Here is a 57671-nt window from a genome sequence, read left to right on the forward strand (position 1 = left end):
CCCTTACCTTGTACCTGGATAAGTGCTTACCAGAATCCTATCTAATTAAGCTCCATAAGCTTTACAGTGCATTAATTCCTCTTCTAGCTTTTTAAATCAGCGAACCGACCGAATAATGACAATATCCATTGAATTGCAAGAATTGTGGCGATCGCTACCCCAATTAACTGTGGTCGCAGCGTCCAATCTCGTGTATTAATTCCCAAGACTAGGAACAAGCCAAGAAATAAAATCTGATAATCTCGTATATCTTTTAGCAACATTAACCCTAAATTCAGGGATTACCCGTAGATTTTCACCAATTTAGGCGAGTAATTGCTCAAATAGTGTTGCTGTTACAGATTTTGTTACAAAACGACCTGCAAGTTCACACCTATGCCTTGATATTGCTTAGGATTTCAAGTTATGAGTACGAAGTTTAGTCTTTTGATAATTTGGCTAGAATATTGAGGCATTGTATGTATGCGGTGCGATGTCTACGACGGGCTACGCCTACGCGGTTTCGCAAGCAACACCTACAAAAAGTTGTCAGCAGATAAACGCAAAATGCAACTAGCTTCCCTGTTTCCAATTTTTTACAGCATTCTCCAGCCCAGTTTTCCCAACTGCCTTTGGGCTGGAAATTCTCATACTAAAGCGATCGCACTTACATTCGATGATGGGCCCCATCCTCAATACACACCCGAAGTCTTAGCAGTGTTAGACCGTTATAACGTTACAGCGAGTTTTTTTTGGTTGGGTGTTTGCGTCAACCGTTCACCAGCCATTGCTAAAGCGGTTAGCGATCGCGGACACTGGATCGGATTGCATGGTTACGATCATCGCTCTTTTCCCATGCTTTCCCCAAATGAATTGAAGGACAGTTTAGAAAAAACCCAAGTTGCCATTTACAATGCCTGCAACCTGCAACCCGAACAAGTGCGAGATGTCCGCCCCCCCAATGGTTTATTTACACCTGCTACTTTAAAATTGTTTTTTCAGTGGAATTACCGTCCAGTTATGTGGAGCGTTGTACCAGAAGATTGGGTGCGGCCAGGTGTCACTACAGTGGTACAGCGAATTATGCAGCAGGTTAAAAATGGTTCGCTGATTGTTTTGCATGATGGCGCTTGCGGTGGAGAAGATGTTGCTGCCACAATTAAAATTCTCATTCCGCAACTGCTACAACAAGGTTATGAGTTTGTAACTGTTGATACTCTATGGCAGCAAGCTAAGGGAGACTAAATGGGGATTTAGGCAACTTGTTGGGAGGATTTCAATATAAATTATGGCAAAGCATTTTCCTATCATTGAGATTCCCCCAGATGCTCCTGAGGATACTGAGGATTTGGGAACAAAAGAAAAGTTCTGGTTCCATCATCAGGATTTAGGTCTGTGTCTTTACAAAAAAGCTAGACCGAATACAGGAGAAGATTGGTCAGAGAAGATTGCATCTGAGTTGTCCGATTTACTAGAGCTACCCCATGCTGATTATGAACTAGCTACATTTAATAGCGAGCGAGGGACTCTCAAGGCGGTTGATGCGTTTCGTGAAGCTCAACAGCGCCATCCAAATGCAGCCAGAGTATGGTTAAATAATTTAGCAAGGGTGTCAAGCAATGATACGTTAGATATTTTTAAGCGTATCCCATCAGAACGCATATCGCAAACAGCAATTGAATTTGCACAGAAAATATTAGAATTCAATCAAAGCAGGCTACTGAAACTGCAAGACACCCTACTATGAAAACATTATTTTTAGCTTGGCAAGATCCAAAAAGTCGTGCTTGGTTTCCCATTGGTCGATTAACCTTTGATGATATTAAATACCAGTTTGTTTACACGTATGGTGCTAGAGAAGCTCAAGTAAAGTGCGGGTTTCAACCATTGATCTCTTTTCCAGACTTAAAGGAAGTATACACATCGATTGAATTGTTTCCCTTGTTCTCCAATCGATTAATGCGACGTTCTCGCCCAGATTATAAAAATTATATTGAGTGGCTAAATATCCCTCAGCATGAGGACGAGCCAATTACTATTCTTGCTCGTAGTGGTGGACGCAAAACTACGGATAATTTTGAAGTTTTCCCCTGTCCAGAGCCAGATGACAATGGTTTATACCATATCCATTTTTTTGCACACGGAGTGCGGCACTTTCCCGCTTGTGCAATAGAACGGATTAATCAATTACAAACGGGTGAACTCTTATATTTAGCTAACGAATTTCAAAATCCCCATGACCCGCGTGCATTGCTCTTATGTACTGAAGATCATTACATGGTAGGTTATTGCCCTCGGTATATTGTGGATGATGTTTTTAAACTCAAAAACCAAAATTCAGAACTTGTAAAAGTATATGTTGAGCGGGTTAATCCTGTACCAACACCTCTCCAACTACGGTTATTGTGTAATATGACCGCAGAATGGCATGAGGATTTTCGTCCATTTTCTAGCCGGGAGTATCAGCCTCTGGTGGCTGATATCCCAGTGGCTTATGTTAGTTCCTAGAGTTGATGTGTGGCGAGAAAAGCTTCGACTTCAGCAGCAGTCGGTTGAGAAGCGATCGCACCTGCTTTAATGGTAGTCAATGCTCCAACAGCACTGGCATAAGTGACAATACGTTTTGCTGTTTCTGCATCCCGCAAGCTGTGAATGCCATGCTGACTCAATTGATGGATGAATCCTGCCAAAAAGCTATCTCCTGCACCAGTTGTATCAACAACAGGGATGGAAAACGAGGGTAATTTGCCTTCGTTCTCACCCAGACAATAGGTACAACCGTTTTCTCCATCTGTCACTAATACTCCTTCAATTGAAGCTAGACGATAAGTGATGGCTCCGGGGTCTGCGGTTTCAAATAGCCATTCAGCTTCTTCTTTGGAGAGTTTAAGAAAATCAACTCGCTTAAATAATTCTGGAATTTTTTGATGAGCGATATTTGGCTCATCCCAAAATACAGGACGCCAGTTGACATCCAGCACAATCTTCAAGTCGTAATGTTCTGCTAACTCTAGAGCGCGGTGAATTGCTTTTTCACTTTCAGGATAAGCTAATTCCAAAGTACCCAAAACCAGAAAATCTGCCTCTTGAAAGAGCGAATTTGGCAATTGTTTAGCTTGCAGGTGAGTATCGGCAAATTCTGCGGTATCATACTGACCAAATCCGGCAAAGGTGCGATCGCCAGCCATGTCTCGTGTAACATAAACTTGCCGCGTTGGTGCTGTGGGATGACGTTGTACCCCCGTAGTCTCTACACCTACATCTTGTAATAGCTTGGCCAATGCATTCCCTGGTTCATCTTCGCCAACGGCTCCGATAAATCCTGCTGAGGTACCCAGCTTGACTAAAGCACAGGCTACGTTAGCTGGTGCCCCTCCTGGGTAGGGAGTCCAAGATTTCACTTCTTCCAGCTTTAGCCCTAATTGATCGGCTAAACAATCAAACAAAATTTCACCAAGGCATAAAACACGGGGATTGCTCATCTCATTTTCAGTTTTAGATTTCGATTTGGAATTAGGAATTTACAGTATAAAATCTACAGCAATTTCTGCTTATCTGTCGCCAGTTCTTCATAGAATTAAATGGCAATTTTTACTACCTATATAATATATATGCTTCTAATCTTTGCTAATTTTAGCTAAGTGCTTAGACGATAGATTTGTTATATTGAGCTATATTTACTACTTTAAACACTGGATGGTTTATTATTGATGCCAACTTGAAATCCAAAGAAAATATTGACAATCACATTACTGTTAACACTTGAAACCCCTACCAAGAAAAGAATCTTCTAGAATTAGAAAGAGCGATTAAGTACATATACCAAGGGAGGATAGAAATAGTCATGGCTGGTGGCAAGTCTGAGACCCCCGTTAGTCTGTCAGACAGAGAACTGCAAATTATCGACTTAGTAGCCGCTGGCTTAACTAACCAAGAGATTGCAGGAAAACTGGAGATTAGCAAGCGTACAGTTGATAACCATATCAGTAATATTCTTACTAAGACTGAGACAGAAAATCGAGTAGCCCTTGTCCGCTGGGCTTTACAGTGGGGCAAAGTCTGTTTGAATGATGTCAATTGCTGTACTCTGCCTAACCAGATCGAATAAGCAATTTACTATTAGCAATGTAATTGCTCTGTCCTGGTATGGTAACAAGCCAATTTTGAGGTTTACTGATTGTTCCCCTTTTCACGCCTAAGTTTTCAGTGTGAACACTCTACCAAAAGTTCCGAGTCCTTCACTCAGCTGGAGTTTATGTTAGTGGAGCCAGCTGACCCTCGGACTCGGAAACTAAAAATTCAGAATTTCTTTGGGGGCTGGGGATTGGGGATTAGGGACTAGGGACTGGGGACTGGGGAGAAGCATCTACAATGCCCCATGACGCCACTTGCTTCTCCTGTTGGAGACGCTACGCGAACAAGTCGGCACCGCCCAACGCAGTGGCTCCCCAATGCCCCAACTCAACAATCATCTACAAAAATTAGCAACAATTCAGTGGTGCAAGCGTTACATTTGAAAGAAATCCATATTACCCCATCAGCTTTGGGAGCAGTGTTCCAATGAATACTTCCGCTTCTTCTCAGGATAGTTCGTCTCCCTTTGAATTTTTTAACTTTGGTTTTACGTCACTTGTATCTGAGAAAGTTCCGAGTCTTGAAGAGCGATTTTCAGAGTTTCCGCAATCCACACAAGATGCCGACTTACTCAGACAGCTATCGTTTATTCCAGGGTTGAAAGAAATTTTGATGCTGCGGCAGGTTCACGCTTTAGAGCATGCCACTGTTTGGGTTCTTAGCGAATCAAAAAGTGCCTATCCTGCCACTGGAGAAGCCACTAACGTTCAACTAGATAATGAACTGTTAGGCGGTTTGTCAACCGAGCAAGGATTCTACCTCTATGGTGAGGTAAATATTAGTGATTTGCGGCGTGCGATCGCACTTGCTCGACATCGCATCACTAGTGGAGAATGGGATTTGGCTGTACATCCCCGTTGTGGCACAAATTTATCAGTAGCAATGCTTTTAACAGCTGGACTAGCTGTGGGTGTACATCTGTTACTACCATTTCGACCAATTGAGCAACTTATAGGTTTAGGGTTAGCAGCCACGACAGCCGCAGAACTTGCACCTGATTTAGGTTTTATGGCACAGCGTTATCTAACAACTGCAATTCCTTTTAACCTAGCAATTGAAAATATTACCCGTACACGCGACGTTTGGGGGCGTGAGGCACATTTTGTTAAAGTGGCCTGGCAAGAGTAATCTTATGGAATCAAAACCACGTACCTTCAAAGAAACTGCTAAAGAAACAACTCTACTGTTTTCAGGGGGCGCTGGCGCTGGACTAATCATCTTTGCCCTGTTCGGCGGCTTATGGCACGTCACTCATTTTTGGTGGGTGATGGCAGTAACTACAATTTTCTGCGGTTTATTAGCCGTAGTGTTCCATCAAAACTTTCAGAAGATGTTAGATACTTTGATGGATAATGCTCCCTGGATATAGGAACACGAGGTTAAATATTTCCTTAAAAATTATGAGGAAACTTTACTTTTTACTGCCCGGTACAGATGGCAAATTTGCTTGTGGTGGTCTTTGGGCTGAGTTAAAAGCCCTTAATCTGGTTCAGCAGTTTTGTAGTGCTGATGTTGTAACTTACCGTCAACGGGAAAAAGATAAACTTTTTCTTGATGATTTGCTAAAAGAAAAAAATTTAAATGATGTAATTTTTGTTATCAGTTGGGGATTTGATATAGCTCAACTCGTGGCTAAACTTAAGCAATACAATGTAGTTTACCATGCACACAGTGCAGGTTATCCATTTAGGCTGCCTGCGAGTATTCCGATAATCACTGTTAGCCGTTATACAATGGGATACTGGGGAGAGAAATCACCCAATTCTTTGATTTACTATTTGCCCAATCAGATTTCTGATGAATTTCAAAATTTAGGGCAGGAACGGGATATTGATGTTTTAGTTCAGGTTCGCAAGTCTTCTGAATATTTAATGAAAGAATTGATTCTAGCGTTGCAAAAACGTTGTAAAGTATTGGTTGTCGATTCATATATAGAGGATTTACCTGGACTATTCAACCGAGCTAAGGTTTACCTATATGATTCGGCTGAATACTGGGCGCAACAGCGTGTTAGCGAAGGATTTGGTTTACAACCAATGGAAGCTCTTGCTTGTGGTTGTCAAGTATTTTCTAGTGTCAATGGTGGACTAGCTGATTACTTAGATCCTGGATTTAATTGCTATAAAATTGCTGGATATTCTCAAGAATATGATGTCCAACGTGTTCTCAAAGTGATTGATTCTTCAGTAGCTATTAATTTATCTGAAGAGTTTTTGGCTGAATATCGGACTGAAAATATTATTAAGCGTTTCCAAGTTATTCTGGATGAGTTAAATGAGTTTTTTGACCATAAAATACAGCAGCCATCTAATATTAAGAGTTTAACGAGAATCCGTGTGGCAAAATTACTTGCTCAGAAAATATATGGGAAGCTGAGAAAGAAATATTTTAAGTAATAGGAACGTAGACGCGTAGAGGCTTGCCGCAGGCTACCGCAGAGGCGCTGATAACACAAAAAGAAGAGAGGAAATTGGATGATTCGGCGGTTATTAGTTACTGGGGGTGCAGGGTTTATTGGGGCGAACTTCGTCCATCATTGGTGTAAGGTTTATCCAGAAGATCGGGTGGTGGTGTTGGATGCGCTTACCTACGCGGGAAATCGTTTGAATTTGGCGCTGGTTGAGGGAATAGAGAATTTTCGGTTTGTAGAAGGGGATATTTGCGATCGCACCATCATAGATGAGCTATTATCAACAGAAAATATTGATACCATCGCCCATTTTGCCGCAGAATCTCATGTTGATCGTTCTATTCTTGGACCGGCTGCTTTTGTACAAACTAATGTGGTGGGAACTTTCACCCTGCTAGAAGCTTTTCGACAACATTGGGAAGCAAAAGGCAAGCCATTTGATTATCGTTTCTTACACGTTTCTACAGATGAAGTTTACGGTAGCTTGGGCGCAGATGATGCAGCTTTTTGTGAAACTACACCTTACGCTCCCAATAGTCCCTATTCAGCCTCAAAAGCTGGTAGCGATCATTTAGTGCGTGCTTATTATCATACTTATCAACTTCCAACTATCATCACAAATTGCTCTAATAATTATGGGCCTTATCAGTTTCCTGAAAAGCTAATTTCCTTGATGTGTATCAACACTTTAATAGGGAAACCATTACCTGTTTATGGTGATGGTAAAAATGTGCGCGATTGGCTTTATGTGGGCGATCATTGCCGTGCTTTAGATGTGGTAATTAATCATGGTCAGCCAGGAGAAACATATAATATTGGTGGCAATAATGAGGTGGAAAATATTAACCTAGTTCAACTTTTGTGTCAAATGATGGATGAATTAGCACCTGATTTACCAGTGCATCCAGCCAAGCAGTTGATTACTTTTGTTAAGGATAGGCAGGGACACGATCGGAGATATGCAATTAATGCGAACAAAATTAAAACTCAGCTTGGTTGGACACCTTCAGTAACAATTGCTGAGGGTTTACGTTTAACAGTTGAATGGTATCTCAATCATCGTGATTGGTGGGAACCTCTACTGTCTGCGGAATATCAAGCTTACTATCGCAAAAATTATTTGTAGAATCAGCTAAAACGGCTATATCGCTAATTTACCATACACGGGCAACGACGCGCAAGGATGCCAACAACGTGCTGTAATCATTGTTGTCTGCGTATTCCTGAAATATCTCGGTTAAATAATCGTCGATTTTTTCTAGGTGCTTACGAAAGTATTCTTCTTCAAATTCATCGAGTGTTCTCAGTTTTCTCACGGTTTAGCTACTCTTTTGTCAAAAAATTATCAGGCTCCCACAATTTCTGTAGATAATGACTATCCTTGAATATAAGGGAATCAGATCAACGTAAATTGTCAGCAGGTGTCAGATGCTGCAACCAGAACAGATATTACAAGATCGTTATCAAATTCAGCGTCAACTCGGCAACAATGGAATTCGTCAAACTTGGCTAGCATTGGATTTACAAGCCTCTGATGACGAAAATTCGACCGTTGTAGTCAAACTTTTGGCCTTTGGCGGTACTGTGCAGTGGGATGACTTAAAACTTTTTGAGAGGGAAGCACAAATTCTTAAACAGCTAAATCATTCGCGCATCCCCCAATACATAGATTATTTTTGTATTGACGATCGCACACTCTGGTTTGGCTTAATACAAGAATATATCCCTGGTGAGTCGCTTAAGGAAAAACTTGCTATTGGCAAAAGATTTAGTGAAAAACAAGCTAAAAAAATTGCTGTTGAGATTTTAAATATTCTCACGTATCTACATGAGTTGAATCCAGGTGTGTTGCATAGAGATATCAAACCGAGTAATTTAATCTGGGGCGAAGATAATCGGATTTATTTAGTTGATTTTGGCGCAGTTCAGGATAAAGCAGCAAAAGAAGGCGTTACTTTTACCGTTGTAGGGACTTATGGTTATGCCCCAATGGAACAATTTGGTGGTCGAGCAGTTGCGGCTTCAGACCTTTATGCACTGAGTGCGACTCTAATTCATTTGTTAACTGGAACTTCCCCTTCTGATTTACCCCAGCAGGATTTGCGGCTGCAATTTACTGACCGAGTTAACTTGAGTCCTAGTTTTGTCAGCTGGTTACAAAAGTTGATAGAACCCGCTCCCGAACAACGATTTACTAACGCACGCGAAGCGCTAAGTACTCTCAAATCTGGTTTGGCTGTCAAATCTGCAAACAAGAATCAGCTTTTGCCGTTAAAAGAAATAATCAACAATTCTGGATGCGGAATCAATAATTACAACGAAACAGTTCCAGAAGAAATTCTCGGTTGGAATTGGGGCGCATTTCTGATGCCTTGGTTGTGGATGTGGCCGAATCAGGTGTGGTATGGGCTATTCTCTTTTGTACCTCATGGTTGGTGGTTAATGGCGATCGCACTTGGTTCTAAAGGCAATGAATGGGCTTGGAAAAGTAGACCGTGGCGCAGTATTGAACAATTCAAAGCACATCAAAGAGGCTGGGCGATCGCTGGTATTCTAATTGGAGCGCCTATTAGTATTATGTTGTGGATTCGAGCGATCGTCGTTGTACTCAAATTTGTATTTTAAGTAGAAGCGCACATCTGTGCGCCCCTACTCTATCTCTAACTACTAACTTGCGATTCAACTACACCAACGGGACAAGATACGTTTGTCCCTCCTAAACCACAATACCCATTGGGATTTTTAGCCAGGTATTGCTGATGGTAAGCTTCAGCGTAGTAGAATTCCGGCGCATCCAAGATTTCTGTAGTAATCTTGCCATAACCTGCATCGTTGAGAGCTTGCTGATAAGCTTCCCGCGATGCTTCTGCTAGCTGCTTTTGATTTTCGGAATATACATAAATTCCCGAACGGTATTGAGTGCCAGCATCATTACCTTGGCGCATCCCTTGGGTAGGATTGTGGCTTTCCCAGAAGACTTTGAGCAGTTCAGCAAAACTAATCACTTTGGGATCAAACACAACCAACACCACTTCATTGTGACCGGTTCGCCCACTACATACCTCTTCATAAGTGGGGTTGGGTGTGAAACCAGCAGCGTAACCCACTGCTGTGGTGTAAACTCCTTTAAGTTGCCAGAATTTGCGTTCTGCACCCCAAAAACAGCCCAAGCCAAAAATTGCCTTCTCTAATCCATTGGGATAAGGAGGTTTTAAGGGATTCTTGTTGACATAATGAGCTGCGGGTACTGACATAGATTGTGCCCTTCCTGACAAAGCTTCTTCAGGCGTGGGCATAACTGACTTTTTGCCAAATCCGAATAGTCCCATTTGATTTTGACTCTGATATATATCTTTACCTTATTTACTATTGTAAAGATTCTCGCGATCGCTTGGGGTTTTCTCAGAATCCTAACTGGGCTGTGTTGACCTTGTGGCGCTAGTCCATGCTATTCATCAATGTTATGAATACTTTTCAAGGGTAAATTGGCTTCAGAAGATACTCATGGATAAAATACCAAAAATTGACCGTCAAAGGGAGCATCAAGCGAACGAACGTACTTTTCTTGCTTGGCTACGCACTTCTATTGCATTGATTAGCTTTGGTTTTGCTATTGCCCGATTTGGTATATTTCTGCGCCAGTTGAATATTGCGATTACTCAACAAGAACCTCCGGTAAATCCATTATCCAATTCGGAAAATTTGGGTTTGGTTTTGGTAATTTCTGGCATTTTGACTGTTGCGTTAGCTGCGTGGCGATACAATCAAGTTTTCTGGCAAATTGAACGAGCAGATTATAAACCAAATAGGTTAATGGTTTGGATAATGACCGGAGTAGTAATTATTTTGGGACTTCTCAGTATTCCTTTGCTCTTAAGGCGCGATCAAGTCCCCGCTCGTTCTCGTGTTTCAATTCAACCACAGTGCCGAAATTTGCAAAGATTAACCCTAAACCTTAATGTTAAAAAAGGGACAATTACTAATCAATACAAACAAATATTTTACAATAAAATCCCCGACTTCTTTAAGAAGTCGGGGATCTGAGCCTTAGTTAACAGTAGCTTCAGAAATAACTGTGACACAGGCATTGACTAAGGGTAACAGCGGCCCTAGTTGCTCTTGTCCATTTACGGCTAAATCGCTGTGACACAAATAAACTCTCTCGGATACACGAGAGAGTAAATCTGTCAAAATTCTTCGCAGTCTTTGTTCTTCTGCCAATTTTTCATCTTCTGCTGTCCAAGGTTCGCCTAACCTATCTCGCAGGAAAAACGGCGCACCGAACAAAGTTGCTGCGCCACCTTTGGCCCATAGAGGCGAACCAGCATCCAGCCAAAAATGCCACTGGTGCGATCGCCTACTAGATCGATATTGAAATATAGTTGCTAAGGTGACAGCCTTTCTCGCTCCACCGATGGGGCGCACAGGGTAAGGGTTGGCGGTAATCGTACCACGTCGCAGTAGTTGAATGAATTCGATAATAGTTGTGTGAGGTGTTGTCTCAACTGGGGCAATTTGTCGTAATCTGGTGTCAATTTCCCAGTAATGTTGGGCGGTTTCTAATAATTCCCGCAGTGCTGCTAGTTGTTCGTAGGGGAGATTACTACCATTCCACAAAAAGCGCTGAATTGCTCTGTCTAACAGGGAAATGGGACTGGGAATTAAGCGCAGTTCTTGTTGCGATCGCTGCTGTTCTAACCACTCTAATATCTTACTATAGGCTGTAGTTGCTGCATAGCCGATTCGATCCCAGCGTTCGAAGGCTGACACTGGTAGCAAGTTGGGGCGATCGGGATGGGGTACAAAGCAGTAATCTGCAATCAAACCAGCGCGTACCGGATCAATATCAGTAGAGACGCGATTGATCGCGTCTGTAGACTTTTCTGGTGGTTGTTGTTTTCTACTCAAGACAACTAGCATTTCTGCCACGGCATCCCGATCTACTAGTCGTCCCAAACCGGGATAAACTAGTGCCAGCATGGTGAGTAATGCGCGAATGATGGGTGAACTAATTAGGGGACGTTGGTCATTAAGCGATTCTACTTGGATATTTTGTTTGACGAGGATTTCTACTAGAGTATAACGAGCGATCGCATCTAAACCTGGTGCAATAATTGCTACTTGTTCTGGTTGTACTTGTTGTGATTGAATGGCATTAGCAATTACTTCCGCTGTTTGCCGTAATAATTGGGCGCGGGAGGTGGTTTGAATTGAAGGCACTGTTTTTGGTAGGCTCAACAGTACCATCGGTTCTGTGACTAATTCCACCATTTGTTCAGTTAGTTGCTCACTAAGGGACTCTGGAGGCGGCCCGTTCAAGATTTCTACCTGACAACGCTCTGCTAACCCTTCTAGATAGTTCGGATCTGCTCCTAATCCCAATCGCACTGCACCATCGGGATTGTAAGTAAACGCCCCAACTGCGCTTTGATCTAATAACAACTCAAACAAAAGACGCGCTACGCTAGGATAATCATCAACATCATCCGCCAGTACCGCCTGATAACGTTTAGTTAAGTGCTGCTGGTAATTGCGATCGCTTAACAAGTACTGACTATAGAGTTCAGTAATAATGCCATAAGTTAATAACCCTCTCTCTAAACACCAGTTCCGCCAATCTAGCAGCAAAGATGCCAAAAATTCCGGCTCTAAGGTTGTACTATTTTCCCCCAGACCTCTTACCAAAATCTGGGCAATATCTTCGCAAGGCGTACCACTGTAAGCTGCTAATTGGAATAAATCGAGTATGCGACGCACCAAGCGAGATTCATTCACTCCCGCAACACGTAAAATTTCTTCGTCTAATTGGGGACGCCAGAGTTTAGTTGCTAATTCTTGTTCTGTTTCTGGTCGCAATCTTACCGGAAACTGTGCCTTCAGGTTCAAGGAGTTAATTAGCAACGGCCAAAATAAAATAACTTCATCCTGAAAAAAACCTAGTGGCGTCTTGGCCCGAACCGGATATTTACCCAAAGTAGACGTAACAATTATATCTCCTAACTCTCGGCGATTATCATCATTGGCAGCTAAGACTAAAACTCCCGGTTCTGTTTGTTTAAGATATAAAAATTCGGATACACGGCTAGCTTTTTTAAGTCCTGATTTTTTAGTATAAAATGATTCAGCGTATCTATTCTCAGGTTGTACCCAATTACAAAATTGCTCTACCAAGCGAGCCGTCTTACCACTACGGCTAGTGCCAACAATCCAAACCGAATGAGAAACCACAAACTTTCTCCTTGTAGATTTGCTAGTATACCTCGTGCGTTAACTTAAGGTTAAGAATTACCAAATAATGCTGGATGATTGTTTGCAATGAAAAACTCTGTTTTTAGTCAAAAAATCTATTCTTTCTTACTCGATAGTTACCGATGGTACTTACAGACTCCTGAACGTTGTTTACATCAAGCTTATGATGCAGCATTAAAGATTAAGGAAATTGAAGATAAACATTTCAATGGTAATAAAATAGACATTGACTCAGCCATGTACAGTAACAGTGTGATGGACTATTTTGAGTCAGACCTAAAAAAGCTATTAAAAACTGTAAGGATGCGGCTTACAGAGTTGAAAGCAAGCCGTTGGTTTTTAAATGAAGAGAATCAAAAAGCTGCTGAGAAAGTGGGTATAGAGCATCCAAGTCCTTCTTTCGTTTTGGAAAAGCTAAATTTCATCGATCAAGTTACATCAAAATACACAACAATTTCTGATCAAAGAACTTCCAAAGCTTTAGTAGCTATACCTCCAAACTTACCAGTTGAGCCTGTGATATCTGACGGGAATTCACTAATTGTCAATACTCCGACGTTACCACCCAAAATACCAATTAAAGATCCGGATAATAAATCAAAAGTAAAGCGTAAAGCCGATACACTGGGCGTTTTGCCTCGCTCTATTTTAAGTACTATCAGTCGTCTGCAAGTTGAATTAGACCCTAATTCTGAACAAGACGTAATTCAGACTTTTCGTCAAACTCAAAGAAGAACAATAATATCTATCAGGTTTATTTTACTATTAATCATCATACCACTTTTGACGCATCAGATAGCAAAAGCTTTTGTAGTCGGCCCCATTATTGATAGGTTTAGAAACACTGAAGAAATACAAATATTCCTCAATTCAGAAATGGAAGAGGAAGCGCTTGTAGAACTACAAAGATTTGAAGAAAAGCTCAAATTTGAAAATTTAATTATCAAAGCTCCTCCACTGTTACCTGAGCAAATTGAAACTGAAATGAAAAAGAGGGCTACTGAGCTTGCATTAGAGTTTCGCAGCGAAAGCTCTAATGCAATCAAAAATGTTTTTGCAGATATTTTCTCAGTAGTTGCTTTTATTTGGCTTTTGGTCGTCAGCAAGTCTTCTATTACTGTGCTAAAAGATTTTTTCGATCATATTGTCTATGGACTTAGCGATAGTGCCAAGGCATTTATCATTATTTTGTTTACTGATATATTCGTAGGATTTCACTCTCCTCATGGCTGGGAAGTACTTCTAGAAGGTGTATCACGTCATTGGGGATTACCAGCAAATAGAGATTTTATCTTCTTATTTATTGCTACATTCCCAGTGATTTTAGATACCATATTTAAATACTGGATATTCCGATATTTGAATCGAATATCGCCTTCCGCAGTTGCTACTTATCGTAATATGAATGAATAGAGGATTGGGAACTGGCGATTAGGAATAATTTTGGTGTTGTCAAACAATTAAAAATTATTTTTGACGTTTTATTGTTGAATTTGAGCGAGGTAAGATAGTATCAAAAATTTTGAATTTTGATGAAACATACGCTTGTTGGGTTAGGAAAATTTAACAAAGCTATTGCCATAAGTTTACCTGTGGTTTTGTCGATTTTACTGGTGCGGATGCAATCTTTAGCGCATCGGGAACTCATTTTGCCAGAATGTCGGGTGAAAAAGTGGGATATCCCAGTTTCTTTAACTGCTGAAAATCAAGATGCACTTACACAAAAGCAAAAAGTACCATTGATTCAGCGATTACCAGTTACTTGTTGTCAAGGTGATATCTCTTGTTTGGATGAAGTTTTATATGGAGAAATAGCAAATAAAAAGGCGCTGATGAGTGCGATCGCTCATAGTCTCCAATACCTGGAAACGGCTAATGCTAAGGCTGCTTATCAAAAGTATCCGGTGGTAGAGATTACGCGCGATCGCGTCATCAAAAGCTTAAAAAGATTCCGCGAACTCTTATTAAAAACTAATTCTGCAACAGAATTACATCAAGCCATTGAGCGGGAATTTGTTCTTTACCAGTCAGTCGGTAAAGATAATAAAGGTTCCGTTTTATTTACGGCCTATTATGAACCGCTTTACGCAGCCAGTCGCGTCCCCACAGCAGAATATCGTTATCCTGTTTATCGATTACCTCCTGATTTAAAATCTTGGAGTAAGCCTCATCCGACACGCGAAGAGTTAGAAGGAGCAGATGGTTTACAAAGCGCAAAAGGGAAATTGCGAGGATTAGAGTTGTTTTGGTTTCGCGATCGCTTCGAACCATATCTAGCTCAAATTCAAGGTTCGGCGAAACTTCAGCTTTCTGATGGTACTCAAACAACAATCGGTTATGCGGGTAATACTGCTTATAATTACAAAAGCATTGGACGAGAATTAGTGAATGATGGCAAATTACCGCTAGAAGGTGTAACTATGCCAATTATTCTCGACTATTTCCAACAGCATCCCCAAGAATTAAATATTTATATTCCGCGCGATCACAGCTTTGTTTTTTTTCAAGAAAATTACGGTCAGCCAGCGCAAGGTTCTATCAACGTACCATTAACAGCAGAGCGTTCTATTGCTACAGATAAGTCTCTTATGCCCCCTGGTGCTTTAGCGTTGATTCGCGCTTCCATTCCCTTTGTTAACCCTACCGGAAAAATGGAAGAGCGCATTATTAGCCGCTATGTTCTTGACCAAGATACCGGAGGTGCAATTAAAGGTGCAGGTAGGGTAGATTATTTTTTAGGTACTGGGAAATTAGCAGGCGATCGCGCTGGTGTAACAGTCAGCAATGGACAATTATTTTATCTATTACTTAAGTCCAAGAATTAAACATACTCGCATTTTAATACTAAGATTCCCGACTTTTTAAAGCAGTCGGGAATATTAACCTTCCGGGGTAAATGAAGTACACATTCCAAATCAATGAAACGCTTAGAGTAAGTAATTACGAATTACGCTTCTATATCCATATCACCATCGTCATCGTCATGATCGTAAGGGATATCATCAAGGTCTATCATTTCTGAAATTTCTTCTACTTCAGTCAGATACTCAGATTCTTGATGTTCACGCTCGATTAAACGACCAGTTGACTTTAGCCATTCTAAAAGAATAAACTCATTACTTGTACGAATTACAGGCGCTCGTTGGTTACGAGGTTCTTCACGCAAAGGGCTTGTAGGCATAAAAAAAACTCACTTTGAATTACAGATTACCGTAAAAAACATCAAAATTGTACATTAAGTTAAAAGTCTTGCATAACAAGCCTTTTCTCAACAGATGAAATATGAACCGTTGAGCCTTTCATCTCAAACCCGTTTACTTCCTTACCATTAAAATGTCTCCGCATTAGTCCTAATAATAAATCTTCAGGCGGAATGCAATATTACAAAGTATTTGGTAGCTTGGCGAGAGTTTCATACATATCAGCAGGCAGTGCAGATAGTCTGTTTGCTACAGCTACTGCATCAGCTAAATTGCTAAATTGACACCGGACAATTTCTTGTCCATTTCCTGAGGGGAATCGCTTCCTAGCTTTATTAGATACAGCACAAATAATCGCTAAAGCTTTCGCAAACCCATCTTTTGTCAATATTGTTTCTTGAGCGAACCCTTCAACAGGTATAAGACAAACCTCAAATCGATAGCCAGGTCTTGGAGAAACAGCTATGTCGATATATGGTTTATCTTCTTTTCTGATTCGGCGTAAATATTTGGCTGTCGAATTAGAATCATGCAAATCAGTCCCAAGGGCGTAAGTAAAGAAGCAGTCTTCTGTAAGGGACTCAGGACGGGTAATTATATCCGTGGGCATAAGCTCAAGTAGTATCCGTATGTTGTCTGGTTTTGTGACACACTAGACTTGTCCGTTCTTCTTAGCACATTTTTTTTGATAGTTATGGGTATCAGTGCTACGCGATGTATTCCAATACAGTTCGGCTAACTAAAATTTCAAATTTTGGAATGCTGAAGGCTGTTATCTCTAAAGGTCTAGCTCTATTAACTTTGAAACTATTACCCATCCCTTAGATATTTCTTAACGCCTGAATATCGGTTACTTTTTCGGTGTCTATAAGGGCAAATTCCCTCTTTTTGCCAGTTTTCTAGTTGGTAGACACCAAAAGCCTTTATCCATACTCTGATAAGACACATCTACGTCGTCATCTTCAACGTCATTGAATAGATTAGCAATATCAACCGACATCAAACACCTTAAGAATCAAAGAGTGTAGAGATTTAGATTCGGAGAGGCGTCTATATAGTCAGTCACATGACCGAAAATATTTCTCAACATATCTAATCATAACATAGTTGACGGTTAAATTTTAAATAGTACAAAATTTTACTAAGTATAATTCTCGCTAACGGATAAATACTGATTGCGATCGCATCATAGAATAGGGTGGGCGCTGTTTAACATTCGCTCAAACCCCTATTTGCAGCTTAGTACAGTCAATTGTCTTCCAGAAACGGAGCCGGGAACAACTCCGGCTACTTTCAGAATTCAGAATTATTGGAAAATCAAACATGCTAAAGCTTTTTGATTATTAAACTTGGATATCCAAGTCTTTTAAATTCTGAGTTATAAATCCTTATTTAGACAATGCTCAAATTAACTTTGACAATAACATCATTAAAATCTTTGTCACCGCCACCAGCTAAATCTTCAAAGCCAAAGGTGTTATTCCCTAACAGACGAATATGATCTACCTTGTCAGCATTAGCGCCCAAGAATGGGAAGTAAACTGCTGGAGAAAAAATTATTGTGTAAATAAAACCTTAAAGTTTTAAATACAATTTCGATGTGAAAAACAGTATAGTGTGAAGGTAAAGCACAAGCCATGCTTAGATTATGGAATGATTAAAAAACTAAATATATTTATGGAATTTAGAGGTGTTTAAAGAATGGCTTTTGTGGCACTTTTTATTACTCTCACCAGAGCAAAATATAAAAGTTTTGCCTATATCATAGTTTTGCTTATTAAGGTTTTTTTAGAGGTTTTAATAGATATTTATTTTAATGGGTATTTAATAGAATTTACTAAATATACTCAGCTTGATTGACAAAGACCTCACTATCTGATGAGTTATTTATCAGCTAATTGGGGCAACCATTACTGGTTTAACTAGTTTTAATAGCGCTAATGGGGCAACGCCAGAGTTCACGCTAATTCAGCTCTCAAATGGTACCTTCTACGGTACTGCCTTTTTTGGTGGTAGTTCTAATCTAGGGACTGTGTTTAAGTTTGTAATCTAGTTCCAAATTTAATCTGTCCGTAGAAAAATGGTAGGCGTTAAAATTTACGTTCTACTATTTTTCTAAAATAATCAAAATAAATCCCTGTGAGGTAAAAAATCAAAGTTTTGAAGCTTGTTTATCAAAGCTATACACAGCAGCTTGCAAATAACTGAGGTACAAAATGCAGGAATTAAAATCAGACAAAACAGTTTCAAACTCCTGCCAACGCTCTCTACGAGAGGCTAAAAGCGTAGCTTGCTTCTCTGTAAGAGTACGCGGACTCGCTACCCCTGCGCTATCCTGCCTGAAAACCCGTAGGTTTGTACTTCATGCAAAAGAAAACTGCTGTATATGAGAAGATTGAGGAAATTCTCAAAGTCAAGATTTGCAATCTAGCCTCTCCAACCAGAGATATTTAGTGTTATATAAATCTTAACATTAAGTTAACCTAACTTCATAATAATGGTATACAATGTATAACTTTACTACAGATTCATAATTTGATTAACAATGATGTTAAAGCATGTTAAATTGTAGTAACTGTAAAATTTTAAAAAAGAGCAATTATAGTACACCATAGGAAAATTAGCAAATGTTCAGACAAAGTTCTCACGAGAGAAACTTTTTCAAAGCTTTAACTGATAGTGCGGCGAAAGAATCTCACAAGTTAAGACTGGCATGTAAATCCTGTCTGGCTATTCTGGTTGAATCTGTACCTTTTTTGATTGCTTGTGCTGTATTCGTTAGCGTTATCAGCCTAAAAAGCCCTATCCTGCTCTTTTGCTTACTAGTTGGTAGTTTAATTGCAGTTATCAGCCAGCAAATTGGGCAGCAAGTGAATTTACCAAGGCGATCGCTAATAATATTACAAATTTTAGCAGCAGCCGTAATTCTGAGTTTGTATTGGTTAGACTGGTTTGCAGCCCCTGCACAAGCACAGTTTTTTGGGGAAGCTGAAAAGTTTTTCATAAAAAACTTAGCAGGAACAGATGCTGGTGGTAGTGATGCAGTAAGTTTGATATTTAATGTGTTGCGGGCGATTTACTTACTCTATATCGCAATTTCTCTAGTTGGTGTGATTAACGCGGTGCGTAAAGATGAAGATTGGCAAAGCATTGCCAGAACTCCCCTATTAGTAGTTGTTGCTGTTACCATTGCTGATGTACTCACACGCTTTGTAATTGGCTCACAGCCGTAAATTATTCAGATATTTCAAATGTCTCAAGAGCGGGAACAAGAATTTCGTCCAGTCAATCAGGTTCTGGGAAGCCAACCTTCGTTAGGGCCAATTCCTGCCGATCAAATTCTTCCTTGGACAGTAATTGCCTTAGCCTCTTACTTTATTATTAATGGAATTTTTGGTGGGATTTTCCAAGAAGAGTTTCAAAAGTGGTTGTGGACAGTACTAATTACTGGTTGGGGAATAGGAACTTGGTGGATCTTAACTGGTGGTAGGAGTTGGAGTTTTCTAAGTAAATTTGTTGGCGTTCCCGCTTGGACAAGAGGCTTTGCTCGTTATCAAAGCTTATTGGAAGTTAACCATGAAGCAAAAAATCGGAAAACAAAGCGTCGGCATCGCCGGAAATGAAAGTAGATTAACACCATTTGAAGATGCCTTGCACTTGGCGACAATGCTGCGCGTCGCAATAAATGGACGTGATATTGGTGCTTATCTTTTAACAAAAGGCACTCAAAAAGATCGGTTCTGCTTTGTTTTTGGTTTTGATTGTAAGGGAATTCATACCACCTTAAGACCTGAACAAATCGATACACTTTTTAATAATATTGAAGCCGGATTAAAAGACATCCCTAGCGGTGAAAGGATGACACTGCACTTGGGTTCTTTTAGCTCAGACAAAGAGCGGCAAAAAGAATTAGCAACACTAATCAGAAATGCGCCATCACGAGATATTAAATATTTATTGATGGCGGAGAGAGCTAGAGTCAAGGAACTAACTATTTCTGGAATTCGTAAACCAAAATTTTTGCGGATTTACGTTACTTATACGATTGAATCAAACTCGCAGCATGCAGATGATTGGATAGAAAAGCTTTTAGTTAAGGCTGAATCTTGGTGGTTGAAATTCAAAGGTGATCTTTCAGACGTAGAAAACCAACGCATTGAAACCCTGATTTCAAATGCTTATAAGCAGGGTTTTCTGCGTTGGGAACAAATTTTATCTAACCAAATGGGGTTAGATATTAAGCCTTTGAAAGCTGATGAACTCTGGGAGGAAATCTGGAGAAGGTTTAATGATACAGAAGCAATACCTATTCCCCAGTTAATGACTTTAGATGAACAAGGATTACACGAGGAAGTTAATTCTGATTTAGCTAGTACTAAACTACTTATAGACAATATTCACGGCACAACTTTGCTGATGGAGTCTAGTGTACCTTGTGCCGATCGCCGCTGGGTTAATGTTAACAATCGTTATATTGGCGCACTGTCATTTCTAGAGAAACCCGGAGGTTGGACTAATAAATCGACTCAACTGCGCTATTTATGGGAACTGTTGGCTAGAGAAACAGTAGTAGATACAGAAATTTTTTGTGAGTTGACTGCCGCAAATCCCGCAGTGGTGAAAACCACTTTGCAACGAGTGCTGAAGCAGTCAAACATGACAACAATCATGGCTCAAGAAAAAAGTAAAACTATTGATGTCAATGCTCAATTAAAGTTGAAGAAATCGGTAGCGGCACAAGAACAATTATTTGAAGGTGCAGTCCCGATTTATACGAGTGTCGTCATTTTGGTACATCGTCCAAGTCTCGATAAATTAGATGAGGCGACAAGATATATTGAAAACTGTTTTCAACGTCCAGCAAGGGTAATTAGGGAAACTGAATATGCTTGGAAAATTTGGCTGCAAACTCTACCGATAGTTTGGGAAGGTTTGTTAGCAACACCTTTCAACCGTCGCCAGCTATATTTAACAAGTGAAGTTCCCGGATTAATGCCTTTAGTTTTAACTAAAAGAGGTGATAAGCAAGGTTTTGAGTTGATTGCTGAAGAAGGCGGAACACCTGTACATTTAGACTTATTTAATCAACACAAAAATTTAGCTTTGTTTGCTACAACTCGTGCTGGTAAATCGGTGTTGGTATCAGGGATTTTAACTCAGGCTTTGGCACACGGCATTCCGGTTGTGGCGTTAGATTTTCCTAAACCTGATGGGACATCTACTTTCACTGACTATACAGAGTTTATGGAGGGGAATGGAGCCTATTTTGATATTTCCAAACAATCGAATAACTTATTTGAACAGCCAGATTTACGATCGCTAGAACCAGAACAACAGCGCGATCGCTTTAACGATTATACTGCCTTCCTCGAATCAGCGTTAATGACAATGGTTTTAGGATCATCGACTGAAAGTCAAATTTTATCGCAAACCGTGCGATCGCTGCTTAACCTAGCTTTAGAAGCCTTCTTTAGAGATGAGGGGATCAAAGAGCGATATCGAGACGCAATGACGGAGGGATTTGGCACTCTTGCTTGGCAGAAAACCCCTACCTTAAAAGATTTTCTCTTTTTCTGCTCACCCGAACATTTGCAGCTAAGTTCTTTAACTGGCAGAGTAGAAGACGCTCTGAGTCAAATTCAGCTGCGCTTACGATTTTGGCTTTCTAGCCGCGTCGGACAATCCATTTCTGCACCATCTAGCTTTCCTACCGATGCACAACTTTTAGTTTTTGCTCTGAGAAACCTATCAGATAGTGAAGATGCAGCCGTACTCTCCTTGAGTGCCTATTCAGCCGCACTACGACGTGCATTAAGTAGTCCGGCTTCCATATTCTTTATCGATGAAGCACCAATTTTGTTTGAATTTGAGCAAATTTCTGACTTAGTGGGCAGAATTTGTGCCAACGGCGCTAAAGCAGGTATTAGAGTCATCTTATCAGGACAAGATCCTGACACTATTGCTAAATCTAAAGCTGCATCTAAAATTTTGCAAAACTTGACAACACGATTGATTGGACGCATTCAGCCAGTTGCAGTAGATAGTTTTGCAGATATCTTGAAATATCCCCGCCAAGTTATTGCTCGTAATGCCTCAGAAAGCTTTTTTCCCCGCAAAGAAGGCGTTTATAGTCAATGGCTACTAGATGATAATGGTAGCTATACGTTCTGCCGTTACTATCCAGGTTACGAACAATTGGCAGCAGTTGCTAATAACCCCTCTGAACAAACTGCGCGTAGCAAAATGATGCAGTTTCACAGCGATAAATATGAAGCAATTTCTGCCTTTGCGCGTCAGTTAGTGGCAAATCTACGTAGTAGTTAATCGGGTTTTGCAAACAGTTAACAGTGAGTTAAAAACTATAAATCATAGTTCAAAACCAATACCGTTTAGTTAAGTATTTCTTCCTTATCTTCCTTCGCTTTCTTCTCTAAGAGACGCTATGCGTTGGCAGTTCGTTGAAAAAACTGACTTTGACAAAGAGTTAAGCCTTAATTGAAGCGTATTGAGTTAAAAAGTTAAATTTCTGACTCACTACATGATGTCGTTTACCTTTTTCAGGCACAGATATATGCGAAAAACTACCATTTTTACTTTTACTTTGTTATCCCTGGCAATCCTACCAGCGATCGCACAAATTCAAACTGGATTAGGCGGCGTTTGGACTGATTTTCAAGCATATTCCACAGATTTGCAAAATTACCTTCAATATAATTTGAGCGACAATTTAAAGCCTGTAGAAACAGAAAGTCAAATTGCTCTTAATACTGACAAGGGAGAATTAAATATACCTAACCCCATCGCTGCGGGAAAACAAGTTCGGAATCAATTGACTAACCCCTCTGCTCCTTACGACTCTAGAGCAAACCGCTTTGAGAATAATTCAGCAGTCTGGGGAAATTCAGTTAGTAATGAACTTAATCGTGTAATTACCCGTGGAGTAGCAGTAGGTATTCTCGGAAGAAATGGACAAAATAGGGCAAAAGCGAAGTTAGAAAGTACTGAAGAATCTTTAAAGAATATTACAAAATTTGCTGATGATAATCAAATTGAAACAAAGATCCAGTCCCTTGCTAACAATACAGATATTGTAAAGAGTGGTATTGCCGGACTAGCAGAAGTGCTAGGTCTGACTCAATTACAAAATACTCAAATTCAACAAGAACAAGTAAAAATTGTAGCTGAAACATTTGCTCAGACAATACAAAATAATCAGTCTTTACAATACTCAAACTTAAATTTGGCAAACATATCTCAGCAGTCGGAAGAGGCAAACCGCGCTCGGAGAGTAGAAACATCTACAGAAGCAGCGCGACTTTTACGAGCGACTTCTCAAATGGATTTGTTTGGCAGAACAGTTAACAAGTAGGATTTTAGGAAAACAACTCTGATTTCTCAGATACTTTTTAAAATTCTTTAACTTTTAACAACCTAAAAAAATCGGAAAAACAGTTTAATAGGTATACCCTACAAAATAAAAAAATAGCCCACAAACTAAAAATGCAACTTGCTATTAAACTAATTTTTGCCCAAGTAGGCATTGATAGAGTTATCGATAATGGTACTGCAACTTCTCAAAGTATTGCCGAAGGTTGGGATAAACAATGGCTGGATTTATTACAAAATAACACCAATAATAATTTGTATGGTTCGCTGACAAATCTGGGTATTTTTTTCGCGGTAGGAACCCTGTTATTTTTTATGATACAATTCCTCAAAGACTTAATATCCTACGAATATACCCGTCCCATATCAGCTTTAATTTGGCCTTTCATAGTGGTAGTACTCTTAAGTAATTCAGGTAATGGAAGTATACTTTCTAATCTGACTCTGGGAGTGCGGAATTTTTTAAACACTGCGAATCAGCAAGTATTGGTAACAGCAGATGCAAATAAAACTTACCAGCAAGCACTGAATATGAGTATTGCTGAAGAAGTAGCTGGTTCTTTTCTACGTCCTTGTCAATCGCTTACTGGCGAACAACAAAGTCAATGCTTTTTGAAAGCTGGCGACAAACTCAACGTTCTCTGGCGAAAATATAGAGACACTTATGGAAATAGAAGCTGGATAAATAGACTGCAAATTAAGGTAGATAATATCAAATATGGCACTGTTGGCAGTGTATCAGAAACCTCTTTTAATTCTCTTTTAGGTTCTACAGTCCAAACGAGCATCAAGAACTTTTTAGTTTCTTTACAATATGCCTTCCAGAACTTGATAGAAGCAACTATGTTGTTAATAGCAGCTTTAGGGCCAATAGCTCTTGGTAGTTCTTTACTACCTGTAGCTGGCAAACCAATCTTTGCATGGCTGACTGGATTTCTATCTATGGGAATTGCCAAAATTTCATTCAATATTATTGCTGTGCTAACTTCCGCAGTGATTGTAAATGGCCCAGGTCAAAATCCTAATGTTGACCCGGATTTAATGTGGTTCATAATTTTTCTAGGAATATTAGCACCAATTTTATCTTTACTTGTGGCTGCTGCTGGTGGTTTTGCAGTCTTTGGTGCTATCAGTAATACGGCTTCTTTAGTAAAGGAAAGAATATAGAAAACTCAAAATTAAAAATGAATAAGAAGCAAGTGACGTGACTGCTGACTATATAGAAATCGTCATATATAATAGCTAATTTTTTTGCAGTACGAGGTGATGAAATGGTGCGTTTATTAGAAAAAAGACAAAGAACAGGAAGTGTTTTGACGATTTTTGCGATCGCCAGTTTCAGTGTACATATATTAATTTTATTTTTATTCTTATTACAAGGGCTAAATATTCGCCAACTCAGTTTGAGAAAACCTCCCAATTTTGTACAATTAATTGATGGTAAACCAGTTGCTAATATTGATGATTTAGCAAGAGAACCAGAAGCGATACGCCGATTTATCAGCAAAACGATGATATCAATGTTTAGCTGGTCTGGAACCTTACCACCACAAACTATTGAAGAAGTTGCAAACCCCAAATCAGATTTAGGAATACTTATTAGTACACCTCAAGGTAGTGGCCAAAAGATTAGTACCAGCACCTGGGTAGCTAGTTTTGCGTTATCAGAAGACTTTCGCAAAGGTTTCTTAAGCACAGTTGCAGAAATGACACCGCCAGAGGTTTTCTCTGAAAATCCCAATCAAGCAATGACATCACAATTAGTTATTAAACGGGTTTATCCACCTAAACAAATTGCACCAGGTAAATGGCAAGTGGGTATGGTAGCCGACTTAATTCAAAAAAACCGAGTTGGTGGTGCAAGACTTATCACTCCTTTTAACAAAGATTTTCTTGTACGTGCAGCAGATTATTTCGCTAATCCCCAAGCAGACAATAGCACCGACTTACAAAAAGCAATTTATAGTGTCCGCTCTGATAGACTAGAAATTTATGAAATTCGGAACTTATGTTTGCTAGATAACTACAATAGCTCTAACCAAGATACATCAAAACAATGCGTAACTGGACAAACATCTGATAGCTTTATCAGATAATAGATTTCTAATTCACTGGGTCATAGTTCAATTTATATAATCAATTATTAATGCAATTACTCAAGCCAGAAAATAAGAAAAACAACCCCTTGCCAGCGTTGGCAGTAGGAACATTTGGTTTACATCTGTTAACCTTGCTTTTACTAATATTTCACGGGTCTATGTTACAACAGTTAAGTCTGCAACTCACGCCTGAAAGTTTAGTGCAACTTGTTGATGGTCGCACTATAACCGTAGACCCTGAACCAAACTTAAAGCGACAGCCAGAGGCTATTAGGCGGTTTGTTGGTGAAACTATGAGCTTAATGCTTACTTGGTCGCAAGAACAGCCGCCAACACAAGTCTGGGAAATTACCTCCCAACTAATAGCTGATGATTTTAAAGAAAAACTTAAGTCGGAACTTACTAATTTAAATCCAGATAGGCAATTTGAAAATGTTAATAGAGGAGCAGAGAATGTTTTAGTAATCCAAAAAATTTCTCAACCTACAGAAATAGGCAATGGAAGGTGGAAAATAGAGATACTTGCCAATCAATTAACTTTTAGCGGTTATGATAGGTTGGGAAAATCAGTTTCCTTTAATAAACAAATTTTAGTTAGAGCAATAGATGAGCCTGCAACTTCACTACCAAATGCGCCACTACCGTTGCACTTCGCAGCTTACCGCCTTGGTGAAGCCAGACTAGAAATTTATAATATATGTGAGATGAAAGATAACAATTGTTCTGGAAAACCAAACCAAGCTCTACCATGACCCGATACTCAATCCCTGCGGAAACACCTCCTCAAAATGGATTTGCTCTAACCACCGACGATGACCAAGTAGAAGTAGAATCTTCGGATTGGGAATCACGAATGTCAAAGTTGGTCGGCTTTGAAGAATCTTCTTCTACCGATACCCAAGGATCAGAAAACTCTGCAACGCCACCAGAATCGGTTTCTCAACCACAAGAAGTTCAGACTAAGCAAGCTCTCTCAGCTAATCCCTTTGCAAAATTAGGCTTGGTAGGGGCTGCTACCTTAGGGATCGTTTTGGTGGGTGGTGTGTTTTTGTCGCAGTTAATGGGTACCAGCAATCGAAAACCCCAAAATATTGTTTCTCCACCAGTACAAGAGCAGCCGACTAATGAATCTACATCTCAACAGCTAGAAGCTCAAGTAGATACTCTAAAAACGAAATTAGCCCTGACTGAACAAGCGCAAATGGTGAAAGCTGCCCAACAACAGCTGAGAACTGCCAAATCAATGTCTACAGTACCTTTGCAACAACCATCAGTTAGACCGCAAGTGATCCCAACACCCCCACCAACAGCTTATGTACCTCGCACAGTTACAGTTGAGCGCGTCGTTAGAGTACCTGCTTCTCAACCTGTGCCATCACCCCAGCTACCAGTTGTGAAGCCAAACACTCAACCGGTAGTTAAAATAACTCCACCATCTCCACCAAGCCCACTTGAAGAGTGGGCAAGGCTAGCAAAGTTAGGTAGTTATGGTCAAGTAAATGCTACCAATCAACCTACTACCATAGCCGCTGTTGAACCTTTAAACAACACGCCCCAGCAACAGACACCACCTCCTGAGCCACCCCCACAACAGGAAACAGCGCAAGCGCTGGGGCCAAAATCCTTAGCAGTCGGGAGTAGTGCCAAAGCTGTGCTAGCAACAGCAATATTCGGAGAAACTACTAATAAGTCAAGCGGTGGTGATTCAGAGGAAGAAAAAACCGTATTTGTGATCCGATTGGAAGAACCGCTAAAATCCTCCGATGGGGCGATCGCTATACCTGCAAATACCGAATTCTTAACTGAAATTCGTTCCATTTCCGAACAAGGTTTTTTGCAGATGAACGTAGTTAAACTGATCTCGCAAAATAATGGCAACCCTACAGAGCAAAGCTTACCCAAAAATGCAATTATTATTCGCGGTACCCAAGGTAAACCTTTAATAGCAAGTAAATTTCCCGGTCAAAGTTCGTCTATAGCATCAATGGATCTAGGACTATTCGTTTTGGGAGGTCTTGGTAAAGCGGCAGAGTTAATAAATCGCCCCGATACCACACTCGTGTCCTTACCCACCACCACCACCACCACTAATAGCAACGGCGATTCCACCCCCGTCATTACTTCTGCTACTGGTACTATCACTGAGAATAGACGTGACCTTGTAGCTGCGGTTGCGGAAGGTGGTTTCACTTCTGTAGTACCCCAAATTGCCCAACGTAATCAACAGGCGATCGCCCAAATGTCACAACCAACTAATATTTGGTTTATGCAAGCTGGTACAACTGTTGAATTATACGTTAATCAAGCGATCTAGTTTTAGAAGGTAGGATTTATACCAATTGAGATATTAGATTGGGTAATGGTAATTGGTTAATTAGTTTTCTTTTCCTTTTTCCCATCTCCCCTTGTTACATCTACCAATTTACCCATTTGCAACCATGAAAAATAATACTAAATCGTCAGGAAATACCGCAAAGAATTCTTATTTCCTACCTATAGCTTCCTTAATTTTCTCGGTTGCTATGCTCTTGTTGGTAGGCCGCGCTGTAGCTAATAACGCCGTTTTGCGTTCCATATTTTCCTGCCAAGCACAGGGTTTAGGGGGACTAGTACCTACAATCAATGTTTGGTATCAGCAAGGAACAAACTTAAGCTTTATTCCGGCCGGAGAAGTAATTAAAAAAGTTTGGTTGAACGATCCATCACAAGTAACGATGGATTTTGATGGCCCAGTATGTATGCAGTTTGGCCCAAAACCTAATGCTAGTTCAGGAGATTGTAAAAACTCAGCAGCGAATGTAATTCAACTCAGACGAATTCCCAAACTGAACATTCCTGGGCTTCCTAACACTAACAATACACTTTTAACAGTTGTTACCGAAGGGCAAGGTAGAAACAAATTGTATACTTTTCGAGTGATATATGGAACAGATAATCCCGAATATCACACTTTAGCAATTTTTCCCGATCCTTCTGGTCAGGAAGGGGCTTGTGCAAAAGTTTCACAATAAAGTTTACCAAAAGTACCTAATAGATATAGGAGCGAAGTAGAGACGTAGCAGCGCTAGGTCTCTATAAGGGTTTCATATCATGTTCGACTTAATACTTATGTCATTGCGAGCGTAGCGCGGCAATCCCAAACCTTTGCGATTGCTTCATTCCACTTCGTTGCATTCGCAATGACATATTATAAGTGATTTGCCGAACATGATATCAGGCAATAAATAATTAATTTCTAGAGATGTGTAAATGAAGTAATACCAATTCAAATAATGTTTGCGACACATCAATTATTTGTAAGGGTACAACATTGTTGTGCCCCTACTCATCTGTCGCATTCTTTTTTCAAATTGGTATAAGAGGAAGAGGATGTTTGAAAAGTATTTGGCTGTGAGTTACTACTTCAGGGAAGCAAATTGGGGTACTTCACCTATATTGTCTTAAGTATAAATAGCTAGGCGTAAATAAATTAAAGTTTGTAATCACGGCTTTAATCCTGATAATCCTTATTTAGATTGATGAATCGCTCACTGCAAACTAGAATTTTATTCTATGTTTAATTATGCCTACCTACTTACTCAGGCGTTTCCAACCAACATCTTTATAAATCTTTAGGCAAAAACTAACTACAAATTCCAAATCTGTGTAAATATAAAGAAAAGCTTAAGAGGTTACAGACTCATGGTAACAGCGAAAATAATGCAACAGCTTTGGGCTGTAATCGAGTCTACACAGGTTAGCACCCTGCTACAGTTTGATGATGCTGCTTTAGTGCAAGTCCTTCTCCAGCAGTTAAAGGCGAAGCAGGCGATTGATCCGCAGGCAGATAGCACCCTTAATACTTATATAAAATCCAAACTACCCCTCATTCGTGATACAGCGGAAGGTAGATTATCCTTTGGGCAAGGCGGCAATCATTAGCGCGATAAATCAAATGATTTCTCATTGCCAAGCATACGCTCAGAGTTTAAACAGTGGAATATTATGAATTACTGGCTAGTAATTGCCCTAGTAGCTTATCTAATTGGAGCAGCAATTGAAGGGTTCAGTACAGCCAGTCAGCTATCTCATTCAGTGCCAGAATTAGCCAAAAGTACACAAGATCATCCTTCAGATTCTGCCACTCCGCCTAGCTCGATTTGGCGAGTTGTGGCCGCTATCGCTTCAGTAAGTATCTGTGGAGCTTTTTTGTGGCCTTGCCGCCTTTTTCACCGTTTAATTAAAGGTAACGTTCGTTCGGAAGATTAGAACACCAATCAATATCAATATAGTAGTAATTCTGGAAGAATCTTACCCCTCTTTGTTGGTGTCAGCCTGACGTTAGGCAAGCAAAGAGGGGAATTTGATTGGCGCTTATCTATAACAAACAATTTTCATTTGAATCAGACACACGGTAGGGATGCACAACTGTGCGTCTATATAAATTGTTTGTATTCCAAGCAATTACAAACCCTTACATCATGTAGTTTGTTCTGGTGTCGCTACATTTTGCCCAATTTTTGGCTCAGTACCAGCAAGCAGTCGTTCAATATTAGTACGATGGCGCAAAATCACATATAATCCGCCGGCAATTCCAAACAGAATATAGGGTAGGGGTTGATGCAAAAGTACCATGAAAATGGAACCTGCGATCGCACCTGTAATTGAACTCAAAGAGACAATCCGCGATATCGCCACAACGACGGCAAATACACCTGCTGTTGCTAAACCTACCTGCCAACTCATTGCCAACAAGATTCCTAAGCTAATAGCAACAGATTTACCACCAGTAAAGCCTAAAAAAATTGATTTACTATGTCCGAGGATGGCAGCTAACCCAGCTAAAGTTACTATCCACGGTTGCCATAGTTGTGGATCTACTGTTGGAGGTATATAATTTTGAATTGGGTTAAAATTGAACAACCAGTAAACTAGAGCGATCGCTAATACTCCCTTTAAGGCATCAAGTACTAAAACCAATGCTCCTGGCCCTTTCCCCAAGGTTCTTAGTACATTAGTTGCGCCAGTGGAACCTGAACCAACTTCCCGAATATCAATACCCTTTAACTGCTTCACAGCAATGTAGCCAGTGGGAAAAGAACCCAGCAGGTAAGCTATCACCACAATTAGCACGCACAGAGTTAACCAAATAGCCATAATAAAATTCAAAATTCACTTATTCAAAAAAGTCCAGAGAAATAACTTTTCACTCTGGACTATTGACTAATTAAAAGTCGTCATCATAGTTTCTCACTGTTTTGGGGTCAGGAGCAAAGGCTAACCACAAAGGAAATTGCAACAGTGACAAACTGATTAGCTCCTCTGAATCATCAATGATAATTAAGGGCAATTGATTGGCTTTTGTCAATCGGTCTGCCTTCTGAGCGAGAGCATCAGATGCCTCAAATAATACCACACCCCGGTCTGGGCCGAAATCTGGGCGACCGATTCCCAGACAATCTTGCAAGCCGCGCCGCCATTCACCTAATCGCTCCGGCGTATTAGCTAAGACTAAAGTACGGAGGCGATCGCCATAGAGCTTATGTAATATCGAAATCGTAGCTGAGGCAATCAGGATATTCTGCAAGCGGCTACCCATTGTCCGCAAACCACCCCGTCCCCCTTGGGTAAAAAACCAGTTGGAAACACGTTCAGCGTGGATTGGTTCGAAGGTACGACGTAGTTGCCACGGTGGGCCGTAGTAGTCCGGTTTATTGCGATATTGGTCAATTAAGCGGCGAATTTGCTTTGTAGTGTCTTGAAACTGCTGTTGGGCAAATTGGGGTATTCCAGATTGTGGTTCAACTGGTTTAGCCTCTCTTACAGATGGTTTTTCTCGTTCTACTACAGTTGGTGTCAGTTGCAACTGCTCGGCGGCTGAGGCTAAATCTTGTAAGCTACCTGTGAGATAATCTTTAAAACCCTGCACCCGAATTGCCAAGTCTTGGGACGTACCAGCAAAAGTAGTTCGCATTTCGTTGCGGATACGTTCTTGACGGCGTTCTAATTGTTCTACAGAAATTTGCAGGGTTTGTTTACGTTGTTCTAACTGCACCAGTGACTCTTGTACGATTCGTCCCAGTGATGTTTGAGTTTCACTCACCTGTGCCTGAAGATTTTTGTAATAAGCTTGCAGGTTGGCTATTTCTTCATTGAGAGCGGCTTGGACGCTGTGCAACTCTGCCACTCGCTGCTCTGCTTCTGTATATAATGAATGATTTCCTGATTCTATTTCTGACTGAAGTGGGAGATTTTCAGCTTCTAACTGGGCTACAAACTCGCCATTTGAATTTTCTGTTAGCTCTACTGTAGAATCTACCACTTCTGCATTGGAAATGAGTGGCTCAAAAGTTGTGTAGTCTTTTGATGAGCTAATGGCTCCTGTTTCTACCACAGACTCAACACATGGATTTGCTGGATGTTCAACTGCACTGTTCTGTTCTTGTTTTTCCGCCAACCGCTCATCAATTGGTTCTGGGGTTTGAGATGCCTCTGAGTTCATAAACAATAGTGTAATTCCTATGACGCGAACAAATAGCTTTCAGAAATATTACAATCGACTTGCTATAAAAGTCCTGAATCATCAGTGCTGAGTTATGAGTCTAGATGAAAACGACTCGGCACTGATGGTACTCAGTACTAAATACGTGGACAACGTTGTTCTAAACAACCCTTCAAGGTGTTAGGGTCAAATAAAATCGGCAAAAAGTGAATACTTTTAATTTCTTTAAAGTAAAACAGAATGGGTACTTTATTCCAGAATATCCGCCAGTTTTGCCATTCCTGATAGGGAAAACGCCGAAGCAATTTTTCGCCTCTGTAAATATCTAAGTCGGTGACGGTAAATTGCAAACGTAGCGTTAATGCCTGAAACATCAGAAAGAAACCAAACAGTGTGAAAATTAAGCCTATCCACGGTTGTACCAACAGTAGTGGAATAGCGGCAATCATCAACACTATAGGTATGTTGTAACTAGGTTTGAGTTCCACAGTTGATGTGGAGTTAGGAGCAAATGAAGTGGTCACAGTCTTAAATCCTGCTTTATTAGTAGGCATCTATCCTATTTTAGAAGGCAAGAGGCAGGAGGCAGGAGTTAAAACTCCTCACTTCTAACTCTGAACCAGAGGCAAAGTGTCTCCGGTTTTGCTCCTAACTCATCAGTTTTATAAGCCCAAGAACGCACTGCTAGTCCCCTGAAACATTAACCAAGAAAGAAAGAAATTGCTAACGAATATAATTAGTAAGGCAGTCACAACAGCAGTTGTAGTTGACTGTCCTACACCTTTGGCTCCTCCTGTTGTCGTCAACCCCCAACTGCAACCAATTACGGCGATTAAAATGCCAAAGCAACACGCCTTAATCATGGCGCTAACAATATCCCATATCCCAAGAAAGTTACGGGCTGAGTCTAGAAATACCGTATCAGAAAGGTTGTAGATATTTGTCGCAATTATTAATCCTCCGAACATCCCTGTTATCAAAGACAAGAGGGTTAAAATTGGTAGCATTAAACAGCAAGCAAGCACGCGGGGAATAACCAGATAATCGATTGGATCAGTTCTCAACATCAACATGGCATCGATTTGTTCTGTTACCCGCATGGTACCGATTTCTGCTGCAAAAGCAGAACCGACTCGCCCCGCCAAAATCACTGCTGTCAACACGGGAGAGAGTTCTCGTGTCAACGCTACAGAAAGCACTCCGCCGATAATGTTTCCGGCGCCAAAGTTGATAAATTCCCGCGCCACCTGAATGGTAAACACTGCGCCGACAAAAATAGCCGTCAATAGGGCAATAAATAGGGAATCTGGCCCAACTGCTGCCATTTGTTCTAAGGTGTTGCGCCGATGGATTTTACCCTTCAATAGGTGAACTAGTACTTGCCCACCCAGAAAAATCGCCGCCAGCAGCCGCTGACTCCATTCTCCTAAACTGGATTTGGATGTAGTCTGGTTCAATGTTCTGTAGCTAACTCGGTAACTGCCTTAAGAATAGCGGAAGTTATGGGGAATGGGGAATGGGTAATTGGGTGGGGATTGGAGATTAAGGACTGGGGACTGGTTATTAATTCTTCTTCCCCTGCTCCCTCATTCCCTCACTCTCCTAATAAGAAAACTTGTTGCACAAGTGGGGGAAAGGGTCAAGGGTAAAGAAATGGAATTTTCCCTTTCTCTTTAACCTTTCCCCAACATCTTGCAAAAGTGATTTTTGCAAGATGTCTAGACTGAATATTAACTTAGATTAAAGATGTTCTCAGAAAATTAAGCTGTTCTTAAACGTGCTAGAAAGCAATAAATAGGTGCTAATCTTGGCTATAACCTTCATTTTGCAAGGTTTTTATAGATTAAAGTGATTTTTTATTTTCCCAGCATACGCTGTAACTAATAGTTGCTTATTTTAATGAAAACTTAAGATTCTTGACAGATTCTCTGTTCAGGAGCGATCACACGTATTGTAGAAAATGACGAACTGCTATCTAGCTCTTGTCATCTCTACTCACGGAGTTTGTCTTAAATGACTATTTTCACTAACTTTCTCCGCTCCCTACTACTGACAATTATTTTTAGCTTTGTCGCTCCCATGCTACTTGTTGGCGGCGGATTGTTCCTTTTACCGCTCATCGGTTACTTCCCCGGCTTACAAGAGTTAACTGAAGCGATCGCTACTCAAATTATGCATTTTCTCGCCGCCTTTGGCAGTGGAACTCCCCTACGCGGATTATTTGTGATTAGCTTGACATGTAGTTTCGTTGGCGCACTGTTTGATACGTATGTTTACTATCGGTGCCAAATTTTACGAATAGACTCATAAGTAGTGGAAATAGCTTCTTCAGTTGCTGATAGATTGCACAAGATCGGAAAAAGCCATATTTCCAAAAGTGAAAGTACTACTGGATACAGATTAGTGTTGCTAAATGAATTTTTATTACTTAAATTGGCTATCGAAGTTATTGATTAAATATTTATTATTTATTAGTTATTAGTTATTAATTACTGACAACTGGTGCAGGTGTGCGACCGTATTAAACCAATCATCAAAAAGTCAAAAAGCTTGCAATACTAAGGGTTAGGCAATTTTAAACTCTGTAAAAGGTTAAAATAGTCTGTGCAAACTCATCAGGTTGGAGGTTAGACTAGAGTTTGGCATTTTGTGTTGACTGCAATTTTTAAGGACTTGATTACAATTGAACGAGAATAGTAAATAAAACTCAAAAATATAAAAATTTCCTTAAAAGTCTAGCGATCGCCATGCCTGCTCATGTTTCTTAACAGAGCAAAGCAGGTCGTCTGACCGTTGAGCATCTTATATTGAATTTATTACGAGGTATGTTGACAGCTCATGATTTGGCCGTTTAAGCCTAAGTTTAGAAAACAAATTGCGCGGATTGAAATTACTGGTGCGATCGCCAGTACCACTCGCAAACGCGTCCTAGAAGCTCTGAAAACTGTAGAAGAAAAAAAGTTTCCGGCATTATTGCTACGTATCGATAGCCCTGGCGGTACAGTCGGAGATTCCCAAGAAATCTACAGCGCCCTGAAGCGTCTGCGCGAAAAAATTAAAATCGTCGCTAGCTTTGGCAATATCTCGGCTTCTGGAGGAGTCTACATCGGCATGGGAGCCGAACACATCGTCGCCAACCCAGGTACGATTACGGGTAGTATTGGTGTGATTTTACGTGGGAATAACTTGGAACGCTTGCTAGAAAAAATCGGTGTTTCCTTCAAGGTAATTAAGTCTGGCCCTTACAAAGACATATTGTCTTTCGACCGGGAACTGACTCAACCAGAAGAAAATATCCTGCAAGAGTTGATTGACACAAGTTATCAGCAGTTTGTGCAAACGGTAGCTGATGGCCGTTCTTTAACAGTAGAAGCTGTGAAAAGTTTCGCCGATGGGCGGATTTTTACTGGACAGCAAGCCCGAGAGTTGGGTGTTGTAGATCGCCTGGGTACAGAAGAAGATGCCCGTCGCTGGACAGCAGAACTAGTCGGACTTGATCCAGAAAAAACTCTCTGCTATACCCTAGAGGAACGTAAACCTTTATTGAGTCGACTTCTGCCAGGAAGTCGTCAAGTTTCATCAGGAATTCGATCTGGAATTGATTGGCTCGAATTTGAAGTCTCTACTAGTGGTTTACCGTTGTGGTTATATCGACCCTAATATCAGTTAGGAGAAGCCAGTGCGGTCTTCTCCCAAGGGGAGACGTTAAAAGCGATAGCGCAGCGTTAACGAGGTATGAGCGTCTGGGGTTTCCCCAAGTGGAGTAACTGGCGTTTATGAGTGAGGAGTTAGGAGTTAAAACTCTTAATTTCTCACTCTCAACTCCTAACCCCTAACTTTTTTATTTTAAGGAGGATTTGGGCGTGGAATGGCAAATGCGGGCTATTCGCGGAGCAACAACCGTTTCAGAAAATACCGTTGAGGCAATGCGAGAGGTAGTGACAGAACTACTAGATGAACTGGAAAACCGAAATCAATTCCAGCCGACGGACATGATTAGTGTGACTTTCTCAGTTACACGCGATTTGGATGCTATTTTTCCGGCTGCGATCGCTAGATCGCGTCCTGGTTGGGATAATGTGGCCATGTTAGATGTGCAGCAAATGCACGTCGAAGGCAGCTTACAGCGCTGTATTCGGTTCTTAATCCACGCTTATCTGCCAGCCTCTGCCTCAATTCATCATATTTATTTACGCAACGCCGCTAGCTTGCGTCCCGACTGGAGTTTGCCACAGTCTTTACAAACATCACAGCCAGTAGTGAAGTCAAAAGTGTAAATTATTTAAATCAAATATATGTAACAAACAGCACAAAAGTATAATTATATGCTGATGCGGCTGATCAACCTGCTGCTGATGGGAGAATATTACTAAGTTTGCCGTAGTGATTTGAGGTCTATTGGTGAGGTGATCGCGCCCAAAATCAATCGCATTTATCATAAAGTATTATCCACATCTCTCGAATCACCCTGCTCTTCCTCAATTTCCAAATCCAGAGCAAATATCAAAGCTTGTTTGATTTTTAGTAGTGTTTCATCTGGCAATTTGCCGAGTTTACGTTCCAGTCTTACAGCAGGGATTGAACCTTATGTTAAAAAAAATTCAAGGAATTTATAAAAACGGCAAAATTGAATTAGCTGAAACACCAGAAGGTATCACTGAAAGTTTAGTGTTTGTCACCTTCCTAGAAACTAAAGCCAGCCAATGGCCAGAAATAATCATGCAATATTCAGGTATAAAAGAAAGTATTATTTTTGAATCATATCGAGAGAAACTGATACCACCGAACGAGATAGAACTTTAATTATGTATGGGTTATTTACTGGATACTTGCGTCATTAGTGATTTTGTCAAAGGAGAAGAAAACACCCTCAAGCGAATAAAGTTAATCTCTCCTACTGAAATTTTTATTTCATCTCTAACAGTTATGGAGGTGAAATATGGATTAGTTATAAACCCACAACGCGCTGTTAAAATCCAATCAATTATTGAAATATTATTAGGTTCAATTACAATTTTACCTTTTGATTCAAAAGAAGCAAAACAAGCAGCCCAGATGAGAAGCTTTCTTAAATTAGCTGGTTCACCTATTGGTGCTTATGATGTACTTATAGCAGCCGCCGTAGTAATCAATAATCATATTGTGGTGACATCTAATGTCCGAGAATTTCAAAGAGTGCCTAACTTGCAAATCGAAAATTGGCGTTCTGTATGAATAATTGACTCCTCCCTTAAGTTAATGTGAGCTTCTCCAGCTTGCCTAAATATATAATTCTTAAAGTAAAACTGTATTACCTTTTCTGTGGAATAGAAGGCCATAAATGATGAATTAAGTGGTAATTCTGTCCCATCATCAGAATATTGAGAACTTGGTTTGGGTAGACGCGAGTATTTTTCCAGCGATTGGTTATTGAAATCAAAGATTTGTGTAGAGTTCTTACACTAAAGCATCCATTTCAAGCTTCTTTTAATCTTGGGTTCCTGAAACCATTATCAAATTATTCGTTGTATTCGGTTGAAGTTCTCTAAGATGTTCTGTTTGAATGAATTCATCAAACAATTTGAAAAACTGATCTAGTGCAGTGTGTTCATCTTGGGAAAAAAATAAAATAATTTGATCCCAAGTCTGATTGGAAGTTAAATTAAATTTCTGCTGAATCCAGGTTTGAAATTCTGAAAATTTCTGTTCTTGTGATGTTTGAGGGATTCCTATCTGGCGACGGGCAAAGCAGTAACCTGCTAGAAAAGTGCGGAGGTTGGATATGGAAGCTCGTCCTAAATACATAGCAGGACGTTTCCGTATATTGTGGATTAGATCATACAAATCAACCATCTGTGCCTCCAGCTTAAAAATCGGTTTCGGTGATTTGGAAATTGCCGCCTAAATCTAGAGCAGGGCAGTATAGGTTATTAATCCAGTCTACTCTGGAAATTCCTTCAGGGTGGATGTTGTCAAAAATGAGTTCTTGCCCATTAATTTCAACGGCGATCGCTTCATGTCGCCCATTAATAGAAATGTTTTGTCGGAGGCGTTCATGGTAAATGTTGCAAAAAGGATCTTCTATACTACCTGTGAACAGACTAATCTGTTTACCAGAAATGTTTTGATTAATAAGGAATTGGCGCAGGGCAATAGCACAGGAAACACATTGAAAAACTTGGAATTGTGAAGCGATCGCACTCAGTTGACTGTGAAGGCTAGCCTTGCTCATGATGTACTTTTGTCAAATTCCCAATGCTAGCCATTAGTGGGCGATTGCTGTATACAACAACTCTATTCTTTTTGATGATGAAACCGAATTCCTAAAAAGATGTCATAAACAAACTCAAAAAAGTCTTTTTTCTGCAACAATCCTGAAGTTTGATAACATCCTTTTTCATCTAAAAGGGGTTTCATAACATAGTATGCAGGTTGATAATTATACCAAGGAATAGAAGGCCATAAATGATGAATTAAGTGGTAATTCTGTCCCATAATCAGGATATTGAGAACTTGGTTTGGGTAAACGCGAGCATTTTTCCAGCGATCGCGCTCCGCAAAAGGACGATGGGGCAAATAGTCAAAAAATAATCCCAGTGCTATCCCCACCACAAAAGCTGGTATAAACCAAAAATTCAGAATGTAACCCAAAAAGTGGTATTGCACTGATATATAAACAATTGCACCGACAATTAAGCGGCTGATGAACCATTCCAATAGCTCATATTTCCGCCACAGTCGTCGTTGAAAGAAAAACACTTCGTGATATAAAAACCGCACCGCAATCAGCCATAGTGGGCCACCCGTAGAGACATAATGATCTGGGTCGTCTTCGGGATGATTCACATGTCCATGATGCTGTAAATGTACCCGCGTAAATACTGGAAAAGCAAAAGCTAGCATCAATGCACTGCCATGCCCTAACATTGCATTCATCACCCGGTTGCGATGGGCGGATTGGTGACAGGCATCATGAATTACCGTCCCAGCACAATGTAAGGCAATCGTATTAACGCTAAAGCACAGCCAATGCGGCCATTCCCAAAGCCAATAACCAAAGTTAGATAACACCAGCATCGCCACAGCTACGGAAAAAAGCATTAGCGTGGGATTGAAATCACCAGGAGGCGCTAAAAATTCCTTTGGTGGGATTGTCAGTGGCTTTTGTGCCTCCGATGTAATCATTTCTAAAATTGACTCCTTCTTTACCAAACATTACAAATATTACGATCAAGATTAGGGAATAAAAAACTTTTGCAAAGTTTTGTATAGCAAGATTTATCTACATCTTTGCATATCAGCAGATGAATAACGCTATGATTCCAGACGAGGACTAGTTTTTAGTGAATAAGTGGGGTATGACAATCGGCAAGAAGTTTATGGGATAAACTCCTTCATGGGGAGGATGGATACAAGATTGATGTACTATATCTAGTCTATCCCACAGCCCCCACTCTCCCATAAACCCTCTCTAACTGCTTATATCTTATTGATATAGCAGTGACTGAAAAGGAGATGACACTTAAGTTACGATGACTTCCCAGATAGCTCCCTAACTTCAGCCCCTATGCAACTAAGAGATTCTCTGCGCCGGACAAAAATTGTCGCTACTATTGGCCCTGCCACTAGCAGTCCTGAAATGCTCAAGGCGATTATTGAAGCGGGAGCCACGACGCTACGGCTAAACTTCTCCCACGGAACTCATGCCGACCATCAGCGTAGTATTCGCTTAATTCGGCAAACCGCTTTTGAATTAAATCAGCCAGTGGCTATTCTCCAAGACTTGCAAGGCCCAAAAATTCGCTTGGGGAAGTTTGACAACGGGTCTATAGTTTTAGCAAAAGGTGATCGCTTCACCTTGACAAATCGTCCAGTTGTCGGCACCCAGGAAATTAGTTGCGTCACTTACGATTATTTAGCCGAAGAAGTCCCGGTTGGTGCAAAAATTCTCCTCGATGATGGACGAGTAGAAATGGTAGTCGAAGAGATTAACCGAGACAAAGGTGATTTACATTGTCGGATCACCGTACCTGGTAAACTTTCTAACAACAAAGGCGTAAACTTTCCTGGCGTTTACCTGTCAATTAAGGCAATGACCGACAAAGACCGAGAGGATCTGATGTTTGGTCTAGATCAGGGTGTCGATTGGGTGGCACTTTCCTTTGTCCGCAATCCCCAGGACATGATCGAAATTAAAGAATTAATTTCCAGTACAGGCAAGCAAGTGCCAGTGGTTGCCAAAATTGAAAAGCACGAAGCCATCGAACAAATGGAGGCGATTCTAGCTTTGTGTGATGGGGTGATGGTTGCCAGAGGCGACTTAGGGGTGGAATTGCCAGCAGAAGATGTCCCGGTACTCCAAAAACGGCTAATTACTACAGCAAATCGCTTGGGAATTCCCATCATTACTGCCACCCAAATGTTAGACAGCATGGTGAGCAATCCCCGTCCCACTCGCGCTGAAGTGTCGGATGTGGCAAATGCGATTTTAGATGGCACAGACGCGGTAATGCTCTCTAATGAAACTGCTGTGGGTAGTTTCCCTGTAGAAGCAGTGGCGACGATGGCACGAATTGCCGAGCGGATGGAGCAGGAAGAAGCCCAACACTTAAACTTACGTTCTTTGAAAGATTCCCGGCGCTCCATTCCTAATGCAATTAGTCAAGCTGTCGGTCAAATTGCCGAACAACTAGGTGCAGCAGCAATCATGACCCTAACCCAAACGGGGGCAACAGCTCGCAATGTCTCTAAGTTTCGTCCTCGTACACCGATTTTGGCAGTAACACCCCATGTGAATGTAGCGCGGCAGCTACAAATGGTGTGGGGAGTCAAACCGCTATTGGTGCTAGGTTTACCTTCCACTGGTCAGACATTTCAAGCTGCGATTAATGTGGCTCAAGAGCTGAAGTTACTGTCCGAGGGAGATTTAGTAGTGATGACTGCTGGCACACTCCAGGGAATTTCCGGCTCCACTGATTTGATTAAGGTAGAGGTGGTGACGGCAATACTAGGTCACGGAATTGGACTCGGACAAGGTTCAGTCAGTGGTCGCGCACGGGTGGCGAATACTGGTATGGATGTAAGTAACTTTAATCATGGAGACATATTGGTTGCACCTCGCACTAGTGCCGATTTCGTCGAGGCAATTCGGAAAGCTGCCGGGATTATTACGGAAGAAGAAAGTCTTACAAGTCACGCAGCAGTGATTGGCTTGCGTCTCGGTGTTCCAGTGATTGTCGGCGTGAAGCAAGCAACGCAGGCGATTCGGGATGGAGCGATTATAACGCTGGATCTGCAACGGGGTTTAATTTACTCAGGGGCGGTGAGAACGGCTTAGGGCTGGGGGTTGGAGACTGGGGACTGGTGGGAGCAGAGGAGAGAAAGCAATGCCCAATGCCCCATACCCAATGCCCTTATCAAACAGTTGCGATCGCCACTCCAAGCCATCCAGCAAAATTTTGCTGCTGTGTGGAATCAGGATGCTCAACAGGTTTTACCTGATACCTTGTTGGACGTGGTGAGGCGAGGGTGATGGAAGAAGTACGGAGTACGTCTTGGTGGAAAACTGCGACTTGAATGGTATCGTTTGGTTGGTAATCTTTTAGGCGATCGCTTAAGCTACCCGCTGTTACCTTAATCCCATCAATTGCTAACAACTCATCACCTGCATTAATTCCTCCCGCTTGTGCAGGTGAACCAGTCTCCACAAACTTAATCATTTCCCGCCCATTCTCTGTATTTATTCTCACACCCAAGTAAGGTTCTTCTTGCTGTTCAGCTAACAACTGCAAACCAAAGGGTTCTAAATACTCATTCAAGGGTAAATCTTCAGTGCCATCAATATAGCGTTTAAAGAAATCAGTCAAATCGGTTTCTGCAACAGATTCTATAACTTCCTGTAACTGTTCTGGTGTATAACCAATTTCAGGTTGCCCAAATTGCTGCCACATTTTCAGCATCACGTCATCGAGGGAGCGCTGATTGTCGTGAGTAGAGCGAATCAGTAAATCCAGCAATAACGATACCATTTCTCCTTTTAAATAGTAGGAAATTTGGGAATTGCCGCTATTTGCATCCGGGCGATAAAGTTTTATCCAGGCATCAAAACTTGATTCGGAAACGGGTTGTACCTTGCGCCCCGGTGTTATTTCATATCTGGTAATTTCCTTGCTCAAGTTATTCAAATACCATTGAACATCATAAATCCCTGCCCGCAAAGGAATTAACAAGTCATAGTAACTAGTAGTGCCTTCACAAAACCATAATGATGGTGTGTAATTTTCTTGGTCGTAATCAAAAACCTCTAATGCTTTTGGGCGGATTCGCTTAACATTCCACAAGTGAAAGAACTCGTGTGCTACCAATTGGATGAAGCGATTGTACTTATCCTGAGCGCGAAATCCAAAACGCTGGTAAATTAAGGAGCAAGAGTCCTTATGCTCCAAACCGCCAAAAGCTTGGCTAAATAAATGTAGCAGAAACACATATCGTTCATAAGGCAAACCGCCGAACATCTGCGATTCTACTTGAATAATTTTCTGAATATCAGCAATCATTTGCTGGGCTTGGAAATTTCCCTGTCCCCAGATTGCTAGTTCATGGGGTTTTCCTAATACTTCAAATTTATACAATTGGTGGCTACCAATCTCAAAGGGAGTATCCACCAGAGTATCAAAATCGCCAGCCAAGAAAGTATTTGTTTCCTGAGCAACAGGTGGTAAAGCAGTAGTTACTTGCCATTCCGGCTGTGGTGGTACGATGGTGACGCGAATGGGTTGGTTCTCCCAGCCGTGGATTCTAAAGAATAATGCCGCACCGTTAAAATAACCGTGGGTGGCATCTAGGTGATTTGTCCGTACCGATAGCTCATTCGCAAAAATGCGGTAACGTACAGTTAATTCTGAAATACCTATTTTGTCTACCTGCCAGTGATTTTTACTGATCTTCCGCCAAGGTAAAGGCTTATCTGCTGTAAAAACCGCAAAATCTTGTAAGTTTTTGGCGTATTCTCGGACTAAATAGGAACCTGGTGTCCACACTGGCAGTTTTAAATCGAGAAGCGGTGAGGGATAATCCACAAGGTGTAAAATCACCTCGAACAAATGGGTTTCTGGTTGAGACATTGCCACCAGGTAATGAATCGTTGGCCCAGTTTCTTGGACGTAAGTGTTGGGACGAGTTGCTGTTGCTTCAGTCATCTTGTTTGCTGAGGTAATTGTTAATGGGCTAAGTCCCGCTGCTTTTGCGGAGTGTCTTTTAAAAGAAGACAGTAATTCGTTGTTAAGAGACCCCACGGGGAAATCCGCTTGCTCTCAAATAAAAATTACACTTTATTTCTTTTCCATAACTAAGTTATGGAACTTCTCTATAGTACATAAATGCTACAGGGAATTTGGGTATTTCAGGTATATTTAGTAGCCTGTGATGTCTACGACGGGCTACGCCAACGCACCAAAAATCGACACTATTGAGGCCGAGTCAAAAGTAAAGAAATGGCGCAGATTCTCCGATTGACTATATCTAAGCTATAATCGCACACTCGCTCGCAAGGAATTTTTAACTACTTTAGGACTTACACATTGACAAAAAACGTCATCTATAAAATCTAGATAGTTGTGCCTGTGCGACGTTTTTTATCAGCGCAGTGATAGAGATAGAGTGCTGGGTGGAGTGATGTCATCCACTGCGGGGTCTAGATTTGTGAAGCACCTACACCTCTAAATAAGCAAGTCAACCAAAGCGTATTGTTGGTTGACTTAACTTAATACCAAAATTTGTCTCACTGAATAAATAAAGCAATCACACTTTGCCAGCCAAGTTCATCAGCTGTTTGAAGTTCACAAGATAAGTGGTGTTGTTGGTGCTATCAATGTTAATCCACCCTTTTTCATGCAGCTTTTGCATAATTTTGGTGGTTTCTTCAACGCCGATTTCTGTCACCTCTGCTAAATCTTTAAACGGAACGTTAAAAATTTCTTTTCCTAAGTCTGATTCCTGACCATAGCTTTCGCCTAAACTTACTAAAGTATGGGCGAGTTTAACCGCTGGTGGTGAAGATCGCATTTGCAAGCGCAGGTTAATTTGTCGCAATCGCCGCACCATCAGTTGCAACATCCGGTGATGTAACTGCGGGTCTTTAAACAATATTTGAATAAAACGCTCTCTGGAGATACTAAGCAACTTCACGGGCGAAAGGGCTATGACATCAGTTGAACGTGGAGATTCATCCAAAATTGCCATTTCTCCAAAAAAATCGCCACGACCAAAAATTGCCAGAGCTACTGAATCTTCCCCGACGGTACGCCGGACTTTGACCCAACCAGAAACCACGAAGTAAACGGCGTTACCCCAGGCATCTTCCATCACAACGGCTCGCCCAGATGGGTATTCATGTTCAATTGCAACATTGAGTAGCCATTCCAAAGTCTGTGGATTGGCTGTACTCATTAAGGGGAAAAGTTCACTAAAAACCTCAGTTAGCATGAAATATTTGCAACAATGGGATTCAAGAGCGGGAAACTGGCTTTGTTTGCTACTATAAGTTTGTTTAAACCGTAATCTTACTTAGAATACGATCGCAAAATTTGTATTTATTTGAAATGAACCTCTAAGGTTGATTAATATGGGGTTCCGTTACAACATAACAATTATGTATGCGAACGAAATCAGCGTTTTCACTTACAGAGCGATGATTTACTGTTTGTTGGTGGATTGCCATCTAGTGCCAGTATTTTAATCTGTTGGTCTAAATTTTTTACTAATTGATTCAGGGCAACTAAAGCCTCTAATTGCTGAGAATCATGGCTGGGATTGAGTAAAAGCCGTTGTTGTAGTTCATGTAACTTTAAGCTTAGTTGTTGAGATATTTTTAAGGCATCGCGGCCTAGACGCACCAACTGCTGTTGTTGATAGAATTTTAATGCTGCTCCTCGCAAGACTTGGAGTGTTGCCTCTTCGCCGTGGATTCCCGGCATGACTCGCAAGCGTAATAATAAGCGGTCTTTTTGATATACATATTCCTTTTCTACCTGTTTTGGTTCTGCAAATGTTGTAACAGGCAGGGAAGCGAACCGCTTTAATTCATTTAGTACTCCTTGGAAAACCGAGAGCGGCAGTTTATCTAATACAGACTGTAAAACTCCATTGTCACTCCACAGTATCCTGCCTTCGTAAGCTTGTCTTTCTAAATACAGCCGACCAATTCCCCCAGCCAAGATTCGCTCCAGTAATTCTTCGAGTAATTTCTTGGGTGGCAGTGTTGGTAGCAACTCAATCGGACTCAGTAGTTCGGGAGCTTGTATGGGCAAAATGGGTAAATTATTTGCTGCTACTTCGAAATTCTCGCCTTCTTGACCTCTGAAAATAGGGGTTAAGAACGTCGTAGTTTGAGACGATTGGTCTAACTCTGGGATAGGAGGCAAGTCTACCCGTTGCCCAGAATGTTGACGCTTTTGTGTCTGAAACATCATCAACATTGGTTGTTGATGTGATTCTGAGTCGGCATCTAGGGAGGGAATGGGTGTGTCAGCAATGCTAGGAGAGTCTACTGTTGGCTGATGCAGTTTTTTGGCATCTAGCTGAGATGTATTTTTATGGTTGAGGTAGGCTGATAATATTCTGCGGTGAGCGTCGGCTGCGATCGCCTCAATTACCATTGTGCAATTGATAGAAGACAAAATGCGACCAACATAATCTAGTGCTTCGTCTTCGTGTGGATAAACCATAGCTAGCAAGAGGCTTTTGTCTTCTAATCTCAAAGGCAAAATCTGATGGTAGAGGCAAGCTTCAAAGGACAACAGGCTATCAATAAGTTGAAATATTTGTTCGCGATCGCTTCCTTCCTCCCAACTCGTTTGAGCGGCAGTTAGCATTTGCTGTATATTTGCTGCGGTATCATTTAGTTTGCCCTTTGAAGACAACATAGATTTGATTCATTAGTATTTACTTATATTTTGCCTTTAATTCAATAGGTAGTTAATAAAGATACTTTGTTGGATTATTAAAATTTCAACTATATATACTTAAGTAAATGTAAGTAGAAGATGAATTTTATATTTAGGCTAGGGATAATACTGAGCCTTGGCAGTTGTACTGAGCGAACGCGAACAGCGTCTCGTAGAGAAGCATTGGGCATTGGGCATTGGTTATTCTCCTCTGCTCCCCTGCTCCCCGCTTCCCCGCCCCGCTCCCCGCTCCCCATTTCAAACTACTCCTGGCTTCTTAAAGCTTGGGCTACAAGATAGATTTTTGTCCATTCACCTAGCACTTGATGGGTTTTGAGTTTTAACTGTTGAGCTATTGCTTCTATTGAGTTACCCGCTTTCCGCAAATCGAGAATCTGCCGCCCCAGAGGAGTCAATTTTTCATCAAGTTGCTGCCATTGGTTTTTCGTTAACCCCAAGTTATGTTCTTGCAAAGAAATTGAGAGCCAACTATCTACGAGTTCTGGTTTACCTTTGAGGGCAAAAACGCGCACGGCGTGGTAACTGATTTTTTCTCGCAGTCGGTATACTTCTTTAGTCTGCTTATTCAGTTTCTGGGCAATCTCTTCCTGGGACTTACCTTTTAGATACAATCGTAGCCATTCCACTGCCTCTGTTCCCAGATTTTCTTGTAAATAATTTTCAAATTCTTTTTGTACTGATTGCCGCAGCGCCTGTTGTTCCTCTAATTGTTGCGCTTCTTGATATTCGGCGATCGCTTGACTATCGACTAAGTTAATTCGATTGTCACTGTCGTCTGTAAGAACTTCTTCTGATACTAGTCTAATCAAGTCACGGCTAGGCACTTGGGTTAAGCCACCGCGTTGAGTACGACGCAAATAATTCACAAATCGGTAAGCTAATAGGGGTTGATTGCGTACTGGTCGCAAACAATATTCTTCTACACTGGCAAATAGCAGAGCATCCCCTAATCGTCTATCGGTTGTATATTTGGCGATATCAGCCATTTGCTGTTGCATCTGACTATCGCTTTGGAGTAATTCTTGGAGTACTTCTTGTAACACATCCATCACACTACGCTGGCGATCGCGGCTGAGGGAAACCCAAGTCTGAATCTTATTCCGTAATGTTACTAAACTCCCCAATCGCGTTATCAAGTTACGATAAGCACGTTCTCGCCCTAGCCCCAAGTAGCGTTGACGTAAAATCCTCCACCGATATTCCATCGCTTGTTTGGCGATTTCAAGTTCTTTTGGGTTAAACAGATCAAACCGTTTTGAGTCAGATCCCAACAGCCAGAGAATAATGCTTTGCCTCGTGGCTTCATTTTGGTCTGGACATTCTACAGCCAAGCGCTGTTGCCAATCTAAAGCCAGTTGTTCCACATCTTTTGCCATAGTGAGATTGCATTCCTCGAAACTCAATTTTGAAGTTTGCATCACAACCCCCATTTGCCCCACCTAATTGTTTAACTGGCAGCTACCTCAGTTTTCATGAGTTTCATGAAAATAGCTCAGTGATTCTACTTTTATTACGTCTTAATTCACTGAAATTATGCAGAAATTTCTACATCGATAGTTTTGTTTTCAATCTCAAATGCTCAAAGACATTACATAGCAAGCATTTGGGTCAATTTTGCCGAATTAAACTTTTTGTAAAGTTATGTCTTCTCACTGAAAATAGAAATCTGCTCAGAGTAGTGAAGCTACTTATATGCACAAAATGGGTCAGATAAATCTGACGTTTTGTAACAGATTCGAAAAACGAATCTAATCTAATTTAACTCTATGTCAGATATCATTTTACTTGTATAATTTTCAAAGCTTAGAAGTCCTTCACGCAGGAAGATAATTAGATAACTCTTGGATAAATACTATCGCTATAGTGTTAAATGAATGAGGCACACTATTCCAGATGGTGATGTTTACGAGATGTACGCCTACGCTATTCTTAATAGTAGAGATTAATAGGCAAATTTTTTTTAAACTAGCTTTACTCAAAACTACGCCTTAAACATTGGCAAGTTATTTTTAAAACTTTTACATTTCCAAAAATGAATAGTCAACAGTCAATATTGATTTTTGACTATTGACTTTGACTGTTGCTTTCCCTCTGCTTCAAAATCAACTTATGCAAAATATAAAAACAGAAAGAATGTAACCCTCAAAAGATTTAATGGTCAGAAGCCTTACAAAAAACTTCTCTTTAAATTCATTTATGGAGATTCTTCGTTTTGAATTTTGAATTTTCCCGCAGGGGGTTGCCTCTATAGACGATTTGATGATCTAACAATGGGATTTTCTACAGATTCTCGATACTGTTGGACTTGTTCTGTGTAAGCAATTGGTAGAATTGCTTCAACGTTTTCATGGGGACGAGGAATAATCACCCAGGATTCTAATGTACCGCCATAAACATTTTCTGCGGCTTCTACACCAGCAGCCATAGCGGCTTTTACTTCAGAAACATCACCACGAATATTAACTGTAAAGCGGGCACTACCTACCCTGATATAACCAACGAGGGTGACTCGGCCAGCTTTTACCATAGCATCTGCTGCTGCTAGCACCGCAGGAAAACCTTTAGTTTCAAGTGCTCCAATTGCCTGTAATGACATTATTAATCTCCTGTATGAATAAACACGGGGGCTACAAATTAGTTGTACGAAGCTTCGCTACAGATTTTAATAGCAAAATTGCTTAGAACATGCGGAAAGGTTCTGATTTTTCAGTGAAATGGATTGGTAATATGGTTTCCACATTTTCTGGAGGGTTAGGAACGATATAGTGGGTGATTACTGTACCAACCTTTACTTGCTCTCCAGCGGCGATTCCGGCTTCAACCGCTCTATTTACCTCAGAAACGTGTCCCCGGACAGCGACTAACAAGCGAGCGCTTTCGGCTTGACCATAATACACAATTGTGACTGCGGCAGCTTTGACCATTGCATCTGCTGCTGCTAAGACACTAGGAAAACCTAAAGTTTCAATTACGCCAACGGCCATTGGCATGGCATTAGCTCCTGGATTAAGGGATAGGCGATATTAATTGTACGTGGCTTTAGTCCCAATTTTGACATTTTGCTAAACTTTCTTTGATGCCATAATTTTTAAGGAAGTCGGGAATGGGGAGTTAGGAGTGGGAGTTAAAATGTTTTGATAGCGGCTGGTTTATGTTTGATATATTATAAGTAATACTTCAACATATTAGTTTGTGTAATTTTGTTGTTTAACAAAATCAGCGATGCGTGGAAGCAAGCTAATACGATAAACTAAAATTTATGTTTCCGAATTTTCTTCCTAAAGCAGTTGGGCAACTGACAGAATCTGCCTCGATCGCACTAGCTCGGAGTATCCAAACAACTGCGATCGCTACTCCTCTAATTAATCAACCAGTAACCACAACATTTGTCAAGCAAGGGAGTGGTGGAACTCCGATTTTATTAATTCACGGCTTTGATAGTTCTGTATTAGAATTTCGGCGACTTTTGCCACTACTTTGTGAAGATAATGAAACTTGGGCAGTAGATTTGTTGGGTTTTGGCTTTACAGATAGACTCTCAGGAATTGCCTATAGCCCAATTGCAATTAAAACCCATCTTTATTATTTCTGGAAAACCCTAATTAACCAACCTGTAATTTTGGTAGGTGCTTCGATGGGGGGTGCGACGGCGATTGATTTTACGTTGACTTACCCGGAAGTAGTAAAAAAGCTGGTGTTAATTGATAGTGCAGGGTTAGCAGCTGGTTCGCCATTGAGCAAATTCATGTTTCCCCCATTGGATTATTTAGCAACCCAGTTTTTGAGTAATATGAAGGTGCGCGATCGCGTTTCGCGTATTGGATATAAAAATCAAAGTCTTGCTTCTATCGATGCGCTATGTTGTGGTGCATTACACCTACAAATGCCGAGTTGGCATCAAGCTTTGATTGCTTTTACTAAAAGTGGTGGTTACAGTGCTTTTAGATTCACAGCCATATCAAAAATTGTGCAACAAACGCTAATTTTGTGGGGTGATTCTGATAAGATTTTGGGTACTAAGGATGCGATGAGATTTAAAAGAGCAATTCCCCACAGTACTCTCACCTGGATTCAAGATTGTGGACATCTCCCACACTTGGAACAACCACGAATCACCGCGCAGCATATTTTAGACTTTCGAGTTTAAAACAGTTTGTTATTTAGCACTAAAGTTCAACCCAACCTACAAATATTTTTGTTTTTTCAGAGTAATAAAAGATTGCTAAGCTGTTAAGCATTTAATTTGCACATTGAGATCGCAGGGGGGCAGGGAACAAGGAGCAAGGGAGAGTGTTTGCAGCTTTTATTACCATGAAAATGGTGCAATTTAAATGACGATTAGCTTAGTAGGCATAATGCTGATTACCCATAAAATTGCATAGTAAAACAAGGGCTTAAACCCCTGTTTTACCAAGCCTGATTTTGTGCCGTTTCACAAAGAAGTGGTATCGATTCTAGTCAAGTAACCACATCTCATTAGAACTCTCGGGATACTCATTTGGTTGATTTTGAGGTTGAGCTTGAGCGAGTGTTTCCGATGAACGATGTGATTTTTTGTAGTTAAGTGGATTGTAGTGGTCTTTTACTGGTCTTATTGCACTAGTTTCTTTGACAGCTACAGCAAGTTTAAATTTATCTTCTGCTGTTTGTTTTAAAGCATTAACTTCTTCTATAAGCTGGGAATTAGCTTCTGCTAGTTGCAGTGCTGTTTTTTTTGTTTCTTCAAGTTCTTTTGCTACTTGTTGCGCTAATGATTTTTGTTCAGATACTAATGTTTTTTGTTTAGACAGTTTTGATTGCAAATCAACAATTTCCTGCTCTAAAGATGCTTCCTTTTTATGACTTTCTTCTAAATTAGCTGTCAACTCTTTGACAGTTGCTTCTAAATCAGCCTTAGTCGGACTTGTGCGTTTATTAGAATCTGGCTCAGATGTCTGTGCTGAAGATTCTTCATCAGAAGAAGGCTGTTCTTCGACGACAACTTTTTCTGCTGTAATTTCGATCGCAGGTTCACCTTCTGTAGGTGTAAATTTTTGCGCCTCTTCTTGTAGTAAGTCAGAGAGACTTTGTTTCCTAGGCATTATTATTTTCTCCAATCACGCTGTAATTCATCAGCTGCACGGCGGTAGTCTAATTCCGCCTCCCGTGCGTTTCCACCTCGCCATTGAGTAATCGCTACACCTTCTAGTGCCGCTCGTTCATGAGCTTTATAAGCACGGATGAAGGTATTACAAGTAGGAATACCTAAGCGAGTAAGAGTATTTTTTGCTTCTTGTGCTTCCCCCAGACTGCGTGTATCGACTTTGGTGAGCAATACCCGATGGGGGGTTCCCAAGGGGATGACGGCTTCCTTGACTGTTTCCACGAGGATTGCTAAATCCATTGCAGATGGGGGTGTGGGCAAAACTAGATAATCTGCGATCGCAACTACCGCCACTAATGCTTCAGAGCGCAGGGCGGGAGGTGTATCCACCACTACTAAATCGTAACCTGTTATCTTTGCTAAATCACCTAAAAGTGCGGGATCTGTTTCTTGAGATAAATCAAATCCCATACCCTGCTGACTGCGCCCAAACCACCAACTGGCAGAACCTTGAATATCTGCGTCAATCAGCAGCACCTTTTTTTTCTTTGCAAAGTTTGCAGCCAGATTGACTGCGGTAGTCGTTTTACCGACTCCTCCTTTACCGTTGAGAATAGCGATGATTTTTGGCACTGCTTGCTTCCGATGCTGCCTCTTGAGTACTGAGTTCTTAGTGCTGTTAGCGATAGCGGGGCGTTTAGCCCGTGCTGAGTTAGGAGAGACGCGATTAATCGCGTTTGTACAAGAGTTATTATCCTCTTTATCTCCCTTTCAGTCCGCAGTTTTCAGTTCCCAGTTTCCAGTCCCCAATCATGAATATACCGCTTTCTGTAACCCTAAGTAACATGAAAACTCGTAATAATAAAATTCAGAAGCCATCAATTCCTCAAAATTTTATGACAACAACTTACAATCTACCCGATGGCCCTCAAATGCCGCGCTGGCTACGGATGATCAAGTTTATTAGTCAGCCTGTGAAATATGTAGATGATTTTGCCAAAATCTACGGTGATACTTTCACAATCAGGAGTACTCGCTCTGATAATCATCTTGTGTACTTTAGTCAGCCCCAAGCACTGGAGCAGATTTTTACTGCTGATTCCAGCCATTTTGAGGTTGGCAGGGGGAACACAGGACTAAAATTTTTACTTGGCGATCGCTCCTTTATGTTAGCGGATGGCGATCGCCACCAACGGCAACGACAACTATTAGTGCCTCCCTTTCATGGCGAAAGGATGCGGGCTTACGGCGAGGAAATTCGGGAAATAACCCGACAGGTGACTAATGAATGGCAGATTGGCAAGCCTTTTAATATCCGTGAGTCGATGCAAGAAATCACCTTGCGTGTTATTCTCCGGGTTGTGTTTGGTTTGAATGATGGACAGCTGTTTGAAGAATTGAGGCGATCGCTAAGTGATTTACTAGACTTCATCACTTCGCCCATAATGTCCAGCGCCTTCTTTTTCCAGTTCATGCAAAAAGATTTTGGTGCGAGGAGTCCGTGGGGCTGGGTTCTGCAACAACGGCAAAAAATTGATCAACTGATTTATGCTTTACTTCGAGAACGTCGGGCTGAACCTGAGCAAAATCGCCAAGATATCCTAAGTTTGATGATGGCGGCTCGTTATGACGATGGCCAAGGGATGTCAGATGAAGAATTACACGATGAGTTAATGACGCTGCTAGTTGCGGGACATGAAACCACCGCTTCTGCATTAACATGGGCTTTTTACTGGATTGACCATTTAGCAGAAATGCGTGAGAAGTTGCTAAAAGAACTCAACACTATTGGAGTTAACCACGATTTGAGTAATGTGGCTAAATTGCCCTATTTGACAGCAGTTTGCCAAGAAACACTGCGAATTTACCCAATAGTAATGACTGCTTTCCCGCGGATCGTCAAGATCCCAATTACAATTATGGGTTACGAACTGCGAGAAGGAACGATAATAGTTCCCAGTATTTATTTAGCGCATCATCGAGAAGAAGTCTACCCACAATCCAAGCAGTTTAAACCAGAACGCTTTCTAGAAAGACAATATTCACTTTATGAATATTTGCCCTTTGGTGGCGGTAATCGTCGCTGTATTGGAATGGCGTTTGCTCAGTATGAAATGAAAATTGTTCTGGCAACTGTTTTGTCAGAATTTAAAGTATCGCTAGTGAATAAGCGTCCTGTGCGTCCTGTGCGTCGTGGTTTAACTTTAGCCGCACCTGCCGGAATGCGGATGATAGCAACACCTCAAGTTAAGCCTGCAAATACACCAGCACTAGTTTAGGCAAGTAGGGTGGGTGTTTTAATTCCTACCCTACTTACAAATTACGAATTACGAATTATCTTGACTCTCTTGCTTATTAGCGAGTTGCTCATAATGTTCTTTGTCGCGGTATTTAATTATTCTCATAGGTTGATTTCCAAGAATTGCTAAAGGTTCAACATTAGTAATTCCCGCAAAACTATGACAAAACTTGAATTAACGAATCATCAAATTTGGCGTAATTTAACTGAAATATTATAAACTATAGATGCTAATGCTCTTGTTAAAGAACATTTGAAACTATCTGATTATAAAATATGCGGCTACTGGGATGAACAAGATGAATATTATGAAACAATTACTTTGCCTCGTACCCTAAAAGCCGAATTAGTTAGTAGTTCTATTGGTATTACCCACGAAGAAAGCTTTCTACAATTAAAGTTTTTCCTTATAGCTTATGCTGTTGATGGCATACAGATGGCAAATAATAACGTTAGTATTAAGTCGAACATGATATTAGTTCTTGTTTACAATGAAAATTTGGAGTTTATTGATGAAAATTGGCTTTTAGATATCGATTCTTCAATGTTTAAGATACAATTCTGAAGTCTAGAAAAATTTATAAATACTCATCGCATCCAGATTTAACAGCCGAAAATTTAACTTACCTAGACTTCCACAAAGCAATCAACTAAACAACAAGGGCAGACTTCTTATTTACCTCCGCGTTCCTCTGCGTTAAAAAACAATCTCCTCCCTCATCCTCTCTTCCAGCACATCCAACAACCCATCCACATCCTTTCCAACTTCCTCAAAACAAAGCGGTGGTGCTGGTTCCGGTGCAAACTGAATTAACTTAATTTCTCCCTTCCCAATCCCAATCATCACAACTTCCACTTCCGGTTTGTGATTCTCCACAATTCCCAAAATTTCTTGCAGCCGATTTTCAACTCTAATATTTAAATTCTCTATCTGCTCTTTCGGACAATAAACAAAATGCGGCGTTGGTTGCAAATCAATACCAACAGTACCCTGACTGTCACCATTTGCTAACCACAATCCCCAAAACAGCGCCGCCAACTCTCGCTGATTTGCTTTGACAAACTTATCCAACTGGCGACGCCACTTAGTATCACCTGATTCTGGTTGACTATTACCAAAAAACATAAATAATTCGTAATGAAGACACAGACAATAGGCGAAACTTATCTCAAACCTGACTGTACACGCCAGAGGCCGGAATAAATTCCGTCTTTCTCCAGCAGTTGCTCATGGGTTCCCGACTCTACTAATTTCCCATGTTCCATGACATAAATGCAATCGGCATTGCGAATAGTGGAAAGACGATGAGCGATCGCAATTGTCGTTCTATCTACTGTAATCCGTTCTAGCGATCGCTGGATAGCCGCTTCTGTTTCATTATCCACTGCCGAGGTAGCTTCGTCTAAAATCAGAATGGGCGGATTCTTTAAGACTGCACGAGCGATCGCAATCCGTTGTCTTTGTCCACCAGATAACTTTTGTCCTCTTTCCCCCACAATTGTCTCATAACCTTCGGGCAAGTTAACAATAAATTCGTGCGCCTCAGCTACCTTTGCCGCCGTGATGATTTCTTGCTCTCTAGTTTCAAAGCTGCCATAGGCAATATTCTCCGCTACAGTGCCATGAAATAGAAAGACATCTTGACTCACCAAACCAATGCAACGGCGTAAATCTCGCAAATTCAAACTTTGCAAATCAATGCCATCTAGAGTAATGCTTCCCGTTTGCACTTCGTATAACCGCAATAAAAGTTTGACTAAAGTGCTTTTACCAGAACCAGTAGAACCGACAATTGCAATAGTTTTTCCCGCCGGAATATCCAAAGACAGATTTTTAATCACTGGAAATCTATCTTTATAGGCAAAATAAACATTCTTAAATTGCACTTCACCGCGCACTTCATTCACAGGTAAGGATACATCACCTGTATGAATGGCAATAGGAGTATCCAACAAATTCATGACTCGATTAGTAGAAGCCATTGCCCTTTGATATTGGTCAAATGTTTCGCCTAATCTAGTTAAAGGCCACAGCAATCGCTGGATTAAAAACACTAACACGCTGTAAGCACCTACAGACATTGCTCCAGAAACTGCTGCCATCCCGCCATACAAAAGTAATGCCGTGAAACCCACCAAAATTAGCATCCGAATTAATGGGACAAAAGCAGCAGAAAGAGTAATTGCCTTAGAGTTACTACCGCGATAAGCGTCACTATCTAATTCCAAACGAGAGGCTTCATAAGTTTCAGCAGTGAAACTTTTAATAGTAGTAATTCCGCTGATATTGTTTGACAACCGCGAATTGAGAAAACCTACCTTTTCTCGTACATCAGCGTAGCGAGGCGCAAGTAGTCGTTGATAGGCAAAAGAACCCCAGAGGATAAATGGCATCGGTGACAGAGCCATCCACGCTACACTAGGAGCCAAAATAAAGAAAGCAGCGCCAATAATTAAAACAGTTGCAGAAACTTGGATAATATCATTTGCTCCCCCATCCAAAAACCGCTCTAATTGGTTAATATCATCGCTGAGAACAGACATTAAACCGCCAGTGCTACGTTCTTCAAAATAAGCCAATTCCAACTCTTGCAAATGTTTGTATGCATCCAAACGCAAGTCATGCTGAATATTCTGGCCCAAATTGCGCCAAAGTCGAGCGTAGGCGTACTCAAAAACAGATTCTAGTATCCAAATAATGACAGTCAGGAAGGAAATAATCAAAAATTGTTGAAAGACATCGCGTACCCCTAACTGAGCAATTATGGAATCCTGTTGCTTGACTACCACATCCACTGCCACACCAATTAAGGCGGGTGGTGCCAAGTCGAAAAATTTATTCAGGATAGAATAAGTAGTCGCTAGCCAAATTTGTTTACGATACTGGTGTCCATACTCAAGCAAACGCTGGAGAGGATGTGTTGAATGTTTACGCCTTCTTGATGCCCGATGAGATTTTAAGACAGTAGCCACGGTTTTTTGCGGTTTCGTGTCATTGATATTATCACGGAACAAAGTTTTGAGTCCTAAGTCCTGAGTCTGAAGATTGATCCAGACAGACTAATGAGACACTTAAACTAGTAACTGAGTTTATTCAAGGAGTAGGGTGCAGAGGAGCAAGGAAGCATACGACTGCGCTCAGTAACCGGGGGAGCAGGGGGAGAATAACTAATAACTAATGACCAATGACCAATGACCAATGAAAAATGACAAATGACTAACTAAATATTGGAGAGAAGAATTTGAAAAATCAGGAATTGGGTAATTGGCAAACCACAGTTTTGGGAATTGTGTTAGCAATACTAGTGATTATTGTGCTAAATTCCTATATCATTATTAACCCAGGACAAGCAGGAGTAATCAGCATTTTGGGTAAAGCCAGAGATGGCGCTTTATTAGAAGGTATTCACGTAAAACCGCCTTTTATCACCGTGATAGATGTGTATGATTTGACGGTGCAAAAATTTGAAGTACCAGCGGAGAGTTCCACTAAAGATTTGCAAAATTTATCTGCGAGATTTGCAATTAACTTCCGCCTCGATCCGATAAAGGTAGTTGAGGTTAGAAGAAAACAAGGAACATTAGAGAATATTGTATCAAAAATCATTGCCCCTCAGACACAAGAAGCATTTAAAATTGCCGCAGCTAGAAGAACAGTAGAAGAAGCAATTACCAAAAGAAGTGAATTGAAAGAAGACTTTGATCAAGCGTTAGGTGATCGCTTAGACAAATATGGGATAATTGTGTTAGATACTAGCGTAGTTGATTTAGCATTCTCACCAGAATTTGCCAGAGCAGTCGAAGAAAAACAAATTGCTGAACAACGTGCCCAAAGAGCCGTTTATGTAGCACGGGAAGCAGAACAAGAAGCACAAGCAGATGTGAATCGCGCCAAAGGTAGGGCAGAAGCTCAAAGACTTTTAGCAGAGACGCTCAAAGCCCAAGGAGGGCAGTTAGTTCTGCAAAAAGAAACAATTGAAGCTTGGAGAAGTGGCGGCGCTCAAATGCCGAAAGTTCTCGTTATGGGTGATGATTCAAAAAATGGTGTTCCCTTCATATTCAACCTTGGGAATGTCCAAAATCAGCCGTAAAAGGGAAAGAGTATTAAATAACAAGCTCTATTATGGAATTTGCTCTGAATTAGGGCAAATTTTACAACCCTTGGACAATCGCCAATCCAAAATAGTATGAGTTGGGCTAGTTACAACTCATACACAACAGAAAAACCAACAACACAATAATCGGAGTTTATGTCAACCCCCAATCCTCAAAATCTCACCGCCGAAGAAGCGAAAAAAATCCTGAACAAATTCAATTGTCTAGACATTGCCCCTATCCTTAAGCCATCGGAAAAAGTTGTCGTTCGTAATGCTTTAATTTTACTCACCAAGCTTGCTGATTACCAAAT

General features: G+C 40.8%; 57 protein-coding genes and 4 pseudogenes (1 of these 61 running past the window's edge). 35 read left to right on the forward strand and 26 right to left on the reverse strand.

The features are described from left to right. Window positions 1-113: 113 nt before the first annotated feature. Window positions 114-263 (reverse strand): annotated as a pseudogene (locus tag H6G97_RS13830) (Na+-transporting NADH:ubiquinone oxidoreductase, subunit NqrB); the annotation flags it as partial. Between the two features lie 283 nt (window positions 264-546). On the opposite strand from H6G97_RS13830, the gene H6G97_RS13835 reads away from it, so the two are divergent. From H6G97_RS13835 to H6G97_RS13845, 3 genes are read left to right on the forward strand one after another with little or no spacing between them, the layout of a single operon-like run. Beyond that, the gene (locus H6G97_RS13835) at window positions 547-1224 is read left to right on the forward strand and encodes a polysaccharide deacetylase family protein (protein WP_190941237.1); all 678 of its coding nucleotides are present in this window, start codon (window positions 547-549) and stop codon (window positions 1222-1224) included. Between the two features lie 43 nt (window positions 1225-1267). Beyond that, window positions 1268-1726 (forward strand): hypothetical protein, encoded by a 459-nt coding sequence (locus H6G97_RS13840; RefSeq protein ID WP_190941159.1) that lies wholly within the window; start codon window positions 1268-1270, stop codon window positions 1724-1726. After that, on the forward strand, window positions 1723-2487 hold the full coding sequence (locus tag H6G97_RS13845; RefSeq protein WP_190941160.1) for an HIRAN domain-containing protein: 765 nt from the start codon (window positions 1723-1725) through the stop codon (window positions 2485-2487). The genes H6G97_RS13840 and H6G97_RS13845 overlap by 4 nt, the downstream gene beginning before the upstream one ends. Here H6G97_RS13845 and H6G97_RS13850 read toward each other — a convergent pair. After that, window positions 2484-3461, reverse strand: a complete 978-nt coding sequence (locus tag H6G97_RS13850; protein ID WP_190941161.1) for a carbohydrate kinase family protein — start codon at window positions 3459-3461, stop codon at window positions 2484-2486. The two genes, H6G97_RS13845 and H6G97_RS13850, sit on opposite strands and share 4 nt — an antisense overlap. A 362-nt stretch (window positions 3462-3823) precedes the next feature. Between H6G97_RS13850 and pedR the strand changes: the two genes are divergently transcribed. From pedR to rfbB, 6 genes are all read left to right on the forward strand, one after another. Further along, window positions 3824-4087, forward strand: a complete 264-nt coding sequence (gene pedR / locus H6G97_RS13855; RefSeq protein ID WP_069073632.1) for a photosynthetic electron transport-dependent transcriptional regulator PedR — start codon at window positions 3824-3826, stop codon at window positions 4085-4087. A gap of 270 nt (window positions 4088-4357) precedes the next feature. Beyond that, window positions 4358-4543: a hypothetical protein gene (locus H6G97_RS13860; protein ID WP_190941162.1), complete on the forward strand. Its 186-nt coding sequence runs from the start codon at window positions 4358-4360 to the stop codon at window positions 4541-4543. Then, on the forward strand, window positions 4540-5241 hold the full coding sequence (locus tag H6G97_RS13865; protein WP_190941163.1) for a DUF6391 domain-containing protein: 702 nt from the start codon (window positions 4540-4542) through the stop codon (window positions 5239-5241). The genes H6G97_RS13860 and H6G97_RS13865 overlap by 4 nt, the downstream gene beginning before the upstream one ends. A gap of 4 nt (window positions 5242-5245) precedes the next feature. Then, window positions 5246-5482, forward strand: a complete 237-nt coding sequence (locus tag H6G97_RS13870) for a hypothetical protein (RefSeq protein WP_190941164.1) — start codon at window positions 5246-5248, stop codon at window positions 5480-5482. Window positions 5483-5513: 31 nt separating this feature from the next. Next, window positions 5514-6509 (forward strand): glycosyltransferase, encoded by a 996-nt coding sequence (locus H6G97_RS13875; protein WP_190941165.1) that lies wholly within the window; start codon window positions 5514-5516, stop codon window positions 6507-6509. Window positions 6510-6587: 78 nt separating this feature from the next. Further along, the gene (rfbB, locus tag H6G97_RS13880; protein WP_190941166.1) at window positions 6588-7649 is read left to right on the forward strand and encodes a dTDP-glucose 4,6-dehydratase; all 1062 of its coding nucleotides are present in this window, start codon (window positions 6588-6590) and stop codon (window positions 7647-7649) included. Window positions 7650-7677: 28 nt separating this feature from the next. Here the strand turns inward: rfbB and H6G97_RS13885 are convergent, their stop codons facing one another. Continuing rightward, complete coding sequence (locus H6G97_RS13885) at window positions 7678-7839, reverse strand: hypothetical protein (protein WP_190941167.1); 162 nt, start codon at window positions 7837-7839, stop codon at window positions 7678-7680. 112 nt (window positions 7840-7951) lie between these two features. On the opposite strand from H6G97_RS13885, the gene H6G97_RS13890 reads away from it, so the two are divergent. Continuing rightward, window positions 7952-9148, forward strand: coding sequence for a serine/threonine protein kinase (locus H6G97_RS13890; RefSeq protein WP_190941168.1), 1197 nt, complete (start codon window positions 7952-7954; stop codon window positions 9146-9148). Between the two features lie 35 nt (window positions 9149-9183). On the opposite strand, the gene msrA is transcribed toward H6G97_RS13890, so the two are convergent. Then, a complete protein-coding gene (gene msrA / locus H6G97_RS13895) occupies window positions 9184-9852 on the reverse strand; it encodes a peptide-methionine (S)-S-oxide reductase MsrA (protein ID WP_190941169.1) in 669 nt (222 codons plus the stop codon). A gap of 175 nt (window positions 9853-10027) precedes the next feature. Here msrA and H6G97_RS13900 point away from each other — a divergent pair. Then, window positions 10028-10462 (forward strand): annotated as a pseudogene (locus H6G97_RS13900) (YidH family protein); the annotation flags it as partial. Between the two features lie 108 nt (window positions 10463-10570). Here H6G97_RS13900 and H6G97_RS13905 read toward each other — a convergent pair. Beyond that, window positions 10571-12751, reverse strand: coding sequence for a PD-(D/E)XK nuclease family protein (locus tag H6G97_RS13905; RefSeq protein ID WP_190941171.1), 2181 nt, complete (start codon window positions 12749-12751; stop codon window positions 10571-10573). 87 nt (window positions 12752-12838) lie between these two features. Between H6G97_RS13905 and H6G97_RS13910 the strand changes: the two genes are divergently transcribed. Both H6G97_RS13910 and mltA read left to right on the forward strand, forming a co-directional pair. Continuing rightward, the gene (locus tag H6G97_RS13910) at window positions 12839-14185 is read left to right on the forward strand and encodes a proton extrusion protein PcxA (protein WP_422394184.1); all 1347 of its coding nucleotides are present in this window, start codon (window positions 12839-12841) and stop codon (window positions 14183-14185) included. 119 nt (window positions 14186-14304) lie between these two features. Then, window positions 14305-15597 carry a murein transglycosylase A gene (mltA, locus tag H6G97_RS13915; RefSeq protein WP_190941173.1) on the forward strand — a complete coding sequence of 431 codons (1293 nt, stop codon included), beginning with the start codon at window positions 14305-14307 and terminating at the stop codon, window positions 15595-15597. Between the two features lie 122 nt (window positions 15598-15719). Here mltA and H6G97_RS13920 read toward each other — a convergent pair whose 3' ends face one another. From H6G97_RS13920 to H6G97_RS13930, 3 genes and pseudogenes are all read right to left on the reverse strand, one after another. Continuing rightward, the gene (locus tag H6G97_RS13920; protein ID WP_100900013.1) at window positions 15720-15953 is read right to left on the reverse strand and encodes a DUF3134 domain-containing protein; all 234 of its coding nucleotides are present in this window, start codon (window positions 15951-15953) and stop codon (window positions 15720-15722) included. 200 nt (window positions 15954-16153) lie between these two features. Next, window positions 16154-16582, reverse strand: a complete 429-nt coding sequence (locus H6G97_RS13925; protein WP_190941174.1) for a hypothetical protein — start codon at window positions 16580-16582, stop codon at window positions 16154-16156. Between the two features lie 782 nt (window positions 16583-17364). Further along, a pseudogene (locus H6G97_RS13930) lies at window positions 17365-17520 on the reverse strand (DUF4114 domain-containing protein); the annotation flags it as partial. A gap of 1079 nt (window positions 17521-18599) precedes the next feature. Here H6G97_RS13930 and H6G97_RS13935 point away from each other — a divergent pair. The 11 genes from H6G97_RS13935 to H6G97_RS13985 all read left to right on the forward strand — a co-directional run bounded on the left by H6G97_RS13935 (window position 18600) and on the right by H6G97_RS13985 (window position 29705). Then, complete coding sequence (locus tag H6G97_RS13935; RefSeq protein ID WP_190941175.1) at window positions 18600-19205, forward strand: hypothetical protein; 606 nt, start codon at window positions 18600-18602, stop codon at window positions 19203-19205. Between the two features lie 18 nt (window positions 19206-19223). After that, window positions 19224-19595 (forward strand): hypothetical protein, encoded by a 372-nt coding sequence (locus H6G97_RS13940; protein WP_190941176.1) that lies wholly within the window; start codon window positions 19224-19226, stop codon window positions 19593-19595. After that, window positions 19549-22296: a hypothetical protein gene (locus H6G97_RS13945; protein ID WP_190941177.1), complete on the forward strand. Its 2748-nt coding sequence runs from the start codon at window positions 19549-19551 to the stop codon at window positions 22294-22296. Before H6G97_RS13940 ends, H6G97_RS13945 begins: the two co-directional genes overlap by 47 nt. A gap of 247 nt (window positions 22297-22543) precedes the next feature. Beyond that, window positions 22544-23341, forward strand: coding sequence for a hypothetical protein (locus tag H6G97_RS13950; protein ID WP_190941178.1), 798 nt, complete (start codon window positions 22544-22546; stop codon window positions 23339-23341). A gap of 131 nt (window positions 23342-23472) precedes the next feature. After that, window positions 23473-24525 carry a hypothetical protein gene (locus H6G97_RS13955; RefSeq protein WP_190941179.1) on the forward strand — a complete coding sequence of 351 codons (1053 nt, stop codon included), beginning with the start codon at window positions 23473-23475 and terminating at the stop codon, window positions 24523-24525. Window positions 24526-24629: 104 nt separating this feature from the next. Continuing rightward, window positions 24630-25454 carry a hypothetical protein gene (locus H6G97_RS13960; RefSeq protein ID WP_190941180.1) on the forward strand — a complete coding sequence of 275 codons (825 nt, stop codon included), beginning with the start codon at window positions 24630-24632 and terminating at the stop codon, window positions 25452-25454. Window positions 25455-25504: 50 nt separating this feature from the next. Further along, the gene (locus H6G97_RS13965) at window positions 25505-26209 is read left to right on the forward strand and encodes a hypothetical protein (RefSeq protein WP_190941181.1); all 705 of its coding nucleotides are present in this window, start codon (window positions 25505-25507) and stop codon (window positions 26207-26209) included. Next, the gene (locus H6G97_RS13970; RefSeq protein ID WP_190941182.1) at window positions 26206-27771 is read left to right on the forward strand and encodes a TrbI/VirB10 family protein; all 1566 of its coding nucleotides are present in this window, start codon (window positions 26206-26208) and stop codon (window positions 27769-27771) included. The genes H6G97_RS13965 and H6G97_RS13970 overlap by 4 nt, the downstream gene beginning before the upstream one ends. Before the next feature lie 124 nt (window positions 27772-27895). Beyond that, complete coding sequence (locus tag H6G97_RS13975) at window positions 27896-28468, forward strand: hypothetical protein (protein WP_190941183.1); 573 nt, start codon at window positions 27896-27898, stop codon at window positions 28466-28468. Between the two features lie 670 nt (window positions 28469-29138). Continuing rightward, window positions 29139-29378: a hypothetical protein gene (locus tag H6G97_RS13980; protein ID WP_190941184.1), complete on the forward strand. Its 240-nt coding sequence runs from the start codon at window positions 29139-29141 to the stop codon at window positions 29376-29378. A gap of 63 nt (window positions 29379-29441) precedes the next feature. After that, window positions 29442-29705, forward strand: a complete 264-nt coding sequence (locus H6G97_RS13985) for a hypothetical protein (RefSeq protein ID WP_190941185.1) — start codon at window positions 29442-29444, stop codon at window positions 29703-29705. A 210-nt stretch (window positions 29706-29915) separates the two neighbouring features. Here H6G97_RS13985 and plsY read toward each other — a convergent pair whose 3' ends face one another. The 4 genes from plsY to H6G97_RS14005 form a co-directional block, all read right to left on the reverse strand. Continuing rightward, window positions 29916-30593: a glycerol-3-phosphate 1-O-acyltransferase PlsY gene (gene plsY, locus H6G97_RS13990; RefSeq protein ID WP_190941186.1), complete on the reverse strand. Its 678-nt coding sequence runs from the start codon at window positions 30591-30593 to the stop codon at window positions 29916-29918. Window positions 30594-30663: 70 nt separating this feature from the next. After that, window positions 30664-31938 carry a DUF3086 domain-containing protein gene (locus tag H6G97_RS13995; protein WP_190941187.1) on the reverse strand — a complete coding sequence of 425 codons (1275 nt, stop codon included), beginning with the start codon at window positions 31936-31938 and terminating at the stop codon, window positions 30664-30666. A gap of 137 nt (window positions 31939-32075) precedes the next feature. Further along, a complete protein-coding gene (locus H6G97_RS14000) occupies window positions 32076-32492 on the reverse strand; it encodes a DUF3119 family protein (protein WP_190941188.1) in 417 nt (138 codons plus the stop codon). Between the two features lie 108 nt (window positions 32493-32600). Then, window positions 32601-33395 (reverse strand): MlaE family lipid ABC transporter permease subunit, encoded by a 795-nt coding sequence (locus H6G97_RS14005; RefSeq protein WP_190941189.1) that lies wholly within the window; start codon window positions 33393-33395, stop codon window positions 32601-32603. A gap of 556 nt (window positions 33396-33951) precedes the next feature. Between H6G97_RS14005 and H6G97_RS14010 the strand changes: the two genes are divergently transcribed. From H6G97_RS14010 to H6G97_RS14030, 5 genes are all read left to right on the forward strand, one after another. Continuing rightward, window positions 33952-34248 carry a hypothetical protein gene (locus H6G97_RS14010; protein WP_190941190.1) on the forward strand — a complete coding sequence of 99 codons (297 nt, stop codon included), beginning with the start codon at window positions 33952-33954 and terminating at the stop codon, window positions 34246-34248. A 528-nt stretch (window positions 34249-34776) separates the two neighbouring features. Continuing rightward, the gene (gene sppA / locus H6G97_RS14015) at window positions 34777-35598 is read left to right on the forward strand and encodes a signal peptide peptidase SppA (RefSeq protein ID WP_190941191.1); all 822 of its coding nucleotides are present in this window, start codon (window positions 34777-34779) and stop codon (window positions 35596-35598) included. Window positions 35599-35813: 215 nt separating this feature from the next. Beyond that, window positions 35814-36215 carry a chorismate mutase gene (aroH, locus tag H6G97_RS14020; RefSeq protein ID WP_199339752.1) on the forward strand — a complete coding sequence of 134 codons (402 nt, stop codon included), beginning with the start codon at window positions 35814-35816 and terminating at the stop codon, window positions 36213-36215. A 310-nt stretch (window positions 36216-36525) separates the two neighbouring features. After that, window positions 36526-36741, forward strand: a complete 216-nt coding sequence (locus tag H6G97_RS14025; protein ID WP_190941192.1) for a hypothetical protein — start codon at window positions 36526-36528, stop codon at window positions 36739-36741. Window positions 36742-36747: 6 nt separating this feature from the next. Continuing rightward, window positions 36748-37152, forward strand: coding sequence for a type II toxin-antitoxin system VapC family toxin (locus H6G97_RS14030; RefSeq protein ID WP_190941193.1), 405 nt, complete (start codon window positions 36748-36750; stop codon window positions 37150-37152). Between the two features lie 88 nt (window positions 37153-37240). Here the strand turns inward: H6G97_RS14030 and H6G97_RS14035 are convergent. The 4 genes and pseudogenes from H6G97_RS14035 to crtR form a co-directional block, all read right to left on the reverse strand. Then, window positions 37241-37342, reverse strand: a pseudogene (locus H6G97_RS14035) (fatty acid desaturase); the annotation flags it as partial. 62 nt (window positions 37343-37404) lie between these two features. After that, window positions 37405-37770, reverse strand: a complete 366-nt coding sequence (locus H6G97_RS14040) for a hypothetical protein (protein WP_190941194.1) — start codon at window positions 37768-37770, stop codon at window positions 37405-37407. 13 nt (window positions 37771-37783) lie between these two features. Continuing rightward, complete coding sequence (locus tag H6G97_RS14045; RefSeq protein WP_190941195.1) at window positions 37784-38149, reverse strand: papain fold toxin domain-containing protein; 366 nt, start codon at window positions 38147-38149, stop codon at window positions 37784-37786. A gap of 62 nt (window positions 38150-38211) precedes the next feature. Continuing rightward, window positions 38212-39102, reverse strand: coding sequence for a beta-carotene hydroxylase (gene crtR / locus H6G97_RS14050; protein ID WP_190941196.1), 891 nt, complete (start codon window positions 39100-39102; stop codon window positions 38212-38214). 382 nt (window positions 39103-39484) lie between these two features. On the opposite strand from crtR, the gene pyk reads away from it, so the two are divergent. Then, the gene (pyk, locus tag H6G97_RS14055; protein ID WP_190941197.1) at window positions 39485-41254 is read left to right on the forward strand and encodes a pyruvate kinase; all 1770 of its coding nucleotides are present in this window, start codon (window positions 39485-39487) and stop codon (window positions 41252-41254) included. Window positions 41255-41333: 79 nt separating this feature from the next. Here pyk and H6G97_RS14060 read toward each other — a convergent pair whose 3' ends face one another. The 6 genes from H6G97_RS14060 to H6G97_RS14085 form a co-directional block, all read right to left on the reverse strand. Continuing rightward, the gene (locus tag H6G97_RS14060; RefSeq protein WP_190941198.1) at window positions 41334-43115 is read right to left on the reverse strand and encodes a M61 family metallopeptidase; all 1782 of its coding nucleotides are present in this window, start codon (window positions 43113-43115) and stop codon (window positions 41334-41336) included. Window positions 43116-43716: 601 nt separating this feature from the next. Then, window positions 43717-44400 carry a Crp/Fnr family transcriptional regulator gene (locus tag H6G97_RS14065; RefSeq protein ID WP_190941199.1) on the reverse strand — a complete coding sequence of 228 codons (684 nt, stop codon included), beginning with the start codon at window positions 44398-44400 and terminating at the stop codon, window positions 43717-43719. Between the two features lie 191 nt (window positions 44401-44591). Continuing rightward, entirely contained in the window at window positions 44592-45839 is a 1248-nt protein-coding gene (locus H6G97_RS14070) for a GspE/PulE/PilB domain-containing protein (protein WP_190941200.1), read from the reverse strand. A gap of 284 nt (window positions 45840-46123) precedes the next feature. Continuing rightward, window positions 46124-47311, reverse strand: coding sequence for a HetZ-related protein 2 (locus tag H6G97_RS14075; protein ID WP_190941201.1), 1188 nt, complete (start codon window positions 47309-47311; stop codon window positions 46124-46126). 815 nt (window positions 47312-48126) lie between these two features. After that, entirely contained in the window at window positions 48127-48477 is a 351-nt protein-coding gene (locus H6G97_RS14080; protein WP_190941202.1) for a carbon dioxide-concentrating mechanism protein CcmK, read from the reverse strand. Window positions 48478-48559: 82 nt separating this feature from the next. Beyond that, the gene (locus H6G97_RS14085) at window positions 48560-48871 is read right to left on the reverse strand and encodes a BMC domain-containing protein (protein WP_100899977.1); all 312 of its coding nucleotides are present in this window, start codon (window positions 48869-48871) and stop codon (window positions 48560-48562) included. 269 nt (window positions 48872-49140) lie between these two features. On the opposite strand from H6G97_RS14085, the gene H6G97_RS14090 reads away from it, so the two are divergent. Next, window positions 49141-50028, forward strand: coding sequence for an alpha/beta fold hydrolase (locus H6G97_RS14090; protein WP_190941203.1), 888 nt, complete (start codon window positions 49141-49143; stop codon window positions 50026-50028). Between the two features lie 307 nt (window positions 50029-50335). On the opposite strand, the gene H6G97_RS14095 is transcribed toward H6G97_RS14090, so the two are convergent. Together H6G97_RS14095 and H6G97_RS14100 are read right to left on the reverse strand one after the other, a co-directional pair. Beyond that, entirely contained in the window at window positions 50336-50962 is a 627-nt protein-coding gene (locus H6G97_RS14095) for a coiled-coil domain-containing protein (protein ID WP_190941204.1), read from the reverse strand. Between the two features lie 2 nt (window positions 50963-50964). After that, window positions 50965-51597: a ParA family protein gene (locus H6G97_RS14100; RefSeq protein ID WP_190941205.1), complete on the reverse strand. Its 633-nt coding sequence runs from the start codon at window positions 51595-51597 to the stop codon at window positions 50965-50967. A 263-nt stretch (window positions 51598-51860) separates the two neighbouring features. Here H6G97_RS14100 and H6G97_RS14105 point away from each other — a divergent pair, with 263 nt between their 5' ends. Then, entirely contained in the window at window positions 51861-53243 is a 1383-nt protein-coding gene (locus H6G97_RS14105; protein WP_190941206.1) for a cytochrome P450, read from the forward strand. Window positions 53244-53516: 273 nt separating this feature from the next. Next, entirely contained in the window at window positions 53517-53828 is a 312-nt protein-coding gene (locus H6G97_RS14110) for a hypothetical protein (RefSeq protein WP_242054929.1), read from the forward strand. A 132-nt stretch (window positions 53829-53960) separates the two neighbouring features. Here H6G97_RS14110 and ccmS read toward each other — a convergent pair whose 3' ends face one another. Together ccmS and H6G97_RS14120 are read right to left on the reverse strand one after the other, a co-directional pair. Then, window positions 53961-54389: a beta-carboxysome assembly chaperone CcmS gene (gene ccmS / locus H6G97_RS14115; RefSeq protein WP_190941207.1), complete on the reverse strand. Its 429-nt coding sequence runs from the start codon at window positions 54387-54389 to the stop codon at window positions 53961-53963. Between the two features lie 38 nt (window positions 54390-54427). After that, window positions 54428-56236: an ABC transporter transmembrane domain-containing protein gene (locus tag H6G97_RS14120; protein WP_190941238.1), complete on the reverse strand. Its 1809-nt coding sequence runs from the start codon at window positions 56234-56236 to the stop codon at window positions 54428-54430. Between the two features lie 269 nt (window positions 56237-56505). Here H6G97_RS14120 and H6G97_RS14125 point away from each other — a divergent pair, with 269 nt between their 5' ends. After that, window positions 56506-57354, forward strand: a complete 849-nt coding sequence (locus H6G97_RS14125) for a prohibitin family protein (RefSeq protein WP_190941208.1) — start codon at window positions 56506-56508, stop codon at window positions 57352-57354. A gap of 159 nt (window positions 57355-57513) precedes the next feature. Further along, window positions 57514-57671, forward strand: the 5' portion of a protein-coding gene (locus tag H6G97_RS14130) for a DUF1824 family protein (RefSeq protein ID WP_190941209.1). Its footprint extends 259 nt past the window's final position; the window shows 158 of its 417 coding nt (coding positions 1-158); its start codon is at window positions 57514-57516; the stop codon falls past the right edge of the window.

Origin of the sequence: Nostoc flagelliforme FACHB-838 (genome assembly GCF_014698065.1) — a bacterium.
GTDB lineage: Bacteria > Cyanobacteriota > Cyanobacteriia > Cyanobacteriales > Nostocaceae > Nostoc > Nostoc flagelliforme_B.

What these genes read in the sequence shown, in the direction of transcription:
- H6G97_RS13955 (WP_190941179.1), top strand. Translation starts at nt 23,473, where the DNA reads ATGCAACTTGCTATTAAACTAATTTTTGCCCAAGTAGGCATTGATAGA.
- H6G97_RS13845 (WP_190941160.1), top strand. Translation starts at nt 1,723, where the DNA reads ATGAAAACATTATTTTTAGCTTGGCAAGATCCAAAAAGTCGTGCTTGG.
- mltA (WP_190941173.1), top strand. Translation starts at nt 14,305, where the DNA reads ATGAAACATACGCTTGTTGGGTTAGGAAAATTTAACAAAGCTATTGCC.
- H6G97_RS13995 (WP_190941187.1), bottom strand. Translation starts at nt 31,938, where the DNA reads ATGAACTCAGAGGCATCTCAAACCCCAGAACCAATTGATGAGCGGTTG.
- H6G97_RS13970 (WP_190941182.1), top strand. Translation starts at nt 26,206, where the DNA reads ATGACCCGATACTCAATCCCTGCGGAAACACCTCCTCAAAATGGATTT.
- H6G97_RS13835 (WP_190941237.1), top strand. Translation starts at nt 547, where the DNA reads ATGCAACTAGCTTCCCTGTTTCCAATTTTTTACAGCATTCTCCAGCCC.
- aroH (WP_199339752.1), top strand. Translation starts at nt 35,814, where the DNA reads ATGCGGGCTATTCGCGGAGCAACAACCGTTTCAGAAAATACCGTTGAG.
- H6G97_RS13950 (WP_190941178.1), top strand. Translation starts at nt 22,544, where the DNA reads ATGCGAAAAACTACCATTTTTACTTTTACTTTGTTATCCCTGGCAATC.
- H6G97_RS13960 (WP_190941180.1), top strand. Translation starts at nt 24,630, where the DNA reads ATGGTGCGTTTATTAGAAAAAAGACAAAGAACAGGAAGTGTTTTGACG.
- H6G97_RS14025 (WP_190941192.1), top strand. Translation starts at nt 36,526, where the DNA reads ATGTTAAAAAAAATTCAAGGAATTTATAAAAACGGCAAAATTGAATTA.
- H6G97_RS13865 (WP_190941163.1), top strand. Translation starts at nt 4,540, where the DNA reads ATGAATACTTCCGCTTCTTCTCAGGATAGTTCGTCTCCCTTTGAATTT.
- H6G97_RS14045 (WP_190941195.1), bottom strand. Translation starts at nt 38,149, where the DNA reads ATGAGCAAGGCTAGCCTTCACAGTCAACTGAGTGCGATCGCTTCACAA.
- H6G97_RS13910 (WP_422394184.1), top strand. Translation starts at nt 12,839, where the DNA reads ATGAAAAACTCTGTTTTTAGTCAAAAAATCTATTCTTTCTTACTCGAT.
- H6G97_RS13980 (WP_190941184.1), top strand. Translation starts at nt 29,139, where the DNA reads ATGGTAACAGCGAAAATAATGCAACAGCTTTGGGCTGTAATCGAGTCT.
- H6G97_RS13850 (WP_190941161.1), bottom strand. Translation starts at nt 3,461, where the DNA reads ATGAGCAATCCCCGTGTTTTATGCCTTGGTGAAATTTTGTTTGATTGT.
- H6G97_RS13870 (WP_190941164.1), top strand. Translation starts at nt 5,246, where the DNA reads ATGGAATCAAAACCACGTACCTTCAAAGAAACTGCTAAAGAAACAACT.
- H6G97_RS14070 (WP_190941200.1), bottom strand. Translation starts at nt 45,839, where the DNA reads ATGTTGTCTTCAAAGGGCAAACTAAATGATACCGCAGCAAATATACAG.
- H6G97_RS13985 (WP_190941185.1), top strand. Translation starts at nt 29,442, where the DNA reads ATGAATTACTGGCTAGTAATTGCCCTAGTAGCTTATCTAATTGGAGCA.
- H6G97_RS13965 (WP_190941181.1), top strand. Translation starts at nt 25,505, where the DNA reads ATGCAATTACTCAAGCCAGAAAATAAGAAAAACAACCCCTTGCCAGCG.
- H6G97_RS13945 (WP_190941177.1), top strand. Translation starts at nt 19,549, where the DNA reads ATGAAGCAAAAAATCGGAAAACAAAGCGTCGGCATCGCCGGAAATGAA.
- H6G97_RS13925 (WP_190941174.1), bottom strand. Translation starts at nt 16,582, where the DNA reads ATGCCCACGGATATAATTACCCGTCCTGAGTCCCTTACAGAAGACTGC.
- plsY (WP_190941186.1), bottom strand. Translation starts at nt 30,593, where the DNA reads ATGGCTATTTGGTTAACTCTGTGCGTGCTAATTGTGGTGATAGCTTAC.
- H6G97_RS13920 (WP_100900013.1), bottom strand. Translation starts at nt 15,953, where the DNA reads ATGCCTACAAGCCCTTTGCGTGAAGAACCTCGTAACCAACGAGCGCCT.
- H6G97_RS14075 (WP_190941201.1), bottom strand. Translation starts at nt 47,311, where the DNA reads ATGGGGGTTGTGATGCAAACTTCAAAATTGAGTTTCGAGGAATGCAAT.
- rfbB (WP_190941166.1), top strand. Translation starts at nt 6,588, where the DNA reads ATGATTCGGCGGTTATTAGTTACTGGGGGTGCAGGGTTTATTGGGGCG.
- sppA (WP_190941191.1), top strand. Translation starts at nt 34,777, where the DNA reads ATGATTTGGCCGTTTAAGCCTAAGTTTAGAAAACAAATTGCGCGGATT.
- crtR (WP_190941196.1), bottom strand. Translation starts at nt 39,102, where the DNA reads ATGATTACATCGGAGGCACAAAAGCCACTGACAATCCCACCAAAGGAA.
- H6G97_RS14010 (WP_190941190.1), top strand. Translation starts at nt 33,952, where the DNA reads ATGACTATTTTCACTAACTTTCTCCGCTCCCTACTACTGACAATTATT.
- pyk (WP_190941197.1), top strand. Translation starts at nt 39,485, where the DNA reads ATGCAACTAAGAGATTCTCTGCGCCGGACAAAAATTGTCGCTACTATT.
- H6G97_RS14090 (WP_190941203.1), top strand. Translation starts at nt 49,141, where the DNA reads ATGTTTCCGAATTTTCTTCCTAAAGCAGTTGGGCAACTGACAGAATCT.
- H6G97_RS14105 (WP_190941206.1), top strand. Translation starts at nt 51,861, where the DNA reads ATGACAACAACTTACAATCTACCCGATGGCCCTCAAATGCCGCGCTGG.
- H6G97_RS13940 (WP_190941176.1), top strand. Translation starts at nt 19,224, where the DNA reads ATGTCTCAAGAGCGGGAACAAGAATTTCGTCCAGTCAATCAGGTTCTG.
- H6G97_RS14095 (WP_190941204.1), bottom strand. Translation starts at nt 50,962, where the DNA reads ATGCCTAGGAAACAAAGTCTCTCTGACTTACTACAAGAAGAGGCGCAA.
- H6G97_RS13840 (WP_190941159.1), top strand. Translation starts at nt 1,268, where the DNA reads ATGGCAAAGCATTTTCCTATCATTGAGATTCCCCCAGATGCTCCTGAG.
- H6G97_RS13860 (WP_190941162.1), top strand. Translation starts at nt 4,358, where the DNA reads ATGACGCCACTTGCTTCTCCTGTTGGAGACGCTACGCGAACAAGTCGG.
- H6G97_RS14000 (WP_190941188.1), bottom strand. Translation starts at nt 32,492, where the DNA reads ATGCCTACTAATAAAGCAGGATTTAAGACTGTGACCACTTCATTTGCT.
- H6G97_RS13890 (WP_190941168.1), top strand. Translation starts at nt 7,952, where the DNA reads ATGCTGCAACCAGAACAGATATTACAAGATCGTTATCAAATTCAGCGT.
- H6G97_RS13935 (WP_190941175.1), top strand. Translation starts at nt 18,600, where the DNA reads ATGTTCAGACAAAGTTCTCACGAGAGAAACTTTTTCAAAGCTTTAACT.
- ccmS (WP_190941207.1), bottom strand. Translation starts at nt 54,389, where the DNA reads ATGTTTTTTGGTAATAGTCAACCAGAATCAGGTGATACTAAGTGGCGT.
- H6G97_RS14030 (WP_190941193.1), top strand. Translation starts at nt 36,748, where the DNA reads ATGGGTTATTTACTGGATACTTGCGTCATTAGTGATTTTGTCAAAGGA.
- H6G97_RS14040 (WP_190941194.1), bottom strand. Translation starts at nt 37,770, where the DNA reads ATGGTTGATTTGTATGATCTAATCCACAATATACGGAAACGTCCTGCT.
- msrA (WP_190941169.1), bottom strand. Translation starts at nt 9,852, where the DNA reads ATGGGACTATTCGGATTTGGCAAAAAGTCAGTTATGCCCACGCCTGAA.
- H6G97_RS14080 (WP_190941202.1), bottom strand. Translation starts at nt 48,477, where the DNA reads ATGTCATTACAGGCAATTGGAGCACTTGAAACTAAAGGTTTTCCTGCG.
- H6G97_RS13975 (WP_190941183.1), top strand. Translation starts at nt 27,896, where the DNA reads ATGAAAAATAATACTAAATCGTCAGGAAATACCGCAAAGAATTCTTAT.
- H6G97_RS14065 (WP_190941199.1), bottom strand. Translation starts at nt 44,400, where the DNA reads ATGCTAACTGAGGTTTTTAGTGAACTTTTCCCCTTAATGAGTACAGCC.
- pedR (WP_069073632.1), top strand. Translation starts at nt 3,824, where the DNA reads ATGGCTGGTGGCAAGTCTGAGACCCCCGTTAGTCTGTCAGACAGAGAA.
- H6G97_RS14060 (WP_190941198.1), bottom strand. Translation starts at nt 43,115, where the DNA reads ATGACTGAAGCAACAGCAACTCGTCCCAACACTTACGTCCAAGAAACT.
- H6G97_RS14085 (WP_100899977.1), bottom strand. Translation starts at nt 48,871, where the DNA reads ATGCCAATGGCCGTTGGCGTAATTGAAACTTTAGGTTTTCCTAGTGTC.
- H6G97_RS13875 (WP_190941165.1), top strand. Translation starts at nt 5,514, where the DNA reads ATGAGGAAACTTTACTTTTTACTGCCCGGTACAGATGGCAAATTTGCT.